Raw genomic sequence first — 45,714 nt, 5'->3', positions numbered from 1 at the left:
CGGTTTTGTGGAAATGTCCAGGTCTACTCTTTCAGCGGATTTTCCTTTCTTTTTGATCGCTGACACCACAGCATTTCAGCCTCGGGTAAACCATTAACTGTCCTTTTCGTCAGCAAGTACAGCCTGGGTGAAAGCCCTGGTTTTTTCTCGTCAAAGCCCTGACGTAATCGCATGACGAAATCATTTTGACGAAATACAATGAGGACATGAGTTTTGTCAGTTCAGAAAACAGCGGCCCTAAGGTTGGGTATGCCCGGGTTTCCACCCGGGATCAAAACCTAAACCTCCAAGAAGACGCCCTCACCCGCGCCGGTTGCCTCAGGATCTTCAAAGACACCAGCAGTGGAGCCAAGAAAGACCGTCCAGGACTGTCAGAGGCTTTGAACTACCTGCGTGCTGGAGACACCCTGGTTGTTTGGAAACTCGATCGCCTTGGGCGGAGTCTGCAGCACCTGATCGAAGTGGTCACTGTGCTGAACGAGAAAAAAGTGAACCTGCTGGTGCTACAAGAAGGCATCAACACCTCCACAGCCAATGGCAAATTGTTCTTCCATATCTTCGGAGCCCTGGCCGAATTTGAAAGGGACCTCATCCGCGAAAGAACCCAGGCAGGGCTGGATGCGGCAAGGGCCAGAGGGCGTCAGGGTGGGAGAAAATCAGCTTTGTCAGAGGACCGGCAACAGGTGGTTCTGGAACTACTGCGCAACCCAGCGCATTCAGTGAAGGAGATTGCGGAGACGTTTGGAGTGTCAGAGCGCTGCATCTACCGCCTCAAGGCCAAACACCGCAAGAAATCCAAAGAATAGCGTCTTGAACGGCTTAAATTTGCTGACTCCGCAAAAACCTTAATCATTGGCATGACCCCAACAAAGCCATCCAGGTGCTGATCAGCGATGACCTCACCGCATGCCGCGCCCTGAGGTCCGAGCATTTGAAACCCCATGTGAACGACGGCCTGAGGGAGTATGCCCTCAAGGTGCTCCAGCCAGAGCAGCAGACCCCTCTGTTCCCGGATCTGGCCAGTGTCACCCCGGAAACCATCAGTCCCCTCTTCCCCGGCATGGCTTTTTGAACCCGCAAGGGGACCTCAGGGGCACAGATGACCTGTGACATCGTGTGATGTCAAATGCAGGAGGGGTTGCACAGTGTGGCCTTTGCAGGCAAAAGGAAAACAGGATTTGAGCGTCTGGACTTGCCTTTCTGCGAATTTTGGTGTATACTAATAGACAGATAAGTTATCGAACGCTGGTTTTCGGCAAGCCTGTTGCTGAAAACCAGACCGTTGGAGGAAGCAACATGACCTGGCAAAAAGCCATCCAAGCCGTTGCGGAGACACTGGAAAAACACCGAGCCACCCTTGCACCCCCGGTCATCACCAGCATTGAAGCCGCCATCCAGGCCAGCCGAACCCAGCTTGACCAGGGGGACAGCTCAGGACTCCTTGCAGCCAGCGAAAGATGCCGCAACCACCTCTGGATCTGGACTTACCCAGACCCTGAACACAACCAGATTCACCGGCGACTGGTTCAAGCCGCATTCCTGCTCAGCAAACCCCTCTACCGCCATTACACGGAACAAACCCGCCATGACTTTGTGATGCTGGCGCTGCAGAAAAGACACCCCTGACATCACACGATGCCAGACCTCCAGACCCGAAAGGCCACACATGCCCCTGACCCTCGAAAAAAGACATGAGCAATACCAGGAAGGCAACCGGGTGTGCATCCTGATTGCCAGCGCACTCGCCCACAGCGCCCTGTTCACCCAATTCCTGCACGGCACCATCACCCGCACCACCCCCAAAGCCCTGCAGATCCAAATAGACGACCCCCACACCCCCAACAGCCGGGTGCACCAAAAAACCCTGTGGCTGCCCAGGAGAGCCCTCATTGAAAAAGAAAAAAGCACCCACCTCGCCAAATGGTTCATTCCAGACCGATACACCAGTCACCTGCTCGAAAACCTCCCCCAATCCGGCGTGAGCGCCCGCGCCTTCTGAGGAAGCATGCTGAAACGACTCCTGCAATCCAGCCAGATGGTGCTGCTCGACCTTGAGAGCGGCACCCCACCCACCGAAAGCCTCACGGTGCTCAAAAGCACCCTGAGAAACCTGCAGCACCCCATCACCTGTTACCTGGCATTTGGACATGGTCTTGCAGGCATCATCACCATCCACCACCTGCACCACATCGAATTCCTGCCCATCTGCCAAAGGCCAGAAATGTACTACTGGATGAACGACCAGGCCCCCCACACCGACACCATCAGTGAACATCACTACCGCACCCTCACCACTTGGGCCGCAGCTGGAATTCCCCACCAACACCTTGAAGACCTGCTCACCGATCAAGAAAGAATCGATCTGTACGCCAAAATGGTCCACCATCACACCACGCACCCGCAAGGAAACACCTTTCTGCACAGTTTCATTCACGCCCTGCAAAATACCCCCGAACTGCACCCCAGGATCTGGCCATGAGGACCTACCATCACATTGGAGCACTGCCCGAAGAACACCACCGGCACTGCCCGCAGCACGTGCGAGAACAGGCCATGGGCGGAGACCGCCCCCACCTTGTGGAGATCCTCTGGGATGAACTGGAAGGCTTCGCCCCAGAAGACCCCGGATACGGCCACCGACAGTACAGCGTTAGACCGTACCGGGTGACTGACAGATGCGACGGCACCCGCGACGAAAACGCCCTGTACATCCTCAAACTCTACCTGCAGCACGCCGGACTCGATTACAGCACCACCCACACCGCCGCCTACCCCGATGAACCCCCCAAATGGGAATCCGAACTGTGGGAGGACCCCAGCTGGATCCAGCGGGAAATCGAACCCTGCCCCCTCACCCGCGAAAACTTCCACCACCTGCTGGACAGCCTGTACGACATGAACCACCACAGCCTCGTTGCACTCCTCAAAGACCTGGAACGCAACCAGCAACTCAAATTCACCCCCCTGCAAGGAGCCAAATGACCACTTTCAACCTGGACCACACCAAACTCAAACGCCTCAAAGCTGTTGTTGACCTCTGGAAGACCCAGGAAACACTCAAATCCACCACCCCCAAACGGGACCGGGTGTACCTGTGGAACCACCAGGGCAAACTGCATTTCGTGACCCACACCCCCAGCCTGATGGTGATTCTGACCATGCAAGACGCCCCGGCAGACGCCCCAGCAGGCACCCACTGGTCTTACAGCATGAAAGAGCTGATGAACGCCACGCACTGGAGCGGAACCAGTTACACCCTGAACCCCACCACAGGAACCCTCACCAGCCAGCGCAATACCCTGCAGGGACAAAGTGAACAAGACGACCTGCCCAAATTCGACCGGGTGATCCCCACCCGGCCAACGGTTCACGCCCTCAAGGCCCTCACCCCCGTTCCAGGCATTGCTGCTTTCATGACAGCAGCAGAAGGCCTCAGTTGCCAGTTCACCCGTCATGTTCTGGTGGCCAGCGGAGAGGACTGCTACATCCAGACCACCTACGCCCGTGAGGACGAAACCCACAGAGACACCCTGCTGATTCCCCTGCCTGACACCCCGAGCCTGAACACCCCTTTCAAAACCCCAATGGAGCACCTATGAACCCCACCCAGGACTTTCACCAGGAGCTGCTGCAGTTTGAACAGTGGAACCGTCAAAACCACCACCACACCCACAGGAAAACCCTGCAGATGCTGGCAATGATGATGCTTTTGGCCCTGCCCACACTGGTTTTCATGGCAGGCAGCACCCTCACCCCCACCCTCAAATGGACTGCCGTGGGTTTCTTGCTCATCACGGTGCTGCTCACGGCCCTGTTCATCAGCACCCAGCAAACCCAGAAGCACCTGAAAGCCGCCTGGATTCACCTTTCGGTGGCAGGCACCATGGAGGCTTTTGAGCGCCATGCCCGCAGCCAGCTGCAGGGCATCTGGACCATGGTGGACCACCACATCCACTTTCAGGACAACACCCTCACCCTCACCGGATGGTGGCTGGACCCACAAGGGCAGGTCATGCGGGTTGCCTGCGAAGTGCATTTCCCCCTCAGGCACTTCGGGAAATGGCAGCAGCACCCGCTGGATGAACACGAGGCGAGACAGCTGCTGGAGGACCTGCCAGGGGTGCATTACAGCGAAAGCAGGCTCAGGCAAATGGTGGAAGGTCCAGCCCAGGGTTGATGAAGCCCACATGCAAGCACCCCTTTATGGGGTGTTTTTGCTTGCTGGAATGGTGAAACCCTTGAAAAGATCTGATCTTTGGTGTATACCTATAAATAGATAAGTTATAAGGAGTGGACATGACCGCACCCACCACCAGCCCCGCCTTTGAAAGAATCGAACACCTCAGCAAAACCACAGGTTTCCCGATACGCTACCGGGAAGACCTCGACCTGGACCGCATCACCCTGCAATGCAACCCCCAGCGTTTCGTGTGGATCCTGCGGGAAAGCGGCACCGACCTGCTGCTCTACCAGCACGACACCCGCGCAGACTACCACCTCAAAGTCTTCACCAGACGCCCCATCCACTTCTTCATCCACGACAACCACACCCTCACCGAAGTCAGCGCAGCCGAAGCCGCAGCTTTTGTGCACACCCTGCCCCTGTTCGCCCACGCCACCCCCGGTGAACCCATGCACATCACCACCTGCACCCGACAAGGCAGCATCCGCAGGCCCTGCCTCAGCCAGGAAGCCCAGGCATTCGCCCGCCGCTACCTGGAAGCCAACCAGCACACCCAACACCACGACCAGGGCCTGGACCAAACAGCCGTCCACCAACTGCTGGCCCAACCCGAAATCCAGCTTTTCCTGCAGCAGTGGAACCCACACTGAACCCAGCAGAGACCACTGGGGTCAGGCCCCTGCGGCTTTTAAAGGTAAAACGGTCCCCTCAAGTGTTCCGCTGACGCGGCCCACGGGACCGTTTTGCTGTGCTCATGGCAGAGGGACACCCCGAACATCAGGGCTTGAGGCGGCTCTGCGTCCCCTGTCATTCAGGGATCCCTCTGCTGTGGTCCTGCCCCCATTCGCCTCCGCGAAAGGTCAGGACTTTCTGAGGAAGCGCGTTGCGCTGTTGGGGTGTGCAGCACAGAAGTGCTGCACCTGAGGTCATGAATCCTGACCTTGAGCATTTCCAGGGCAGCCCTGCCCGTTGGGGTTCCCAGTGAAACGGGGAACAGCAGACGGTGAAGGGGTTGAGACTCAGAAACGGGGTGAGGGTGGGGGAGTGCTGTTCCCCGGGGGGTTGATGGTGCGGGCTGCCCTGGAAACACCCCAGAACGGTGTTCTGGGGTGCCCTCTGGGTGTTCAAGGCGTCGCTGCGCTCAGGATTCATGGTCTTTTTTTTCGGGGTTTCCAGCACCGGCTCTGGGGCGTTCGATCTAGAAACACGGGGCTTGGTTGGGCAGGCAAAAAGAAAAAAGTGTGTTCTGGACGGTTGACAGCCTGACGTTTTGGGTGTATACTAATAGAAAGATAATTAAAAGAGGTGAGGGCAATGGTGCAACGCATTCGGATTCTGGTCAAAGACACCCGTACACAAGAAACCTACGTGTCACACATCAAACTGGATGACGCTGGAAACATCAGTCAGGCCGAAAAAGTGGCGCTGACCAGCGCGGGCTACCTGATCGAAAAAGTGCTGGACCAGGGGAAGGTGCAACCATGACCGCAGGGGAACAGGCATTCATTCAGGATCTTCAGAGCGTCCACCGGTTTTTCAGCCAGATGCTGGCTCAAGGGGGAAAGGTGGCCCTGCTGAACTTTGTGAGCGATGACTACACCGAGGAACTGCACCAGCTGAAGCACAAACTGGGTGAACACTGCCAGGCCCTGGGCATCTGCTACCGGGAGGACAGCTACTGGCAACCCAGAGGGGAATCCATGCGGGGAGTGGAACTGGTGGAAGCCGTGCGTTACAGCCTTCAGGGGTCTTGCCTGGAGTACCTGGAAAACAAGCGGGAGATCATCGAGCATGCTCCGATCAGCCCGGAAACCCGAACGGTGGTGCTGGGATTGCTGCAAGGGGAAGCCGCCTGAGAGCGGCTTTTTTCGTTTTTGGCCTTGACGGGAAGCTTATTTTAGTGTATACTAATAAACAGATAAGTTAATCAATGGAGGTTCACATGAACAACCCCAGTGCAATCACCGCAGCCCCCACCCAGCAGATCCCCCAGCCCGAAACCGAAAGGTGGGAATACGAAGACACCCTGGAGGAACCCGAACTGGTCTACATCTACAAAAGCAACCAGGGCCGCACCTATGAGGAAAATTACACCCAGCAAACCTACACCACCACCGACTTCCTGGGAAAAGTGGTGGAAACCGGACCCCTGCAAATCAAAAGGCCCTGGCGCAACAACTGACCTCACCACCGACCGGAGAGGCCTGGGCCTCTCCGGTCAGAAAGGAAAACCCATGTTCATCCTCTGGATCCTCGAAATTCACGACAGCAACAGCAAAATCCTTTCCAGCGAAAACCCCCCACAGCTGTACGAACAGCACACCCTCCTGACCTTCCAGTACAACAGCCGCACCCCGGCCAACTGGACCCACCCGGAACCCCCCAGATTCGCATACTTCGATGGGAGCATGGCCCAGCTGCACGAATTCGGCTACAGCCTCAGCACCCACACCATGCGGGCCACCTACCGCATGGACCTCAAAAGCTTCTTCAGGCGGCTCATCACCCCCGAAAACCAGCTGCACTTCCACCCAGGAGACGCCACCCAGGACGAACTCCGCATGGCTGCCCGGCAGGCCATCGAGGCCCTGGAAGACGAAGACATGGTCATCTGGGACCACCACCCGCTGATCGATCAGGTGCTGCCCGGCCTGCTGGAACAAGACACCCCTTTCTGAAATGCCAGACCCCCACCTGAAAGGGTGGGGGTCCCACAGGGGAAGAGCACCCCTGTGGGCTCATATCGAAAAACGGTCCTTTTAAGTGTTCCGCTGACGCGGCCCACGGGACCGTTTTGCTGTGCTCATGGCTGACGGAAGGGGGAGGGGCCAGAGCTTGAAGCGGTTCGGCGCTCTTTTTGGCCCCTCCCCCTTCCTCACAGCTGGTTGTGCCCCCATTCGCCTCCGCGAAGGGTCACAACGTTTTGAGGAAGCGCTGCGCGCGGTGTAAAGGTGATGCACCACAGGTGCATCACCGATGCGGAAGGTGGGTTGCCAGGAAAGCAGGAAGGGGCAGGCAAAAGAAAAACTGTTCTGGACGGTGTTTTCTTGACAATCTGACTTTTTGGGTGTATACTTATAAACAGATAAGTTAATGGAGGGTTCACATGAAAAAGCGCGAGTTCACCCAGCAAGAGAAAGACCAGTACAAAGCCGAGAAAGCCGCCCAGATGGAAACCTTCAAAACCCAGTGCGAGCAGATTTTTGAGCGCCTCACCGAGCGCCTGAAACAGGGCTTCAGCGAAGAACTGCTGGCCTACCTCAAGTACCTCGCCACCTTCCACCAGTATTCCTACCGCAACACCATCCTGATCCAGATGCAAAACCCCATGGCCACCCAGGTGGCCAGCTACCAGGACTGGAAGAAACGGGGCCGCCAGGTCAAAAAAGGCGAAAAAGGCATCCGCATCATGGTGCCCTGCACCCGCAAAAACCCCACCACCGGCGAACGGGAAATGACCGGCATCACCTTCGGGACCATCTTCGATGTTGCACAAACCGAAGGGCAAGACCTGCCCACCCTGGCCAGAGAGGTGCAGGGCAACTTCAGCCACGCCGACCTGCAAACCCTGGTGGAGCGCTGCGGGTACCCGGTGCATTTCAGTGACCTCGGACCCGACAGGGGAGGGTACACCGATGGCAAAACCATCGTCATCAACTCCAACCCTGCACGGCAACCCACCCCCAGCCACCAGACCCGCACCCTCATTCACGAAATGGCCCACTGCATCCTGCACTTTGACGGGGTGGAACGCAGCAAAGAGGAAAAAGAACTCGAAGCCGAAGCTACCGCCTACGCCGTGTGTGCCCACCTCGGCATTGACACCCTTCCCCTCACCGCAAACTACCTGCACATCTGGAGCGCCACCGCCGAAGACCTGCAAAAAGCCGTCAGCCGCGTGCACAAAGCCATCCGGGGAGTCCTGCAAAGGTTTGAACCCCAGCCCGAAGAAACCCCCAACGCCGCCGACTGACATCGCACGATGCCAAAACAGGAGAGGCCTGGGCCTCTCCTGCAGGAAAGGACACCGGATGTTCATTCAATGGATTCTGGAAATCGTGGACCACCCCGCAAACATCCTGCCCAACCCCGACCCCGCAGACCAGCTGCAAACCCTGCTGTTCACCTTTGAATACCACAGAAGCGCCCCCGCCAACTGGAGCCACCCCAGCCCACCCCAGCACGCTTACTTTGCAGGCCGTCTGGCCCAGCTTCACGAACACAGCCAACTCACCGGCACAAACCGCATGCGGGCCATCTACCGCATGGACCTCACAGGCCTTTTCAAAGACCTGCTGAGCGGGCCACCCCAGGACCTCAGAAACTTCACCCCCCACCAGCTGATCACCGCCGCCCAGGATTTCATTCACGCCCTGCAAAAAGAACACCTTGAGCTGATTGACCACCATCCCAGCATGGAATACGCCCTCCCTGGCGTGCTGGCCCCCGAACGCCCCTTCTGAACCACACCACCCCCACCCAAAAGGGGTGGGGGTCCCTCGGGGGGCCTGGCCCCCCGAGGGCTTTGATCGAAAAACGGTCCCCTTAAGTGGTCCGCTGGCGCGGCCCACGGGACCGTTTTGCTGTGCTCATGGCTGACGGCAGGGGGTGGCGCAGAGCTTGAGGCGGCTCCGCGCTCTTTAAAGCCACCCCCCTGCCTTACAGCACGTCCTGCCCCTTTTCGCCTCCGCGAAAGGTCAGGACTTTCTGAGGAAGCGCGTTGCGCTGTTGGGGTGTGCAGCACAGAAGTGCTGCACTTGAGGTCATGAATCCTGACCTTGAGCATTTCCAGGGCAGCCCTGCCCGTTGGGGTTCCCAGTGAAACGGGGAACAGCAGACGGTGAAGGGGTTGAGACTCAGAAACGGGGTGAGGGTGGGGGAGTGCTGTTCCCCGGGGGGTTGATGGTGCGGGCTGCCCTGGAAACACCCCAGAACGGTGTTCTGGGGTGCCCTCTGGGTGTTCAAGGCGTCGCTGTGCTCAGGATTCATGGTCTTTTTTTTCGGGGTTTCCAGCACCGGCTCTGGGGCGTTCGATCTAGAAACACGGGGGTTGGTTGGGCAGGCAAAAAGGAAGATTTCGTGTGTGGGACACTTGACAACTTATCTCAATTCTAGTATACTAATAGACAGATAAGTTAGTGGAGGTTGGTATGACTGTGATTCTGGTGCCCGTGGAGCAAATCGAAATCGTTCTGAACACCGTAAAGGCACACGCCCCTGGCATGTTCATGTACAGCGAACTGTTGCAAGCCAGAGATGCCGTGATGGACCTGAACATTCAGGCATACACCGAAGGAAACGCCGAGGCCGATGTGAGCAACATCAAGCGCTCCAGCAACCTCACCGTCACCACCAGCCCGGTGCAGGCCCTGAAGTTTCTGGATTGCATCCTCTGCCAGTGCAAACAGGCCAGCAGTTACCCCGGATCGCAGGGTGAAAACCTGCTGAACCGCATGAAAGGCATCCTCACCGAACTGATGCCCGGATACACAGCGTCCGCATGGATGTACACCGAATTCGCAAATCTCAAGGAGGTCTCAAATGCCCATCATGAATGACGCTGCACAAAATGGAATTCGCACCTTCAGCCACCTGATCCGCCAGGGCGAAAGCCTCAGCCTTTCGGACCTGCTCACCCGCATCCAGCAAACCTACCCCACCACCGAACCCCACACCAAAGAAGTCTGCCAGATCCTGGCAGACATGGAGGGCACCGTGCAACGCACCCCCAGCGGAAACCTCACCATCGAAGCCCAGCCCAAGGCCCAGGTCAGCTACCAGCAGCTGGTGAACGTCCTCGGCCCCCAATTCAAAGACCTCGCCATTGAGCACCCCCAGGATGAGGTGGACCACTGGATCAACAGCAAACTTCACACCCTCGGCACCTGCCGGGATTACCCGCTCGATGGGGTGGACCCCACCACCCGGCTTGTGCAACTGCGCAGCATGAGCGCCCAGCAGCGCAGGGAAACCGCCGTGATTGCATACGCACTCGAACGCAAACGCAACCCGGCAGCCTGAAAAGCTGACCAGGGCAAACCCCGGCAGGCTTTGGCCTGCCGGGGTCCTTTCATGGAAAAACGGTCCCTTGAAGTGGTCCGCTGGCGCGGCCCACGGGACCGTTTTGCTGTGCCTATGGCTGACGGAAAGGGGATGGCCCAGGGCTTGAGGCGGCTCCGCGCCCTTTAAGGGCCATCCCCTTTCCTTACAGCACGTCCTGCCCCCTTTTCGCCTCCGCGAAGGGTCAGGACTTTTCAAGGAGCGCTGCGCGCGAACATGATCTGTGGGGCTTCAGCCAGAGCCAGGAGGACAACAGCGGCTCCAGAGGTGGACTTTACGTCGACTGAGAGCTTTTTCTGTTTTTTCGGAGGAGCCAGCATAGCACACAGACGGCTGCGCCGCCCCGTTGGGGTGCAGATCCGGCAAGGGAGAAAACACCCTTGCCGGATCTGCATCTGCGTGCTCTCCTGTTCCTTGCCCGAAAAAACAAAAAAAATGCGCACAGTGGGGGTGACATGCGGCACCTGAGACGCCGCTCAGGCGAGTGTGAGGTCCGCTGATCTGGAGACTCGGGGTGCTGAAATTTGGGTTTTTCTCGTGTGGAACGCTTGACGGCTCATCGTTTTGGGTGTATACTAATTATAGATAAGTTATGCTTTTGGAGGTTGGACCATGACACAGACTGAACCCACCGCAAAACTGCTCAAAGCCGCCCAGATGTACGTTGATCGGGGCTGGTCCGTGGTTCCCGTCAACTCAGGTGGAGCCTACGAAAAAGGCCCCCATTACAACCTGGTCTGGACCGGCCATTACATCATCGGTCAGAACTCCAAAAAGAAACCCAGCTGGAAAACCTTCCAGACCCGCCAGCCCACCGCTCAGGAACTTCAGCGCTGGTTTGCCCACACCGACAATGCAGCGGTGGCCCTGGTCACCGGAGCCATCTCGGGCGTGGTGGTGCTGGACTTTGACGGGGAAGTGGGCCGTCAGACCCTGGAAAAACTCGGACTTGAGCCTCATGTCAGAACCGGCAGCGGAGGTTTTCACGTTTACGTGCGTCACCCCGGCTGGAGGGTGTCCACCACCTCCCAGGACAACAACGAAAAACTCAGAACCCTTTACCCCGGAATGGACATCCGCGCCGATGGAGGCATGGCCGTGTTGCCCCCCAGCCACAACAGCAAAGGCCCCTACAAACAACTCCGCAGCTTCAACGACCTTTGCGAACTTGAAGAAATGTGCCCCGAGTTGCTGGAGGCTTGCGGGATGCTCAGCAAGCCCGAAGTTGTGCAGGCCCAGCCCCGCGAGAAAGACACCAGCCCCGCAGCCCTGGAAAGCAACGCTGCAAGCCTGCTGCACAATGCCGTGCGGTTGGTGCGCAGTGGCCAGGGCAGAAACAACATGGGTCACTGGCTGGCCCGCAAGTTGAAAGAAAGTGGCCTTGCCAGTGACAAGGCGCTCAGGGTGATGGAACAATACACCAGTGAGGTCATGGCCTTGACCGGACGCGGCGTGTACTCCCTTCAGGAAGCCCGGTGCAGTCTGGACAGCACCTACAGTTACGTCCCCCGCATGTGAAGTTCAGAGGTTTTGCAGGTCTGGTGAATGCCGTGCCAGACCTGCAAAACCCTTGCAATTTGTCTGTTTTGGGTGTATACTAATAAACAGATAAGTTAATAAGGACGGTGTCTCACATGGAAAGATCCGAAGCAGAAGCCAAAATCAAAACCCTCAACGACATCCTCGGATGGGACAGCTACCGGTGCGAGTGGGACGGTTGGAACCTCACCGTGCGCAAGTACACCGAAAACGGCACCCTCAACGGAAACCACAAGTTCCAGTTTCCCTACGAGATCGAGAAATTCATCAAATGGACGGACGGCCTCCCTGCCAAACTGGCCCAGTACGCACGCACCCAGGCCGCCCCTGAACCCCAGGAGCCCCGCACCGAGCCGGTCAGCTGCAAGATCCCGAAGAACGTCTTCGACTGGATCGAGGAGCAGGCCAAAAACGCAGGCGACACCCGCTCCGGCAAACTCGCCAGCCTGCTGGAAGCAGCCTACGCAGCAGCCAAACAGGGGGGATGACCCCTCTGTTTTAACGGCAAGACCCCCACCCCAAAAGGGGTGGGGGTCCCTCGGGGGGCCTGGCCCCCCGAGGGCTTTTATCGAAAAACGGTCCCTTGAAGTGGTCCGCTGGCGCGGCCCACGGGACCGTTTTGCTGTGCCTATGGCTGACGGAAAGGGGATGGCCCAGGGCTTGAGGCGGCTCCGCGCCCTTTAAGGGCCATCCCCTTTCCTTACAGCACGTCCTGCCCCCATTCGCCTCCGCGAAGGGTCAGGACTTTTTCAAGGAAGCGCTTCGCGCTGTTTTTGACAGCAGGCAAAAGGAAAATTGCGCCTCTTCTCCGATTGGTGTATACTAATAAACAGATAAGTTAAACGGAGGTTGTGATGTTGACCCTTGCTGAAACCCTGATTTTCACCCCGGCCCCCAGCCGCACCGAAACCTACCAGATGTTCCGGGACGCCACGGACGCATGGCTCGAAGTTCCCCGCAAGCACCTCGCTGAACTCGATCTGCTGAAAGAACTCAGCAACAAATGCCACCAGTACCAGAGCAAGGTGTACGTGTTCTGGGATGTGGACCTCGCAGACTTCATGCAAAAAGCCCAGGCGGCAGCGTGGACGGTGCTGTACGAAACCACCCAGGAAAAGCACCCCAGCCACATCCGCAGCATGGACATCTTCCAGCCCCTGCCAGAAGCCCCCCTGCACACCGACCCTTTTCATTACCTGAGTGGCACCTACCGCTACCTGTACAAACCCACCGGAGCCGTGGGCTTCACCACCATTCGCACCCGCGACTACGCAGGCCTCATGCACTGGCACAACTTCGAGAACCCCTTCTGGCACTACCAGCTGGTTTCCTATGACCTGCAACCCCTGCCCGAGGACCCCGGACAAATCTGGATTCACGGGTACAGCCGCCACACCTGACATCACACGATGTCATCATTCCCAGGTGGGGCAGAGTGCCCCACTTGCCCCAAAGGAAGCAGCATGCTGAACATTGCCATCAAAAAAGAACAAAACAGACTCAGCATCCAGGCCGTCAAACACCCCTTCACCTTCCAGAACCAGACCTTCACCATTGAGGGCCGCTGGGGCGTGACCGAACACGGCCAGATCCGAGGCAACCTCAGCCCCGTGTACACCTGGCAGGAAGGGAAACCCCAGCATCCACCCGCAGCCCTCTCCAGGGTGGTGCTCATCCACTTTCATTACTGGCTGGAAGCCATCCTCAAAGCACAACTTCATGACCTGCCTCAGGTGAGAGAACAGGAAAATGGCCTGTGGTGGGTGAACTCGCAGTACCAGTGGACCGTGAGGGTGCATTCATGATCACCCCCCAAGAACTCAAAGCGCAGTACGGCCCCCTGGGCCTCAGCGACAGCGGAACCATTTTCGTGGGCGGGTTTGTGCTGGCCAAAATTCAGGAAGATGGCACCCTGCAAAACCACTACCCCCAGCCATTGCATGAGCCCCTGCTCAAAGTGGCCCTGCTGGAATTCCTCTCAGATCCTGAAAACACCATCGAAGACCGGTACGCCCCGTGGATTGATGATTACCTGCACTCCACAACCCCATGACCAGGGCAAACCCCGGCAGGTCCTTGCCTGCCGGGGTCCTTTTATCGAAAAACGGTCCCTTGAAGTGGTCCGCTGGCGCGGCCCACGGGACCGTTTTGCTGTGCCTATGGCTGACGGAAAGGGGATGGCCCAGGGCTTGAGGCGGCTCCGCGCCCTTTAAGGGCCATCCCCCTGCCTTACAGCACCTCCTGCCCCATTCGCCTCCGCGAAGGGTCAGGACTTTTCAAGGAGCGCTGCGCGCCAGAAAACCGGGGCATTGGCTTTTGTGGAGGCAGAGGGATCAGGCAAAAAAGAATTGATTTTCGCCTTGATTGAGTGTATACTAATATATAGATAAGTTATGAGCGGAGGAAGCACCATGACCCAGAATGCAATGCAAGCACCCGAAGGATGGCACCTTGTGCGGGCTGGAGTGCCCGGAGCCAGACATGTGGAAATCCATCACCAGGGCAAGAGACTGGGAACCCTGTACCATCTGCAGGGTGGCCAGCAGGCCAATGCACGGCTGGAACTGCAAGGCCAGCAGGCCAATGCACGGCTGGAACTGCAAGGCCAGCAGGCCCAGTGGGTGCGGTTGAACCAGAGTTTTGACCGGGAGATTGTGGAACTGGTCTCCAGCCCCTTCATTTGTGACTGCTGTGGTCTGCGCACGGTGCATTTTGCAGATCTGGCAGGCAAGGAACGCAATTACAAGGCTTGTGAACACTGCTTCGATGTTGCTGCTGAGGCAGACAAAGAGGCGTCCAGTGAGGAAATTTTCCAGCAGACACGTTGACAACATTTCGCTTTTGGTGTATACTAATACATAGATAAGTTAATCAAGGAGGCAACACCATGACCGCAACCACCCTGAACCCCCACCAGCCCACCGTGATCCCCTTCACCCCAGCCGTGCAAGCCCTCGGACCCCTCACCAAGACCCCCATTCTCACAGACCCCCTCTACTTCCCGGTCAGTGAAGCCCCCATAGACATCCTCGGCAAAGCCAACCCCGACTGGAAAGCCATCATCCGACCCGACACCGGAAAAGTGCTTTCCGTGCAACGCAAAAGCTACCAGCTGATCAAAAACGATGAAGTGTTCCCCCAGTTCGAAGAACTGATGAAAAAAAGCCTGGACACCGAAGGCATGTACACCCAGGACAGCATCTGCTACGGCGGAGGGCAATCCATGCGCGAATACCACTTTCCCCAGCACAAAATTGAAGTGCGGGACGGGGACACCGTGACCCTCAGGCTTCGCGCAGTCAACAGTTACGACGGGGCCAGCAGCTTCGGCTTCATGTTCGGAGGCTTCCGCCTGATCTGCAGCAACGGAATGGTGATCGGAACCAAAATCAAAGAGCTGCAATTCCGCCACACCCGCAACGCTGAAGAACGCGCACTTGCCGACCTGGAAAAAGTCCTCAACGCCTACCAGAGCACCGCAGAACTCTGGAAAACCTGGACCCGGCGCAGCATCACCGACGACCAGGTGCTGAGCATCATCACCAGCATGCCCGGCACCAACGAAAAAATTCAGGCCTTGATCCTGAACCAGTACCTGCAAGAAACCCAGGAGCTGGGCCGCACCCTCTGGGCACTGTTCAATGCCCTCACCCACTGGAGCACCCACGCCGAATTCAGCAACCGCACCATTCACGCAGGCAACCAGAAAGCCATCGTGCTGAAACGTGAAAACGTGGTGGCCCGCACCATGGGCAGCAAACCCTTCCAGACCATCGCCATGTGAACCCACAAGGGCAGACCCCCACCCGCAAGGGGTGGGGGTCCCTCGGGGGGCCTGGCCCCCCTCGGGCTTTCAAGGAAAAACGGTCCCTTGAAGTGGTCCGCTGGCGCGGCCCACGGGACCGTTTTGCTGTGCTGATGGCTGACGGAACAGACCGGGGCGGGGAGCTTGAGGCGGCTCGGCGCTCCCTGATCACCCCGGTCTGTTCCTTACAGCGTGTCGCGCCCCTTTTCGCCTCCGCGAAGGGTCACGACCTTCTGAGGAGCGCTGCGCGCATTTGGGGTGTGCAGCACAGCCGTGCTGCACCTGAGGTCATGAACCCTCACCTTGAGCATTTCACGGTGGGGCCAGGGTGGTGGCCACCGGGGAACAGCACACAGCGAAGGGCAGCGACTCAGAAACGGGCCAGCAAGCTTGGGGTTCCCCGCAGGTCCAGAGGGTGCGGCCCCACCATGAAACACGCCTGTCGGCGTGCCCTTGCGGGTGTTCAAGGTCAGGCTATGGAGGGTTCATGCTGTTTCCCTCCGGGGTTTCAGCTCCAGCTCTGGCTGGATCTTGAAACGATCAGGCAAAAGAAAATGGGGTTTTCCCGTACAGGATTGCTTTTTCGGTATCATCAGTGTATACTTATAAACAGATAAGTTATTTGATGGAGGTCAGACATGAAAGTGTTCAAACAGATGGCCCGTGTCGTTTGCGCCCTGCTCAACCTGTTGTCCCTGCTGGGTTGCTTTGTGGATCTGCTGAACAGGCAGATGCAACAGCCCACCCACTATTTTCTGTGGATCACCCTGTACAGCGTCAGCATCACGCTGTATGTGCTGTTCAGCACCCAGCCGAAGCGACAGCTCCAAGAGGTCCAGGCGTGAGCACCGCAGAAAACCAGAAAGTCATCGGGGTGTCCTTTCAGGGCACCCTCATTCAGGGCAGCAGAGAAGTGATTTATGGCACCTGCAAACTGGAAGCCTACCGCACCCCCACCGGAGAGATGCATTTCGAGCGCAGCACACACACCACCCTCCACTGGGATCTTCAAACCCAGGCCAAAGATGCCAACGGAAACCGCCTTTTTGAGGACACCGAAGGAACCCTTTACGCCGAACCTGACATTGCATGGGTGGAGGAGCATGAAGCGCTCGAAAAGATCAAATCCATTCGGGGTGTGGACGCTTACGTGCTGCAACACTTCGGGGTTCACAAATTCGATGGACTGAATTTTTCGGCCCATGTGCTGGAAGGCCAGGAATACCTCATTGTGTCGTTTGGTCGGCACCTCAACAGGGTGATCCAGGCCAGAAAGACCTTCTTGTGGCACAGCGAGGAAGAAGCCGTGCAGTTTCTTCCAGAAGGAAGCCTGGAGGACACCCTGTCCATTCCGGGCCTTGATGTGCTGTTTCAGGTCGAACGGCTCTCCGGTGTCTGCCTGCAACTCACCAGTGTGAAACATCCTGATCTGCTGGCACTGGTGGTGTGCCAGGAGGGAACAGAACAAAACAAGGCTTGGCAGGTGGTGCGTTGCACGGTGCTGAGCACCACCCTGATCAAGCAGAAACAACAAACCGATCACCATGCGCTGGGGGTGACGGTCAAACCGCAGCTGGATTTTTCAGGACAGGTGCAGCACCTGTTGACCCAGGTTGAAAGCCAGCAGCTGCTTGCCGTGTCCGATCAAATCATCTGGGTGTGGCTGAAAAACATGCAATGCCTGGAGATCCGTCTGCTGGGTAATGATTGGCAGGTGCGTCAGATGGATGTGCTGGGAGAGGATGTGCTTGCTGTCTGACAGGGTGGTTCTGCGATTGACAGAACGTTGAAAGGAGTGTATACTAATACTCAGATAAGTTATTAACAGGAGGCAAGATGAACCGCACCAACCGCAAGAAAACCGAAGTCCAGACCCACAGCCAGCACCTCACCGTCAAGCTCAAAGACCTGCAATCCTGGGACCAGAACCCCCGCAGTGACGCAAAAGACACCACCCTCACCGACCTTGCAGCCAGCATCAAAGAAAAAGGCATTGTGCAAGACATCCTCGTGCGAACCAGCCCAGAAGAAGGCAAACACCTCATTGTCGCAGGCGAACGCCGATACCTTGCCTGCCTGATGAATGTGGAAGCAGGCCACATGAGCATGGACCATGAAATCACCGTCAAGCACCTGGGCACCATCACTGACCAGGAAGCCCTGGAAATAGCCGTCATCGAAAACGAACAGCGGGAGGACATGAACCCCGCAGACCGCATCGTGATGTACCACAAAATGCACCAGCAAGGCAGCAGCGAACAACGCATTGCCGACCTGTTCGGGGTGAATGTCGAAGAAGTCAGGAAGTCCGTCACCATCGGAAGCCGCTGCTCAGATGACCTTCTTGCTGCAATCCGCAACGGCAAGGTGAGTTTGCGATCCGCATTTTTCATCGTGAGTGCCAGCACCCAGCAAATGAGAGACAAAATGCTCGAACTGGTGGTGATGAACGGATACACCGAACACGCCCTCAAACAGGTCATCAAAGGCTCAGAAATCCCAGTTGAAACCGCCATTTTCCCCATTGAAGAATACACAGGCGAAATCAACGAGCCTTTCATTGGCGACCTGCCCAGCACCTTTGTGGACCGGGAGCAATTCTTTCTGCTGCAAAGCGCACACGCAGAAAAGAAACGTCAGGAACTCGCAGAAACCTACCAGTGGGCAAAACTGGTGGAAGGAGATGGTCACTTTTATGCCTCCCAGTACAACCTCCGCTACCACGTTGGAGCCGAACCCGCAGAATCCGGGGTGGTGGTCTACCTCAACACCAGCAGCGGTGAAGTCAAATCCTACGGACCCATGCAACTTGAAAACCCCCACCCGCAAGCAACCCTCCAGGCCGAAACCCCTGCACAGAACCCCGAGCCTGAACCCCTGAAACCCGCAGCCCTCCCAGAAAAAGCCAAACTCTACCCCTACATGGTGCGAAGCAACCTGATTCAAGAGCAACTGCAACGCAACAAGCGCGAAAGTGAAACCCTGCTCATCCTGGGCCTCAGCGGATGGACCCACATGCGCCTGAAAGTGGATGACCGTCCTGAACGGGGGGTGGCTGAAACCCCCACCATGCTTCAAACCTTCGAGAAACTCAGCCCCACCGCAGACCTGCTGGGCCTGCAACCCCCAACCCTCAAAGGAGGCGCACTGAATGCTGTTCCTGACAAACACCCCCGCACCGTCAGGCCAGACGTTTACCTGAACCTGTACCAGCACCTGTGGAGCCTCAGCGAAAGCGAATTCAACCAGCTGTACTGCGAAGTGGTCTCCACCCTGTTCAGCGACTTCCCCACAGCAGACCCCCTGATGCAAACCCTGCATGACAAAAACAACCTCACCGAGCAGACCTACTTCACCCTGTGCAGCGAATACCTCAAACTGCTCAACCGACAGCAGATCTGGGACATGGTGCAAGACATGCCTGTCAAAATCCACCTGCACCTCAGCATGAAACGGGACGAAATGGTCAGCCTGATCCTGCAATACGCCCCACGCCTGAAAGACGCAGGCTGGATGCCCGAAGGCTTCAAAGTGGCAGGCCCAGAGCCTGTTGACACAGTGGTGCTGGACAACGCAGCCGACTGACATCCCACGATGCCAGACCCCCACCCGCAAGGGGTGGGGGTCCCTCGGGGGGCCAGGCCCCCCGAGGGCTTTCAAGGAAAAACGGTCCCCCTAAGTGGTCCGCTGGCGCGGCCCACGGGACCGTTTTGCTGTGCTGATGGCTGACGGAACAGACCGGGGCGGGGAGCTTGAGGCGGCTCGGCGCTCCCTGATCACCCCGGTCTGTTCCTTACAGCGTGTCGCGCCCCTTTTTGCCTCCGCGAAGGGTCACGACCTTCTGAGGAGCGCTGCGCGCAAATTCAATCAGACAACCACAGGTTAAAGCAGGAATCAGGAGGGCAGGCAAAAAAAGGAAAATTCCCGTTCTGGACGATTGACAACCTGAATCAAGTGGTGTATACTTATAAACAGATAAGTTAAGGAGGCATTTTGAGCGACAACCCACCCCAATCCCATCCAGCCCCAACACCCCTGGGCCACATCAAGGAAGCCCTGGCTGGCACCGACTGGCCACTGCTCGCCCAACAAAAAGCCACACTTGTGGACATCCAGGACCTCGAACAGGACCACCACTACAGTGAACGCCTGCTGGGCCTCGTGCACTGGATGGACAGCTTGATGGACGCGGCTCAAGCAGATGGATTCCCAGTGGTGTTCAACCCCCCAGAGCACTGAAGCACCTTGATGGAAGGACTGAAGCAACGTCAGAAAGTGGTCAGTCCTTCCATGCTAAAAAAGGCTATCTGAGACAGCAGCGTCAAACTGCCCGCCTCCAGAGCAGCATGAAGGAGAAGCATGGATCAATTCCGGGTGATTTACGTTCGCCAGAACGGCAAGGTGGTGCAAGGCGAATGGATGGATCAAAGCACCGCCAGGACCGTTTTCCAGGCCCTGCAGAACGATCCAGATTGCGTGGCTGCACAACTGCAAAACCAACAGGGTCAGGAGGTGGCAGGCTACAACATGCCCTACCCCCTCACCGAAACCAACCCCCTGCGAGACGAATTCGAACGCCTGAAACAAGAAATCGTCCAACAGGTTCTGCAAATTGAAGATGTTTACGACCTCAGGCAGGTGCAACACGTGACCCTCACACTGCTGGCCGAACGCAACCAGCAACAACGGGTGCGCTCACAACTCCTGCACCCCTCAGAAGGCGACCCCAACAAAAACTGATTCCCCACAGCATGCATAGCGCTGGAAGCCCAGGCTGGACGATGCCTCTGGGCTTTCTTTCGTCTGCTTTCCAGTAAACACCACGGTCACACTGTGCTGGTTTTTCATTCCATAAGGAGAGAGATGCCTGACAAAACCACCCCAGATCCAAGGATCGAACTCTACATCAAACTGTGTGCCGAACATTACCTTGGAAAGCCACACCGGGAACACATTCGCGCACTGGCCCACAGCCTGCTTCAAAGTGGCATGGTGCCTCAATCCTGTGCATCACAAGACCTGCAAGATGGGTACCAGCAGGCCATAAAGCACAACACCCTGGACATCCAGAGTTTTGCAGTGGACATTGTTACCGTCTACTTGCTTTCAGATGCCACCCACAGCCCCCTTTACCACCACAGCATGCATGAGGCCTGGAAAGTCTGCCACCCGCGAAGAAGTGACTTCTTCTCACCCTGGCACCTGTCAGTCGAAACCACCGGCACACCCGTCAGTTGACCAGGGACAAAAGGCAGTCAAACCTATGTGGCAGCGGCAGTTTCCTATGGACATTCAACGTTCTGGTGTCAGCAACACTTCTACAATGGAGCCAGGCTGCAATTGAATTTCAAGCCATTCAGACCTCAGGAGATCTTATGAAGCAAAATCCCACATCCAATGAAAACTTCGCCATGTCGTGGAAAACGACTTTCCCCAGTTGGTGCCAGCACTTGCATTTTTGGTTCTTTACCCAGTGGTCACACCCCTGAAACTCTCCCTGCCCACCCTGGTGGAAGTTGCAGTGACCCTGGTGTTTTTTGTGGGCATGGTGTGGTCGGGTGAACGGGGACGCACCAGCCTTGCTGCCTGGGTATACTTTTATGTGCTCGCCCAGGCAGCTTTGAAAACCTCCTCTGGGACCCACCTGGCTGAAACCTTGCCCCTGATCTTTCTGGTGCTGGTGACGTTCAAATGGGCGCGTGAGAAGAAAATGCTGTCCTTGCAGGTGCAGGGCTGGTTGGCGCTCGCGTGTCTGGCCAGGGTGGTGTTTGACGTGATGCAATCCCAGCAGTGAAGTCTGGAACAGGCCGAAAGCCTGGGCAGTGGAGCAAATGTCTGGGACTTGAAATTGTCTGGGTTGCGGAAAAGGCAGCAAAAAGCCTCTTGGGGTTCCGCTAGAACTGCACCAGGAAGGTGCGACAACCAAGAGACTTAGGGAAATTTTAGCATCTTGTACAATGGATGACAAGAAACGGAGGCATCATGACCACCCAGTTCAGTGAAGTTGTTGAAAAGCAGGCCATCGAACAACAGGGGGACCGTTATGTGATCCAAACAGAAATCAGTGAGGATCATGCAGAAATCATCCGTCAACAGGCTCAACAGCAGGGGGTCAGCGAAACCGAAGTTCTTCTTCGCTCTTTGGAACTGGCAGACTACATCTGGCAGAGCATCATGAATGGTGGGACCGTTAAAATCACACATCAAGGCAGTGAAGAATTTGAAGTGGTTAAACTTCCCCAGAAGCAATAACAAAAATTGAAGCGTAAAAGAGATGCAGATGCATCTCTTTTTTTGCTATCGTGATAAAGGTTCCGCTAGAACCAGGAAGGGGGTGAGGCATCATGCCAGACCCTGAATCCACGCGGCGCAAGCGGAAGCCAGATCTGGAGACCCGGCGCGAGGACATCCGTTCCCGCCTGATCTTTATGGTCATCGGCTTCTACTTCGTTGTGATGTTTGCTTTCGGTGTGCTTTTCGTCATGAAAATCATTCCTTCAGCAGAACTCGCAACAGCTGCGGCGGTATTCATCACTCCGTTGCACGGTATGGCCCAGTTTTGCCTGGGGTACTACTATGCCAGCAACAAAAGTGGCGAATGAGCTGCTGAGGTTCGTAGAACCCAGACGTGGTGGCAGCAATGCAACCATAGAGTTCTGAACTGACTTCAGTTCAGGCTGGAGCGTAGACAATTTCGATTGTCTGCGCTTTTCCTTATCTCTAATGAGCTTTCTTGCAGAGTGTTGCTGCAGCTGGGAGAAAGCATCATGTGGGGATCAGGCGTTTTGAAGTCGCACTTTTACGGCCAGACTGGTGTGCCCGAGGCCCTGGATGATGTGGAGTTCCTCTTTGTAAACCCCCATGGCGGTGATGCGCAGTTGAATCCCAGCGGTTTTCTTGTGTTCACTGAGCGGGGTCTTCTGGCGCAGTTCGGTGAGTTCACGGGAAAGGTGCTGCATTTGCTCTTTGAGCCACTGCTCGGCTTCGAGGGCTTCTCGTTCACTGCGGTAGATCTGGGCTGCACATGCCGAGAGTGGATCAAGTTGTGTTGATTTTTTCACCAGTTTGCGGAGGTCGCGCAGCTGGCCCTGCAGGTACAGCACGTGGGTGTCTCTGGGGTGGTGCCGTTGCCGGTCTGCGACATAAAAGCGAAAAAGGTTCAGATACAGGTTCAAAGATTCTTCAGGGGTCACGGTTTCATGGTATGGCAAGCATTTCTTGCTTTTCAAGCCAAATCGGTGTATACTAATAGAGAGATAAGTTATAAGAACTGTGTTTGCAGAGGAGACCCACCATGAACAACACCCCTCCACTCAGAACCGTACTGGGCACCACCACCTTGAACTCGTTGCCCAGGGAGGTGCTGGCCTGTGGCCACCTGGTTCGCATCAAACAAGACCATTACGGCCCAACGAACGCAAAGCGCCGCAGGTGCAAAAAATGCCAGACCCGGCAAGCCATCGACTGGACCCCGGAACAAATCGCCAGTTGGAAAACGGACCAGGGAGAAAAGGCATGAGTTTGCTGTCTTACCCTGAAAGGGGACCATGGGGGCAGTCCCAGTGGGCTGGAAACTGCTCAGGGTACGTTTACCGGGAGCTTTTTTTGCACCTCAACCCACAGGTGTTTGTGGACCCGATGGTGGGCAGCGGCACCAGCATCGAAGTCGCACAAGAGATGAACATCGAGGCTTACGGGCTGGATTTGCACAGCGGCTTCAACATCCTGCAGGATTCCATTCTGGAACGGGTGGGCAAACCGGCAGATTTGTGCATCAGCCACCCGCCCTACCACACCATGCACCAGTACAGCAGGAAGGTGTGGGGAAAGGAGCCTCACCCGGCAGACCTCAGTGAGTGCAGCACCGTGGAAGAATTCCTGCACAAAATGCAACTTGCCCTGCTCAACCAGCGCGAAGCCACCCGTGCAGGTGGACATTACGGATGCATCATCGGCGACATGCGCAGAGGTGGCCAGTACCACAGTTTTCAAGCCGATTTGATTGAGGGTAGGCAATGATTCGAGAAAAAATGTCTCAATTCCTCAAAAATCATCATCCTGCACCTGATTTTCAGTTTGATTTGTAATCCAAGACCACAGGCTCAGGCACCCGGCTCACCTCCCAGTCATACCGCCCAAACCGGTTCAGATGCCCCACCCAAAACGGATTCAGGTGCCTCAGCACCTCCTCCGGCACAGGCTGACCCTGCTGCTCGAACTCCCGCAGTTGCCGGGTCAGCAAGTACACCGTGTGAAACACCAGGCAGTTCGCCACCAGCAGGTTGTACTTGATCAACTTGCGCTGCATGTCCCGGTGGTGGGTCTGCACAATGCCCTCCCCACCAAAAAAACTCCATTGCACGAAATTGTTGAACTGTTCGCTCTTGTTGGTCTCCCGAAAAATTCCTGAGCGCAACTTGGGGTCCGAAATGTACCTGAGGAGGAAAATGGTCCTCACAGCCAGTCCCAGTTCCTTAAACGCCTGGTAGACCTTGTTCTTCCGGTTGAAACTGCTCAGGCGCTTCAGCACCGTGGCCGCCGAAATCCGCCCCAGTTTGATGGACACCGCAATCCTCAACAGGTCCGGCAGATGCGTCTCAATCAACTCCCAGTCGATGCTCCCCTTAAACAAACCCCCGATGGTGGCATGCGAGTCTTTTTTGTCTGCCCGGAAGAAATGCAGGTCCTGCCAGTTGCGGATCCTCGGCAGCAGTTCAATGCCCAGCAGGTAAGCCATCCCGAACACCGGCGCACTCTGACCCTGGGTGTCGGCATGCAGTTTGTCCGGCTGGATGTCACTGGTGTTCTGCAACAGGCCATCAATGATGTGCACTGCTTCCCACACCCCGCAGGGAATGAAGTGCGAGAACAGGGCGATGTATTTGTCTGACACATGGTAGTACCCCAGGCCCCCGAAGCCCCCGTAGCGGATGTGGTACTCGGACATCAAATTGTTCTCGAACATCTCCCATTTGGTGCCGTCCGCACTGGCGTGTTCCCCGGAGCCCCACAGTTTGGGCAGCTGGAACTGATGGTACGCGTTGATCACCAGGGTGCTGGCCTCCTGCAGGGATTTCTCGGTGATGTGGTGCTGGTTGATCCACTCAAAATCCCGACGTGACATGCCGGGCAAAGACCTTGCAGCCTGGGTGGCCCCCAGGTTACACCCATAACAGAACACCGTGGTGATGTACCGGGAAACCGGATCCGTGAGTTTCGATTGCAGCCCGGACAGGGGCCGGAACACTTTGCTGACCTGCTAGAGGTGTTCGGTGTCAAACAAAGCGTCCAGCACTGTCCGTTCTTGCTGGGCCAGTCCAGTGGCGAGGCGCTGCCGGTGTTCTATAAATCCCGCAGGTTCTGGGTCTGCTTCCTGCCGGGACAGGGTGAAGGTCTCGCCTTTGATGCGGGTACCACTCATTTCGGGGGATTTCAACTGGACGTCCGCCCAGCGGGCCACGTCTTGCAACCTGGCTTTCAACGTCGACACCATTTTCCTGGGGGTGCCGTCCAGGTTCATTTGTTTGAGGAACACCGGGAGTTCCTGTTCCATCTCCTGCGGGCTGACCAGTTCCCGGGTGTAATTGGCGTACTGGTTGCTGCCTTCGATGCACAAATCACCCGAGCGGAGTTCCCAGGCGACGTGCATCAGCACGCACATCTCAAAGTACATTTTGTTGAGGCCCAGGGGGTGCCCCTGCACCACGATCACCTCTCGCCCGTTGTGCTGGAACACAAAAGGACGCCACACCTCCGGCACCCATCCCAGTGGCAGCAGGGGAAGGATGGTCACTTCTTTGAAACGAGGATCGATGTTGAAGGTGGAGAGGTTCGGGTCCCGTTCACTGCGGTGTTCCAGCACGTAACGGATGGCCTCTTCCAGGTCCTTGTTGTCCGAGGTGGAGGTGATGGGCACCACTTCGAGGAGTTTGAGCAGCACCTGCCGGTTTTGCTGGTAACCCCAGAGCATGAACGGCACGAAGTTGTTCCGGCTGCGGCCCTGGTACTGGTCGATGTCCAGCAAGGTGTCCTCAGGCTTCGGAATGACTTTCTGGATGTCTTCCAGCACCCCTTCGGGGTTCTTGTCGGCCAGCAGCACCGTGATTTGCCTCAGTTGCTCGATGAGCATGTCGGTGTGGCCCTGATGCCGCTCTTGCAGGGCTTTCAGTTGGGTGAGGGCTGCGTTCCTCAGGCGGAACATGCGTTTGACCAGCAGGGTGCCCAGGTCGTCTTTGATGCGGGCCTGCTGGTCTTCCAGGAGGGCCACCATCAGGGTGTACCGTTTGTGCAGGGTGAGGCGCCCCAGGGCTTGCCGGTGCAGGCTGCGGGCTTCCCTCACAAACTGCTCAAATTTGCTGTTTGAAACCCACATTTTGAGGTTCACCTGAGGGGTGATGTCTTCCAGGTCTTGCAGGTGCCCCAGGGCCACTTTCAGCTGGCTGAGGGAGGCTTTGCGGGGTTCTTGTTTGATGAGGTTCCAGTTGGACTTGCCTCCAGTGGGCTGCTCTTCAAGGAGTCTGTTCAGTTTCTCCTGGTCGGTTTCGGTGAGGTGCGTGACCACGCGGTCAAAGATGCTGCGGTTCACCCGTGACCGCACATGGGTGGCTTCTTTCACCAGCCGGGTGAAACCGGGAAGTTCGTACTGGAGTTGATGCAGGTGTTCCACAGCGGCGTTGATGATGCTGACCAGATCTTCATGGCGGGTGCAGCAGCTTTCCAGCACCCTGTGGAGTTCCTGAACCCCGTACGTTCTGAAGGAGGTGAAGTGCAGGTGGTCCCTCACCCACTGGGTGTGCTCCGTGTAGGGCCTGCGGTGGTCCTGGGTGGGCAGCTGGGGCAGGAAGCCTTCGAGCCCAACGCTTGCAGCGATGTGCCGCTGGATGGGCCTGGGAATGTCCCTCAGGCTCTGGAAGCCCCTGAGGTGCCGGGCGATCACCAGGTGAATCAGGCGGGCGAGGCGCGGGGTGCCGTGCGTGCAGACCGCACAAATGTGGTGCAGGTCCGCTGTACTGGGGGTGAACAGCAAGGTGAGTTCGGCAGGGGTGGGTTTGCGTTTCAACCGGGGATAGATGGTGTCTTCCAGGGTCAACATGGTTGTGGCTTCCTCACAGCACAAACGGAACGCATTGGCAAATCCTGAAACCCATGGGAACGGCCACCGATCATCACCTTGATTTTAACTGCAGAGACATCTTCAACCTCCTGAAAGTCATCACCCATGAATCCCCCTGAAATCCGCTTCCGATCACATGGGTGCAACTCCAGCGGATTTTCAGGAGGAGAGGTGTGACTCGAAAAGCTTCACCACTGCAGCCAGATGCTCTTCACCCCACCCCTGGTTTTGTGCTGCACTGAACACCTCCAGAACTTTGCTGCTGGTCGGCACCTGCACTTCACCTGCCTGGGCAGTGTCCAGCAGGCACTGCAGGTCCTTGACCACCAGCTGGACCGGAAACATCGGGGCGAATTTTCTCTCCAACATCAGTTGACCATTGACTTTGAGGGCCGGGCTGATCACCGGCAGGTTTCCCAGCACCTCCAGGGCCTGCTGGGGTGGGATGTGGGGCTGCAAGAACATCAGCAGTTCGGCCAGCAACGCCACCTGTCCAGCAAAAAAAGCGTTCACCGCGAGTTTCATGTGCATGCCCTGCCCGATTTCACCCACATGGTGGAGGGTGCTGCCCATGGCCTGCAGCACCTCCTGCACACGCTCCAAATCTGTTGCAGCACCTCCGACCAGGAACACCAGTTGACCCGATGCTGCCTGGGGGGTGGACCCCACCACCGGTGCATCCAGAAAGTGAGACTGTCTGGTCTGAAAGTGCCCGGCAAGTTCCCTGGTCCATGCCGGGGTGAGGGTGCTGCACTCCACAGCCACCGCGCCTTCTGGCAGGTTTGAGAGGGCACCCTGATCAGGGTCCAGCCACAAAAAGCGGGATGCCACGTCATCCCGCACCATACTGATCACCACTTCAGCGTTCTGTACGGCTTCAGCAGGGGTGGCTGCGAATTTTGCTCCGGCTTGCACCAGCGTCTGGGCCGATTCAGGGGTGCGGTTGTACACCGTGAGGTCAAAGCCTGATCTGAGCAGATTCAGGGCCATCCGCTGTCCCATCTGCCCCAGACCCAGCACCGCCACACGGCGAATCACATGGCCCCCAGCAGGCGCTCCACGGCCTTGTGGTCCCTTCTCCACTGTTCGTACAGCTGCTGTGACATCGGGTCAGGAAAGATGTCCTCGGTCCCGGCTTCCACCCCGGCCAGAATGGCTTTTGCCACCTCATCAGGAGAAGTCTTTGGCATCTGGACGTCTTTGATCATGTCGGTGTCCACTGCACCGGGGAACACCCCGTACACTTCAATGTTTCTGGCTTTCAGTTCGGCCCGGATGGACTGGGTCATGGACCAGGCTGCTGCTTTGGAGGCACTGTAGGCCCCGAAACCGGGCATGCTGGCCAGGGCAATGATGGTGAGCAGGTTCACCACCGCTCCACCGCCGTTTTCTTCGATCACCCCTGCAAAGTGGCGCACCATGTTCAGGGTACCGAGGTGGTTGGTGTCCATCTCCTGCACCATGTGCTCCACAGGGCCATTTAAAACCCCCACACCAGAGAGCACCCCGGCATTGTTGATCAGCAGGTTCACATCCCTGAGGTTACAGGCAACCTGGGCCACCTGATGCCGGTCGGTGATGTCGAGTTGCACCGCTTTCACCCGGTCTCCGTCTGTCTCCAGCAGGTCTTTGAGGGTGCGGATGTCCCGGGCGGTGGCATAAACGCGTTTTGCACCACTGGCCAGCAGTTCTTGCACCAGGGCACGGCCAATGCCCCGGTTGGCCCCTGTCACCAGGGCCACCGAATTCTGAATTTTCATGGTTTCTCCTTTGCAGCACAGCTTTTTTCTGTCTCTGCTGCCTGACCCACAGCATACTCCTGGGTGTTTTTACAATAAAGACCATGACAGACACATCACCTGTGCGTAAAATGCACAAATGGACACCGGACTTCTGGAACTCTATGTGGATGTGATGCGACAGCACAATTTCTCTGCGGTGGCCCGCAGCCGCAACCTGGATCCCACCTCGGTTTCACGGGCCATTGCCAGCCTGGAACGGGAACTGAACCTCAAACTCTTCCACCGCTCAACCCGCCGCCTCACCCCCACCGAGGCGGGCCTGGTGTATTTTTCCCGCATTGAGCCCCTCATTGAGGAACTGCAGCGGGCCAGGCTGCAGGCCAGCGACGTGCAGGACCGACCCCGGGGCACGCTGCGTGTGCAGGTTCCGGTGAGTTTTGGGCAGCTCAACATCGTTCCCCTGATTCCGCACTTCTTGCGGCTGCATCCGGAGCTGGAACTGGAACTCATCATGGGTGACCGGCCACTGGACCTTCTGGAAGAACGCATTGACCTGGCTTTGCGCCTTGGACCGCTGGATGAAGGAAGCGACAGTGCAGAGCAACTTGCCAAAATGGACAGCCGGGTGTGTGCCACCCCGCAGTACCTGCAGCAGCACGGCAAACCTGCCCGTCCAGGAGACTTGCTTCACCACCCCTGCCTGACCCTGCACATGCCTGGATTTGGAGGAAACTGGCATTTTCAGGATCAAAATGGGCAAACCGAAACGGTGCAGGTGAAAGGACCCGTGCGCACCTCCAATGCGCTGGCCCTGAAAAGCCTGGCCCTTTCCCACCTGGGGATCATCCTGCAGGCCCGGTGGATTGTGGGGAGGGAACTGGCCTCTGGGGAACTGGTGGATGTGTTTCCAGAGCATCAGGTTTCTGCGGCTGATTTTGCGGATCCAGCGGTGTGGCTGGTGTACCCGACCCGAAGTTACTTGCCCCTGAAGGTGCAGGTGCTGGTGAACTTCCTGAAGAGGGCTTTCTTGCAGGGTCCTCCCTGGCAAAGCCTGCTGGAGGGCACCTGAAACAAAAACCGTTGAGCCTGAAAAAAGTGGGGTGAGAATTTTGGATGTTGTCTTTATGCTTTGAGGAAAAGCGACCACTGCACTGTTTTAATTTATGATCACTGGAAAGCATAAACCATCTCCATAAATGGCATGCTCCCTGCCATACAAATGTCCAAAGGAGATCGCCAAAGCAGCTGTTCCTGACCACAAGCTTCAGTTACTTAAACGCATGCCGGATCCAGTTCTTGTTGTAGCTGCCCGGTCACGTCAGAACCGTCACTTTAGAAATCCACTGAAACGCTCCAGGTGGACCTGCAGTCAAAAGATCACCTCATGTTCCCTGGAATTCCCCGGCCACGTTCCAGTCAAAAGGCGTTTCAAAAGGGAGAGCTCAAAATTCCAACTTCCAGAAGGCTCCTTTCAGCACCGCAAACCCAAGTTCAAGCGTCCTCTCCCAGGAGACAGCGCATTTAACACACCAGATGACCCAGTCGAAACTTCGTGTGGTACACGTTCACCTGCACCTCCCGCATCCCTCCTGCGTTCATCTGCACGATCCGCACGGCATCCAGGGTTGTGCTTGAAAAAAACACCACCGCCACCTTGCAGGCCTGAAAGAATACATCCACCCTCACCCCATCGAGTTCACAAGGGTTCTTTGGTTGCAAGTCCTGAAAGGCAGCTGTGAGGGTGTCCAGCACCTGTCGTTCGACAGGCAGGTAAAACCACCCGGTTTGTCCCTGCCCGCTCATCTGACGGACCCCATCCAGCAGTTCCCCCAGGTCGTCCTCACGGATCGCAGGAACGAGGCGGCTTTTGCGGCCATCAGCCATCTCAAATTGCAGGCGGGTGTGGACCATGAAGTCCTTGCCCTTCCTGTCCAGCAACTGCTTCCACACCTTCCCAGGCTGCAGGAAACCCAGTTCGGTGAGCACCTGGTAGACCGACAGGTGCCCGTCTTTGACCTGGATGGAGGGCATGAGGACAGTGTACCCTTCTAAGCCTCCAGCCATTGCGACCCAGGGTGCAACCTGAACGTGCAAAGCAGGGCAGGCTCAGATTGACCCCTCAACCTGGACGGTTTCTTCCAGAAAGCTTCTGAGCCGGACCATCAGCAGGGTGCGCAAGTTGATGCGTTTCTGATGCAGGAGTTTCCCCAGCTGTTTTTCGACCTGGGCTTCAAATCGTTCCATGCCCTGTTGTTGGTCCTGGTCAAGGGCGAGTGCAGGTGCTCCAGGGGTTGGGGGAACCCCTCAGCAGGCAGGCTGGTCTCAATGCAGGCCGCTGTTCCAGAAAGGCCCGCCTGGCAGGATCAATGCTGCGGCCCTGACCCCTCATGGCCCTCCGGTCAGGTCACTGCCAGCGTCCATCTGGTGTGCCCGCCACTGCTGGTGTTCCTGTTGCAAGTCGAGCAGCAGTTTCATGTTGATCCCCCAGCACTTTTCGATCCTCAAGGCCAGTTCGACGGTGAGTGGCTGTTGGCCTTGCAGAACCTGCTCCAGCCGCTCTTGCGGGCAATCCAGCCGTCGGGAGAAGTCCTGAAGGGATTCTTGTCTGCTTTGGAGTTCCAGGGTCAAATGCTGCCCTATGGACAGGGGGGCACCGTGCCTGGAGGCGGGTGAATTGGGCATGGGCTGACCTGAGCTTTCCTGACACCAAGAGTTCAATGGCCTTGAAGGGAACCAGGGGAATGAAACATGCCTGAGCGTCGTGAAAGCACACCGGTCATGTCCATTCAGGGAAGGGTGAGACACCTGTTTGCATTTTACACCTCTCTGGACAGCACGGAAGGTTGCACACCCGACGGACGCTGAAGGCCAAAACAGGGGGTTTTGCCTGAAAGCTTTTCTGGATGGACACAATTGATTCTTGGTGTTTCCTCTGCTGCCTCAGGTTCAACCCTGCAGGTTGAGGCGGTATCCGAGGCCCCGGATGGCCTCGATGGTGTGCTCACCCAGCTTTTGCCTGAGTCCGTAAATGCGCACATCCACAATCCTCACCCCGACTTCATCTTGCCCCCACACCTCCCTGTGCAAGTCATCCCTGTGCACAGGCTGTCCAGGTGTTTCCGCGAGTTTGAGCAGGAGTTGCAGTTCTTGGCGGTTGAGCTGCACGCTCCTGTCTGCCAGATCCACCTGGTAAGTGTCCACATGAATGGTCCAGGAACCCACTTTCTGCAGGGTCACCGGGTCCCTGCGCCGCCACAGGGCTTGCAGTCGGGCATCAAGTTCGGTGAGGTCAAAGGGCTTGGGGAGGTAATCGTCCGCTCCGCCGGTCAGTCCCCGCACCCGTTCCTGAACTTCACCCAGCTGGCTGAGGATCAGGACTTTCAGGGGGAGTGCCTGACGGCGGACATGCTTGAGGAGTTCAACCCACTGCCGTCCGGGAGGATGAGGTCAAGCACCAAAATGTCCACAGCATTCAACTTCTGCTGGGCTTCCAGCAAGCTTCCTGCGATCTGCAAGGTGTACCCGTGACTGCGCAGGTAGATGGACATCACCTGTTGCTGTACGGCACTGTCTTCCACGAGCAGCACCCTGGGACCTCTGTTCTCTGGCATGGGTTCATTCTGACAGACTTTGTTGGGGGAACGGTAGGCTGCATGAAACTGGATTCGTGGGTGCATTTTTCAGCAGGCCAGTGGCGGGATGGGTGCAGAGGAGGGCAAAAAACGTTCATGCTGTCCTGCAACCCTGGCGGCCATCTCAAATTGCAGTCGGGCGTGGGTCATGAAATCCTTTCCCGTCCAGCAACTGCTTCCAGACTTGCCGGGATGTGTGAATCCCAATCTGGAGAGCACGTGGTAGACCAACAGGTGCATGTCTTTGATCTGTATGGAAGGCATGAGGACAGTGCACCCCTCGGAGGGGATTCGGGGTGCAACCCTGAACGGAAACGGCTTGTTGCTGGCTGACCCTGGGTTTCATTTCAGGTGCCTCCGATAGAGTCAAAGCCAGACTTGCATCTGTGGAGTCCAGGGGGTGCCATGACAACCGAAGAACCCAGGGTGCTGGTGGTGGAAGACGACACCACCGTGCGCCGCATGTTGGTGCGCTTCCTCAAACTCAACCACTTTCAGGTGCTGGAAGCCAGTGACTTTGAGGCCGCTTTGCAGGTCATCGAGCAACACTGTGACTTTGAGTTGGTGTTGCTCGACGTGAACTTCCCGGGTGGGGGGGGCCAGAAACTGCTGCCCATCCTCAAGGAGAAGTGTGGTACAGCCAAAGTGGTGATTGTCTCCGCTGTGGAAGAAGCCCAGGTGATGTTTGACTTGCTGGCCGGTGGGGCCTCAGATTTCATTCCAAAACCCTTTGACATCACCCGTTTGCTGGAGAAGGTGGAAACCCTGCTTGCACCCAAACCTGAGGATTGAAGGGCAGGAAGGTGGGTTCGCTCTGGACGGACGGGCTTCCAGCAGTCTGGAAAGCAAGTTCACTTGAACGGGGGAAAAATCTCCATCGAGGGAAATGACCTCGAAATCACTCTGTTTTCTTGACCGGAAACCTTCTGGGATGAAAAGAGTTGACCAAGACGAACAATTTGACAGATGACTCTAAGGAAAACCTAAGCTTCCAGGGGTAAAGTGGTTGATTTGAGAACGTCATGACCGACCAGACACTGCAGATCCATCACTTTTATGACGTGTTGCCAAACGCCGCCCAGGAGTTGTTGATGCTCGCCCATCTGTCTTTTGAATTCGGCCCACGCAGCACCCTGTACCGGGCCGATGAACTTCAGCACACCCTGGAGAACCTGCTGGGGGATTCTCAAGGTGCCACCCTGGGGGAAACAGATCTGATCGAGTCTCTGCTGTTCCAGGCCGCAAGCCGTCTGAATTACCTGCTCTGCATCGTGCAGAAGGCCCACACCAGTGACGCAGGGTGGGTGTGCCTGATTCCCCTGTATCAACAAAACAAACTCAAGCAGGTGATGCTCAAACACCACCTGCGCAGCACAACCAGCCCGCCCTGAAACTTCAGTCAGGATGCTGTCTTGATTCAACTTTTAAAGTTTTTTCAGCCAGCTGTTGAGGGCTTCTGCAATCTCCTCGCCGTGGTCTTCAGGCACAAAATGCAATCCGGGTCCCAGATCCACGGTGGTGAGGTGCTTCAGGTGGCTTTTCGCCCAGATGGCCGTGGCTTCGGGGTTGAGGAAACCCGGCGTGACCCTGAACTGCAAGAAGGGCATTTCGCTGGTTTCCATCCACTGGATGTACCCCTGAATGAGTTGCACAGCCTCCGGGTTCACGAACTGCTGTGGCCCGGCCCAGATGGGTTTGCGGTCTTCTGGACGGGGAAATGGTGCCCGGTAGGCATTCATTTCTGCCTCGCTGAGTTTGCGCAGGGTCATTTGGGGAATCATGCCTTCCACCATCACATTCTGGTCTTCCAGCAAAGCGTGGCCCTGCACAGGGTCCAGAAAAGCCTGGAACATCTTCCCACCTTCTCCCATCAGAGAAAGGGTTTGTGGTCCTGGAGGGAACATGGGGGGCAGGGCGGCTTCCATGAAAGCCATGGCCCGCACGTTGTCCTGGTGGGTGGCGGCGTAATGGAAGCCCACCACACTTCCCAGGTCGTGCACCACCAGCGTGACGTTCTTCAAATCCAGGTTTTTCATGAACCCTTCCAGAAAGGCTGCGTGATCCAGAAAGCTGTAACCCAGGTTGAGGGGACGGTCTGAACGGCCAAAACCAATCAAATCCGGGGCGATCACATGGTGCTTTTCTGCGAGTTTCGGAATCACCTTGCGCCACTGGTAAGACCAGGTGGGAATGCCATGCAGCAAAACCACCGTGTCTTTGCGGGGGTCTCCTGCCTCCAGGTAATGCATCTTTGCCCCGTTCACTTCCACCCAGTGGGACACAAAAGGCAGGGTTGGGAAGGCAAGGTCGGTGTACTGGATGGAGGCAGTCTGGGCGAGGGCACTGGAAGCAACAAGCAAAGTCAAAGCAAGCATTTTTTTCATGGGAAGTCCTTTCAGAACAAAGAGGGAATGTTTCAAGACAATGGACGGGGAACAAGGCAGCCCAAAGCACAGGGCTGCTGGCTTTCTGTCAGGTGTTCTCCTTTTTGGGGCGTGTTTCACCCACAGGAAGGTGCTGGCCTTCCTGCAAGTGTTGAAGTTTCAGTTCAATTCAAGGGCAGAATCGGCGGGTGGATTTTCTCCACCGGCCACTGCAATTCCGCCACGCTCTCGGTTTCACGGCCCTGCAGGGGAGGTTTGATGTACACCTCACGCAGGTGGCCTGCAAAACGGTAGCCGTGCACCTCCATCCACTGGGCAAGGCTGAACATGCAATCCAGGTTCTGGTCGTGCCAGCCGTGGCGGTACAGTGTCGCCACCGTCCCGTGGGCTTCGATGGTACTTTCCTGCAAGCTCAGGTCGGTGGGAAAACTCAGCCCTTGCTGTCCTTCCGGGAGCAGAAAACCCAGTTCCACATCCAGGTTCTCGTCTGCTATGTCCATGGTGTGAAACACCACCGTGAAGGCCCCCTGTGAGGGTTTGCCGCCTGCAGGGAGGCTGTTGGCCAGCTTCCACATGGCCTGTAGACCATCGGGACGGGTGGGGAAAACCTGTCGGTAAGACAGCAGGCGTTGTTCTGGGAAACTGCGCAGCACCACGCTTTCCGTCTCAAAGGTGCCTTCTTTTTCCACCTGCCTGAGGCGGGACTCCACTCGCTGCAGCTTCTGGATTTCCTCTTGGATGCTCTGCTCCAGTTGCTGTTTTTTCAGCAGCAGCATGCCCCGAATCTCCTGCACGTCCAGTTGCTGTTGCATCACCCGGTCAATCTGGTCCAGGCTGAGGCCGAGGTCCCTGAGGGCCAGGATGCGGTGCAGGGTGGGAAGCTGGCTGGCGGTGTAATGGCGGTATCCGGTGTGCGGATCCTGATGCTCCGGGGTGAACAATCCGATGTGGTCGTAGTGCCTGAGGAGCCTTGTGGACACCTGGGCGATGCGGGAGAACTCTCCAACTTTGAACACCGTCTTCCTCCTTGCATGTCACTGTAGAAGATTCACGCGCGTCAAAGTCAACCCTGGCCGTGCAGGTTGAGCAAAACACCCCTTGTTGCTGCCTGAGCAGCATGCGACAACACCACCAATTTTCTGAAAACCATGAAACGTTCCTTGCAGATCGCTGAGGCACCACCCGCATCAACCCCGAAGGGTCCAGCGACATCTGGGGTGCAACACCGGCTTTTCATGGGGTTTTCACTTCAGGCAGGACTCCACACAATCCATCCCGTGCGTTCAAAGTGCTTTTTGCGGCCCCGGATGTTCATGAAGGCCAGGAAACTCCCAAACATGGCTGCACTCGCCAGGCGACCAGAAAGAGGTTAGGCAATGATTCGCGAGAAAACCTATTTTATTTGATCAAATCGCCATCCCAGAAACGATTTTCTAGGTTAGCCCTTATAATTAAAGATCAGGGGATCAGGAATGCGCCCCACCTCCCAGTCGTACCGACCAAACCGGTTCAAATGCCCCATCCAGTACGGATTGAGGTGCTTTAAAACCTCCTCCGGCACCTCCTGACCTCTGGCTTCCAGTTCCCGGATCTGTCGGGTCAGCAGGTATACCGTGTGAAACACCAAGCAATTCGCCACCAGCAGGTTGTACTTGATCAGTTTGCGTTGCATGTCCCGGTGGTGGGTCTGCACCATACCCTCCCCACCAAAGAAACTCCACTGCACGAAGTTGTTGAACTGTTCACTCTTGTTGGTCTCCCGGAAAATCCCGACACGCAGTTGCGGATCAGAAATGTACCGGAGCAGGAATATGGTGCGCACCGCCAATCCCAGTTCTCTCATGGCCTGGTACACCTTGTTCTTGCGGTTGAATCTGCTCAGGCGTTTCAGCACCGTCGCGGCAGAAATCCGGCCCAGTTTGATCGACACCACAATGCGCAGCAGGTCCGGCAAATACGTCTCAATCAATTCCCAGTCGATGTTCCCTTTGAAGAGTCCCCCAATGTTTTCAAAGGTGTCTGTTTTCTGAGCCCGGAAGAACTGCAAATCCTGCCAGTTGCGGATCCGGGGCAAGAGTTCAATGCCCAGCAAATAAGCCATCCCAAACACCGGCGCGCTCTGACCCTGGGTGTCGGCATGCAGTTTGTCTGGTTGGATGTCACTGGTGTTCTGCAGCATGCCGTCCAGGATGTACACCGCTTCCCACACTCCGCACGGAATGAAGTGCGAAAACAGGGCAATGTATTTGTCGGAGACGTGGTAATACCCTAGCCCGCCGTAGCCCCCGTATCGGATGTGGTACTCGGACATCAAATTGTTCTCGAACATCTCCCACTTGGTGCCATCTGCACTGGCGTGCTCCCCAGACCCCCACAGTTTCGGCAGCTGAAACTGATGGTAAGCGTTCACCACCAGGGCACTGGCTTCCTGCAGGGCCGTTTCGGTGATGTGGTGCTGGTTGATCCACTCGAAGTCCCGCCTGCTGGTGCCTGGCAAAGAACGGGCGGCCTGGGTGGCCCTGAGGTTGCATCCGTAACAGAACACGGTCGTCACATACCGGATGGAGGAATCCGTCAGCTTAGACTGAAGTCCAGAAATGGGCCGGAACACCTTGCTGAACTGAAGCAGGTGCTCAGCGTCAAACAGGGCATCCAGCACCGTGAGGGGTGATTGATGCAGGCCTGCACAATGCGCTGTCGGTGCCCCTCGAAGCCCTCAGGTTCTTTTTCTGCTTCCATTCTGGAGAGGGTGAACGTTTCCCCTTTGATCCTGGTGCCACTCCGTTCAGGGAACCCCAAGCGCGCATCGGCCCAGCGGGCAGTTTCTTGCAGCTTTTGTTTCAAGGTCCGGGTGATTCCTGCCCCTGTTCCTTCCTGCCCCATTTGCTCCAGGAAAAGGGGCAGTTCTGCTTGCATCTCCACATCGGTCACGAGTTCTTGGGTGTAATTCGCAAAGTCCTCACTTCCTTCAATGCACAGGTCCCCAGATTTGAGTTCCCAGGCCACATGAAGCAGCACGTACATCTCAAAATACAGCTTGCTCAGACCCAGCGGATGGCCCTGCAGCACCCACACCTCACGGCCTTTGTGCTGGAACACAAAAGGCCGCCACACTTCCGGCACCCACCCCAGGGGCACATCTGGCACGATCACCACATCATCAAAACGGGGGTCAATGGTGAAGGTGGACAGGTTCGGGTCTTTTTCACTGCGATGCTCCAGCACGAAACGGATGCTGTGCTCCAGGTCCTTGTTGTCGGAGGTGGATTTGACGGACACCCCTTCCAGAAAGTTGAGCAGGGCTGCCCGGTGACTGAGGTATCCCTTCATCATGAAAGGCACGAAATTGTTCCTGGTTCTTCCCAGGTATCGGTCGATGTCCAGCAAAGTGTCCTCGGGTTTGGGGATGGCCTCCCGGACTTTGGTCAGCACATCGTTCTGGTCCTCTGCTGCCAGCAAAACGGCGACCTGTCTGAGCTGATCAATGAGAGCGTCGGTGTGCCCCTGGTGCTTTTCCTGCAGGTCTTTGAGGAGGTTCAGGGCATGCGTTCTGATGCGAAACATGCGCCGCACAAACAGAGTCCCCAGATCGTCCCGCAACTGGGCCCTTCGGGCTTCCAGCAAGGCCACCGCCAGGGTGTAGCGCTTCATCAGGGTGAGGCGCACCATGGCCTGACGGTTCAGGCTTTTTGCTTCCTGCACGAACTGCTCGAACTTGCTGCGGGACACCAGGGATTTCAGGTTCACGGATGGACTGAGCTTCTCCAACACGGCCAGTTGTGAGAGGATGCCCCTCAGCTGGCTGAGGCTGGCTTTTTTGGGGTCCAACTTCAAAGCGTTCCAGCGCGAGGTGGTTTCATCTGCCTCCACTTCAAACAATCGGTCCAACTGCAGGCAGCCCTCCTCCTCGAGTAGCCCCATGACCTGAGAAAAGATGGTCTTGTTGATGGTGGCCCGCACGGTGGTGGCCACTTTGACCAGGGTGGTGAACCCTGGAAGTTCAAAGTGCTGCAGATGCAGGGTTTCCACAGCAGCATTGAGGATGCTGACCATGTCCTCATGGCGGGTGCAGCACCCCTGAAGCACCCGGGCAAGTTCCACCGTCCCATACGTTCTGAAGGAAATGAGCCCCAGGTGTTCCCGCACGGCCCGGAGGTGCTCAAGGTAGGGAACGTCATGCTCCTGGGCGCGGAGGCGGGGCAAAGCCCCTTGCAGACCAGAGGTGTGGGCGATGTGGCGCTGGATGTTTCGGGGGATGTGTTTCAGTTGCAGGGGCTGGTGGAGGTGCCGGGTCACCAAGAGGTGGATGAGTCGGGCCAGCCGGTTGGGGAGGTAGAGGCAGGTGGCTTCCACCTAGAGGAGGTCTTCAGGGGTGGGGGTGAAGAGCAACCTCAATTCGGCCTGGCTGGGTTTTTGTTTGAGCCTGGGGTAAATTGTGTCGTTCACGACCAGCATGGGCAGCCACCAGGACAGAGAAACATCGATTCAGTGTACGCCTTTCAGGCTGGTGGTTGCCCTCGTTCACAGAATTCATGCCCGCCTTCAGAGTTGTGGTGGAGACCACTGCTGTGTCGGGAACAGGAAGGCTGACCACCAGTGGGACAGGGGGTGGCCAGAGGGGTGGGTTTAACGTGACATTCAGGACTTTTTTGCTGACCTGCCAGGAGAGGAGTTGCAGGCCTGGAGGGATCAGGGTCTGAATCAACTCACGCATGACCTCAGCATAGATCTGGGGTATGAAGCCTCACCAAATGCGCGTAAGAGCCCTGGTTGTGGCGGCCCTTATAGGTGAGGTCCTGACCGATGGTGTTGCCCCCAGGCGTCCCGTGGGTGTGCCACTGAGGTCGAAGTGCACATCAAAGCCGTCACTGCGTCCTCCAATGCGGCCCTGCACGGTGTGGTGGTTCACTACCAACTGGATGTCTTTGCCAATGCTCATTCCACCTATGCGGCCCTGAATGCTGGTTTTGCCCCGGGTGGCATGGATGTCGTAGCCCACACTTGCTCCGCCAATGCGTCCTTGAATCTGGGTTTCATTCATGTCTCAGTGTAGAGCTGAGCCTTCATCCTCAGGTGAGGTGGCCAAGCTGACAGCAACTTGATTGAAACCATTCGAAACTTCCAGACATCCACGGTGTTTTGACATGGACCTGAAAGATACAGCAAGCTACACTCAGCTGATGAGTGATGTCAGAATGGCCCGCAAGCGTCTCAAAGCTGCCCTACGCCTGCTGGATGATCCCGCCCCTGAGCACCACCAGGACGTGCGCAGTGACCTGCTCGTTGCCTACCAGACCCTGACACAACTGGCTGAAGTGCACGCCGACCCTCCGCGCAAGGTGGCGGTCTACCAGGATTACCGCCTCAATCGCACCCGGGCCCGCACCCTGGTGGAAGAAGCTCTGCAATGCTTGCATGACGCCAAGGCTTTTCCCCGCAAGAGCCACCTGCAACTCAGCATTGCTGCCGATTACGTGCAAGACGCCTACCTGATGATTTGAGTCTCAGTGACCCAGCTGCATCCTGTGTTCGCATGGCAACATCGAAGGTGAACGCTGTGATGCTGATGTGACGACCCTTGGCCTGCCTGCAGTCCGAGCAGGTGCAGGCCTACAGCTTTCAGTTCCATTTTTCGGTTTGAGTTTCAAACACCTGCGTGCCAAGTTGCTTTAGGGGATCTTCCAGCTTGAGGCAGGTCTGGTTGCGCCCCTGCTGTTTGGCCTGGTACAAGAGGGCATCTGCTCGCTGCAACGCCACGGTGAAGCCTTCCCCGGCCTGCATGTTCACCAGGCCTGCACTGACCGTCACCGCACGCTCGATGTGGGGGTGGAGTAAGGCCACCCGCTCGGTGAATGACAGCCGGAGTTCTTCGGTCCACAGGTACGCTGATTTGGCCTTCTTGTTTTTCAGCACCACCACAAACTCTTCTCCCCCCAGGCGGTAGGCTTTGTGCTGGCTGCCCAGGCTTTCGCGGATCACGGTGCCCAGGGTGGAGAGCACTTCATCGCCCACATGGTGCCCAAATGCATCGTTGATGCGTTTGAAGTGGTCCACATCCAGGGTCAGCACGAAATTCCCCGCATGAAAGGCCTTCGCATCCTGGTCGAGTTTGCGGCGGTTCCCCAGCAGGGTGAGGGGATCGGTGAGGGACTGCAGGGACACCTCTTCGCTGGCTTTCAGTTGTTTTTGCTTGCTGAGCAGCATGGACAGGGAAACGTGGGTCATCAGCACCCCCAGTCCGTACAGCACCGGGAACACTTCTGTGATCAGCTGCAGTCGGTTGGGCAGCAGGGACAGGCCGACCAGCTGGCCCAGGAACACCCCAGCGGGCACGAAAGGAAGCTTCAGGATGTGCTTGCGTTCCAGTCCGGCCCACAGCCAGCCCAGGGACAGCAATGTGAGCACAGCACCCAGTGAGGCCACAGCAGGCACGGCCCCCATACCCCCCAGAGCCAGGCGGTACAGTGCCACCGGGACGGCAGCGAGCACGGCATGCAGGGGACCGTAACGCAGCCCCAACACCACCAGTGGAACCATGCGCAGGTCGAACTGCAATCCATCCCCCATGCGCACCGGGTATTGCATCAGCATCAGGGCGGTGAGGCAAGCCACCAGGATTTCCAGCAGCTGATTCTGCTGGGACTGCTGGGAGAGCCGGCCCTGCTTGACCAGCACCGTCCACAGGTACGTGAGGGTCATCAGCAAAGTCAGGTTCATCAGGATGCTGTCAAAAATCCCCATGTGCACCTCCACAGGACGGCCTCCACAGAGGCCCTTTGTGGGCATGGTACCAGCGAGAGGATGTGTCTTTTCTTACCCCTGCATGTTAAAAGTTGTTCATCTGCTTCCAACTGGGGGCAATAAAGTTGCGGTGGTGCTCTCCCCCGGTTCACGGGATTCCCGTCTCCTGCAGCACAGGTGAAACGAAGCTGGGTGAAGTGCAAAAGCAGGGCTTTGCTCAGGGAGGTGTGGGGACACCGTTCTTTCCCAGGGAACGCTCCCATTTTGAGGGTGTGGTGCGGTTGGCAGATGCATGGATGCACCCCATGAAAGCGCAGCACCACCGGAAAGGGGATTGACAACTCAAATCCCCACGGGTTGCAGCCCCTCGGGCAAGGGAGGAGAAGCAGGCCTCCAAACAAATGGAGACCCCTCCACCATGCTCCTGCTGCCTGAACATCCACTGGGTGGAATACCGGGGGAGCCACGCTTCATGGCTGTTTCAGTCCCATGTGGCAGGATGGAGGGGTGAACGAGCAAACCCACCGTTACACCCTGGAGAGCCGGACCGGCCACACCGCCTGGACGGCCCACTCCCTGCAAGCCTGGCTGGAAACCCTCACCGGAACCCAGGTGCAGGTCCTGGAGCGCCCCGGGAGGTCCTGGGGACTCAAACCCAAAACGGTGACGTTTGACGTGGTGATCCACGCCACCCTGGAGCAAGCCAGGGGCTGGGAACAGACGGTGCTGCAGCAACTCAACATGAAAAAACGCCCAGATGTTTGAAGCAAGAGTGAGGTTGCTGTCAGGCGGGTTTTGGTACGGTGTACCCTGACCCAGGACACACATCAACAACAGGAACGGAGGACAGGGTGATGAATTCGGAATTCATTCAACGCGTCGCAGGGGTGCCCCTGGAGGCCACCCACCTGGTGATGGCCGAGTCTGACCTGGTGTGGCCTTTTGGTCCCCGAATGTCCCACTGGAACAAACCGCACCTGGTCATTGCTGCACAACATTTCCAACTGTCCCTCACGCCAGATGCCACCCAGACCGCATCCCAGTACGAGCAGGGCTTGCTGTTCTCGGTGCTGGACCACCTGCAACAACACCCCAGTCACCGCTTCGTGGTGCTGAATCGGGTGGGCACCCACAGTGAAGGCTGGGTGTGTCTGGTGCCTTCCAGGGGCTTCGCCCAGGTGCAGCGCATCCTGTCCCTCTACCGGCTGAACATCACCCCGGCAGGCTTGAGGGAAGTGCTGCAGTGATGGGTCGGATGTGCAACCCCATTTGGTTGCGCTCATCCATCCTCCGACATACACGGACGGTTTTCCTGCACCAGACTTGCCCACGGAACAAATTTGGCTGCGCAGTTCCAGCTGTAACCTGAGGCTGCGAAAGCTCCCTCACCTGGACTTAACGTGTTCAGCTTAAGGTGACCTGTGCAAGATTTCGTACAACACACCCTCCACGCCCTGGCTGTTCATCAACCCTCTGTGGGCTCCCTCAGCGTGTTTTTCGCCTCCAAAATGCTGTTTGTGCTGTTGCTCATTGCCCTCTGGCGGTTCTGGGTCCGCCGAAAGCAGCTGACCTGGAGGCTGCTGGCCCAGCTGGTGCTGCTCGGTGCGTTTGCAGGTGTGCTGACCTTGTTGGGATTGCATGTGGTGCAAGACCCCAGGCCGTTCATGGTGGAAGGATACGAGCCCCTCACAGACGCATCCCGGGACAATGGTTTTCCTTCCGACCACACCCTGGCTGCGGCCCTCCTGACCATGGGCGTCTTCTGGTTGGACCGCAAGTGGACCTGGCCTCTGGCCCTCGGTACCCTGCTGGTGTTGCTGGGACGGCTGGCCATCGGGGCCCACCACACCCTGGATGTGCTGGGCAGCCTGGGAATTGTGGCCCTGTCTGCCTTGCTGGCCCGCTGGTTGCCTCTGCCTGAGGGGTGGACCAGAAAAGCACCCTGAAAGTCTCACTTCGCATTTGGAGTTATCAGCTTGCAGGTTTCTGTGTCACAGGTGGTCAACGCCCACGCAACGTATTCCAAAGATTGAATTTCAATTTGACCTGCTGCTTAGCCCCAGCATTCAGCAACACTCCTGCAGGTGTGCTTCTCAGAACATCCCACAGTCAAAAGGGATCAGGAGGTGCACAATGCAGGTCATGTCAAACCCTGTGGCGTTGCACTGGAAACGGCTGTTGGTGTGGGTCCTGGGGGTGCTCTTGCCGCTCCTGGGTGTGGGCCTGATTGCCGAGGATCTGCTGGAAAAGGAACGCTTTCGTTTCGAGCAGCCGTTCATGTTGTGGTTGCACAGCCATGCCAATGCTTCCTTGGACCGCGTGGCCGTCACGGCATCCACGGTGGGCAGTGTGTATGTGATGGGAGGCTTTACCCTGCTGCTGGTCTTCGTGTTGTGGGAGAAGAATCGTCGGATCAGCTTCTATTTCCTGCTCTCTACCCTGGGGGCTGCGGTGATCAACAGCGCCAGCAAACTGGTCTTTGGGCGGCCCAGGCCACATTTGTGGGAGTGGATTGTACAGGAACAGGCGCAGAGTTTTCCCAGCGGGCATGCCATGTATGCTGCTGCGGTGGCGACTGCACTCGTGTGCATGCTCTGGCACACCCGGTACCGCTGGCCCATGGTGGTGTTGGGCGGTCTGTTCACTTTCCTGGTGGGGTTGAGCCGCATGTACCTGGGGGTGCATTACCCCACCGATGTGCTCGCCGGTTGGGCCGCAGGGATGGCGTGGTCATTGGCCTGCTGGAGGGTTGTGAGAAGCCATGCGTCCACCGATCCAGAAAGAACAGGACAACTGGAACACAGCTGATCGGTTGTTGTGCAGAGGTCATCACCCTTCAGACTCCCGGAAGTGAAAACAAAGCAGCACCCCAGCGTTCCCATGGGGTGCTTTCGACCTCAAAATCAGGTTTCAAATCAGATGGGGCCTGCCCTGTTGCAGGGTCTCCATTTCCAATGCATCCCTGGGGTCCAGGGTGGGGGTGATGCCCCGGGCCAGCAGCAGAACTGCACCACCAATCAAGAGTCCCAGAGTCAGTCCGATCGCCAGTGAAATCAAAAACAACACGTTGCATCACCTCCTGGGGGAGTACCCCCTTGCACCTTTCTTGACTTCAAGGTACACCCTCCCACTGAATTGCGTCTGAGACGCACTGAGCTGAAAATGAGAAAGCTGAACAAAAACTGACGGCCGGTCAGAATGGTGTCAGGGACAAGGAATAGACTGAAAGGGTGCTGAAACTCCACCGGGTCCGTCAGCACCTCAAACGGGTGCTGACCCTTCTTCTCGCCGACGATGCCACCCTGACCGTCAGTGACGTGCACCGCCACCTGGAGCACGCCCATCAACTCCTGCAAAGCATGCTGCCCAGAATGCAGCGCTCCCAGTCGGTGCCGTGGGAGCGCTGGTCGGTGATTTTGTTTCACTACCGCAGGGAAGAGGTGATCCTACAGGTTCAGCAAGCCCAAGGGCTTCTGCAGCATCCGGTCGGGCCAGGAGGCCTCCAGAAAGCCCACCAGTGTTTGCTGCAACTTCACTTCAGGATGCTTGAAGTTTCGGGCAGTAGTGCTGGTTGATCAGGACCGAGTCTTCCAGCCGGAGCGCTTCCAGCAGGCCCTGACAGCGGCCCAGAAAGACACTGGCCCCTTCTTGGATGACCAGACTGGAGAAGCTTCCTCCTTGCCGACAGTGCACCACAGTGTGGTCCCGCTGGTGGTGGGGGGTGATGTTGAAGATGTCACGGAGTTGAAGGGTGGTGATGTGGTGTTCCTGCGTGACCACGATGATGTGATCACGGTTGTCCCTGAGGGCCTTTTGTGGAATGGACTGGAACAGGGTCATGTGAGGGATCCTTGTTGCAACACCTTTCTTGTTACATTTTCATGTTTGGGCCGGGTGGTCTGTAACACTTCCCATGAATGAGATGAAAAAAGTTCAGTGAAGCCTCATGAAATTTCTAGATGTGATTTTTTTGTAACGACTGAGACGCCTCCTCTTCTTGCCAGCCTCACGTCAGCTTTCTCAGAAATCCTCTGGGTGGAAAGGGATGCTCCACCATCACCCAACGGGTTAAAGGACCGCCTGGCCCCATAATTCACGGCATCTGCCAGAACGCTGCGGGCGGAAGTCAGGGAACGGATGAGGGAAACAACCCTGCCCTTGTGCCTCCCAGTCAGGCTCTGTCCTCCTGCAGGGTGTAAACTGAAGGCAGGTGTCTTACCTCCAAATTGATTTGAACGTCCCCTCTGTTCTTTCACCCCACATTTAAGGCATGCTTCCATCCCTCTGGCCAATTCGGCCCCTGGGCCCCCCGAAGCCCCCGTCACAGGAAAGCACAGGCACAACCATGCAAAACCTGGATGCCAGACGGCACGGTGCTCCCGTATCTATCGGCCAGTATTTGACCCTGGAGTTGCATGCCCGAGGGGAAACCCTGCAAATACTGTGTTTGGCCCCCTGTGTCAAGCTGGCGAAGCCAGCTGACTCCGGTGGCCCTTTGTATAGGATTCCCCTGAG

Annotated in this window: 63 protein-coding genes; 44 read left to right on the top strand and 19 right to left on the bottom strand. The window is 57.0% G+C overall.

Features of this window, described 5'->3' with window-relative positions; translation table 11 throughout:
* Positions 1-206: 206 nt before the first annotated feature.
* The 33 genes from IEY52_RS23735 (at position 207) to IEY52_RS23575 (ending at position 22,189) form a co-directional block, all read left to right on the top strand.
* Entirely contained in the window at positions 207-806 is a 600-nt protein-coding gene (locus IEY52_RS23735) for a recombinase family protein (protein ID WP_189008091.1), read from the top strand.
* Positions 807-880: 74 nt separating this feature from the next.
* Positions 881-1,072: a hypothetical protein gene (locus tag IEY52_RS23730; protein WP_189008088.1), complete on the top strand. Its 192-nt coding sequence runs from the start codon at positions 881-883 to the stop codon at positions 1,070-1,072.
* A gap of 224 nt (positions 1,073-1,296) precedes the next feature.
* Entirely contained in the window at positions 1,297-1,626 is a 330-nt protein-coding gene (locus IEY52_RS23725; RefSeq protein ID WP_189008085.1) for a hypothetical protein, read from the top strand.
* Between the two features lie 40 nt (positions 1,627-1,666).
* On the top strand, positions 1,667-1,999 hold the full coding sequence (locus IEY52_RS23720) for a hypothetical protein (protein WP_189008082.1): 333 nt from the start codon (positions 1,667-1,669) through the stop codon (positions 1,997-1,999).
* A 6-nt stretch (positions 2,000-2,005) separates the two neighbouring features.
* Positions 2,006-2,479: a hypothetical protein gene (locus IEY52_RS23715; protein WP_189008079.1), complete on the top strand. Its 474-nt coding sequence runs from the start codon at positions 2,006-2,008 to the stop codon at positions 2,477-2,479.
* Positions 2,476-2,982: a hypothetical protein gene (locus IEY52_RS23710; protein WP_189008076.1), complete on the top strand. Its 507-nt coding sequence runs from the start codon at positions 2,476-2,478 to the stop codon at positions 2,980-2,982. Before IEY52_RS23715 ends, IEY52_RS23710 begins: the two co-directional genes overlap by 4 nt.
* A complete protein-coding gene (locus tag IEY52_RS23705) occupies positions 2,979-3,599 on the top strand; it encodes a hypothetical protein (protein WP_189008073.1) in 621 nt (206 codons plus the stop codon). Before IEY52_RS23710 ends, IEY52_RS23705 begins: the two co-directional genes overlap by 4 nt.
* The gene (locus IEY52_RS23700) at positions 3,596-4,177 is read left to right on the top strand and encodes a hypothetical protein (RefSeq protein ID WP_189008070.1); all 582 of its coding nucleotides are present in this window, start codon (positions 3,596-3,598) and stop codon (positions 4,175-4,177) included. Before IEY52_RS23705 ends, IEY52_RS23700 begins: the two co-directional genes overlap by 4 nt.
* Before the next feature lie 119 nt (positions 4,178-4,296).
* Positions 4,297-4,833, top strand: coding sequence for a hypothetical protein (locus IEY52_RS23695; RefSeq protein WP_189008065.1), 537 nt, complete (start codon positions 4,297-4,299; stop codon positions 4,831-4,833).
* A gap of 664 nt (positions 4,834-5,497) precedes the next feature.
* Positions 5,498-5,668: a hypothetical protein gene (locus tag IEY52_RS23690; protein ID WP_189008062.1), complete on the top strand. Its 171-nt coding sequence runs from the start codon at positions 5,498-5,500 to the stop codon at positions 5,666-5,668.
* The gene (locus tag IEY52_RS23685; protein WP_189008059.1) at positions 5,665-6,039 is read left to right on the top strand and encodes a hypothetical protein; all 375 of its coding nucleotides are present in this window, start codon (positions 5,665-5,667) and stop codon (positions 6,037-6,039) included. Before IEY52_RS23690 ends, IEY52_RS23685 begins: the two co-directional genes overlap by 4 nt.
* A gap of 86 nt (positions 6,040-6,125) precedes the next feature.
* Complete coding sequence (locus IEY52_RS23680) at positions 6,126-6,365, top strand: hypothetical protein (RefSeq protein WP_189008056.1); 240 nt, start codon at positions 6,126-6,128, stop codon at positions 6,363-6,365.
* A 52-nt stretch (positions 6,366-6,417) separates the two neighbouring features.
* Positions 6,418-6,861, top strand: a complete 444-nt coding sequence (locus IEY52_RS23675; RefSeq protein WP_189008053.1) for a hypothetical protein — start codon at positions 6,418-6,420, stop codon at positions 6,859-6,861.
* Between the two features lie 428 nt (positions 6,862-7,289).
* On the top strand, positions 7,290-8,156 hold the full coding sequence (locus tag IEY52_RS23670) for an ArdC-like ssDNA-binding domain-containing protein (RefSeq protein ID WP_189008050.1): 867 nt from the start codon (positions 7,290-7,292) through the stop codon (positions 8,154-8,156).
* 58 nt (positions 8,157-8,214) lie between these two features.
* Complete coding sequence (locus IEY52_RS23665) at positions 8,215-8,646, top strand: hypothetical protein (RefSeq protein ID WP_189008047.1); 432 nt, start codon at positions 8,215-8,217, stop codon at positions 8,644-8,646.
* Positions 8,647-9,333: 687 nt separating this feature from the next.
* Positions 9,334-9,741 (top strand): hypothetical protein, encoded by a 408-nt coding sequence (locus tag IEY52_RS23660; protein ID WP_189008044.1) that lies wholly within the window; start codon positions 9,334-9,336, stop codon positions 9,739-9,741.
* Entirely contained in the window at positions 9,725-10,204 is a 480-nt protein-coding gene (locus IEY52_RS23655) for a hypothetical protein (protein WP_189008040.1), read from the top strand. Before IEY52_RS23660 ends, IEY52_RS23655 begins: the two co-directional genes overlap by 17 nt.
* 651 nt (positions 10,205-10,855) lie before the next feature.
* Entirely contained in the window at positions 10,856-11,761 is a 906-nt protein-coding gene (locus tag IEY52_RS23650; RefSeq protein ID WP_189008037.1) for a bifunctional DNA primase/polymerase, read from the top strand.
* 116 nt (positions 11,762-11,877) lie between these two features.
* Positions 11,878-12,270, top strand: a complete 393-nt coding sequence (locus tag IEY52_RS23645) for a type II toxin-antitoxin system HicB family antitoxin (RefSeq protein ID WP_189008033.1) — start codon at positions 11,878-11,880, stop codon at positions 12,268-12,270.
* A 366-nt stretch (positions 12,271-12,636) separates the two neighbouring features.
* Positions 12,637-13,182, top strand: a complete 546-nt coding sequence (locus IEY52_RS23640) for a hypothetical protein (protein ID WP_189008030.1) — start codon at positions 12,637-12,639, stop codon at positions 13,180-13,182.
* 63 nt (positions 13,183-13,245) lie between these two features.
* Entirely contained in the window at positions 13,246-13,587 is a 342-nt protein-coding gene (locus tag IEY52_RS23635; RefSeq protein ID WP_189008027.1) for a hypothetical protein, read from the top strand.
* Positions 13,584-13,835, top strand: a complete 252-nt coding sequence (locus IEY52_RS23630; RefSeq protein WP_189008024.1) for a hypothetical protein — start codon at positions 13,584-13,586, stop codon at positions 13,833-13,835. The genes IEY52_RS23635 and IEY52_RS23630 overlap by 4 nt, the downstream gene beginning before the upstream one ends.
* Positions 13,836-14,193: 358 nt before the next feature.
* Positions 14,194-14,610: a hypothetical protein gene (locus IEY52_RS23625; RefSeq protein WP_189008021.1), complete on the top strand. Its 417-nt coding sequence runs from the start codon at positions 14,194-14,196 to the stop codon at positions 14,608-14,610.
* A 59-nt stretch (positions 14,611-14,669) separates the two neighbouring features.
* Entirely contained in the window at positions 14,670-15,566 is an 897-nt protein-coding gene (locus IEY52_RS23620; RefSeq protein ID WP_189008018.1) for a DUF932 domain-containing protein, read from the top strand.
* A 659-nt stretch (positions 15,567-16,225) separates the two neighbouring features.
* A complete protein-coding gene (locus IEY52_RS23615) occupies positions 16,226-16,432 on the top strand; it encodes a hypothetical protein (protein ID WP_189008015.1) in 207 nt (68 codons plus the stop codon).
* Positions 16,429-17,346 carry a hypothetical protein gene (locus IEY52_RS23610; protein WP_189008012.1) on the top strand — a complete coding sequence of 306 codons (918 nt, stop codon included), beginning with the start codon at positions 16,429-16,431 and terminating at the stop codon, positions 17,344-17,346. Before IEY52_RS23615 ends, IEY52_RS23610 begins: the two co-directional genes overlap by 4 nt.
* A 77-nt stretch (positions 17,347-17,423) precedes the next feature.
* Positions 17,424-19,172, top strand: a complete 1,749-nt coding sequence (locus IEY52_RS23605; RefSeq protein WP_189008009.1) for a ParB/RepB/Spo0J family partition protein — start codon at positions 17,424-17,426, stop codon at positions 19,170-19,172.
* A gap of 408 nt (positions 19,173-19,580) precedes the next feature.
* Positions 19,581-19,826 (top strand): hypothetical protein, encoded by a 246-nt coding sequence (locus IEY52_RS23600; protein WP_189008006.1) that lies wholly within the window; start codon positions 19,581-19,583, stop codon positions 19,824-19,826.
* Between the two features lie 120 nt (positions 19,827-19,946).
* The gene (locus IEY52_RS23595; RefSeq protein ID WP_189008004.1) at positions 19,947-20,327 is read left to right on the top strand and encodes a hypothetical protein; all 381 of its coding nucleotides are present in this window, start codon (positions 19,947-19,949) and stop codon (positions 20,325-20,327) included.
* Positions 20,328-20,450: 123 nt separating this feature from the next.
* Positions 20,451-20,825, top strand: coding sequence for a hypothetical protein (locus IEY52_RS23590; protein ID WP_189008002.1), 375 nt, complete (start codon positions 20,451-20,453; stop codon positions 20,823-20,825).
* 220 nt (positions 20,826-21,045) lie between these two features.
* Positions 21,046-21,381, top strand: coding sequence for a hypothetical protein (locus IEY52_RS23585; RefSeq protein ID WP_189008000.1), 336 nt, complete (start codon positions 21,046-21,048; stop codon positions 21,379-21,381).
* 188 nt (positions 21,382-21,569) lie between these two features.
* The gene (locus IEY52_RS23580) at positions 21,570-21,839 is read left to right on the top strand and encodes a hypothetical protein (RefSeq protein ID WP_189007998.1); all 270 of its coding nucleotides are present in this window, start codon (positions 21,570-21,572) and stop codon (positions 21,837-21,839) included.
* Between the two features lie 92 nt (positions 21,840-21,931).
* Positions 21,932-22,189, top strand: a complete 258-nt coding sequence (locus tag IEY52_RS23575; RefSeq protein ID WP_189007997.1) for a hypothetical protein — start codon at positions 21,932-21,934, stop codon at positions 22,187-22,189.
* Positions 22,190-22,363: 174 nt separating this feature from the next.
* Here the strand turns inward: IEY52_RS23575 and IEY52_RS23570 are convergent, their stop codons facing one another.
* Entirely contained in the window at positions 22,364-22,780 is a 417-nt protein-coding gene (locus IEY52_RS23570) for a hypothetical protein (protein WP_189007995.1), read from the bottom strand.
* 101 nt (positions 22,781-22,881) lie between these two features.
* Between IEY52_RS23570 and IEY52_RS23565 the strand changes: the two genes are divergently transcribed.
* Positions 22,882-23,106, top strand: a complete 225-nt coding sequence (locus tag IEY52_RS23565) for a hypothetical protein (RefSeq protein ID WP_189007993.1) — start codon at positions 22,882-22,884, stop codon at positions 23,104-23,106.
* A complete protein-coding gene (locus IEY52_RS23560; protein WP_189007991.1) occupies positions 23,103-23,606 on the top strand; it encodes a hypothetical protein in 504 nt (167 codons plus the stop codon). The genes IEY52_RS23565 and IEY52_RS23560 overlap by 4 nt, the downstream gene beginning before the upstream one ends.
* Before the next feature lie 52 nt (positions 23,607-23,658).
* On the opposite strand, the gene IEY52_RS23555 is transcribed toward IEY52_RS23560, so the two are convergent.
* From IEY52_RS23555 to IEY52_RS23540, 4 genes are all read right to left on the bottom strand, one after another.
* Positions 23,659-24,834, bottom strand: coding sequence for a Tn3 family transposase (locus IEY52_RS23555; RefSeq protein ID WP_189007988.1), 1,176 nt, complete (start codon positions 24,832-24,834; stop codon positions 23,659-23,661).
* Between the two features lie 12 nt (positions 24,835-24,846).
* On the bottom strand, positions 24,847-26,679 hold the full coding sequence (locus IEY52_RS23550) for a DUF4158 domain-containing protein (RefSeq protein WP_189007984.1): 1,833 nt from the start codon (positions 26,677-26,679) through the stop codon (positions 24,847-24,849).
* Positions 26,680-26,859: 180 nt separating this feature from the next.
* Complete coding sequence (locus tag IEY52_RS23545; RefSeq protein WP_229684940.1) at positions 26,860-27,738, bottom strand: NAD(P)-dependent oxidoreductase; 879 nt, start codon at positions 27,736-27,738, stop codon at positions 26,860-26,862.
* On the bottom strand, positions 27,735-28,460 hold the full coding sequence (locus IEY52_RS23540) for an SDR family oxidoreductase (RefSeq protein ID WP_189007981.1): 726 nt from the start codon (positions 28,458-28,460) through the stop codon (positions 27,735-27,737). Before IEY52_RS23540 ends, IEY52_RS23545 begins: the two co-directional genes overlap by 4 nt.
* Positions 28,461-28,578: 118 nt before the next feature.
* Here IEY52_RS23540 and IEY52_RS23535 point away from each other — a divergent pair, with 118 nt between their 5' ends.
* Positions 28,579-29,511, top strand: coding sequence for a LysR family transcriptional regulator (locus IEY52_RS23535; protein ID WP_189007978.1), 933 nt, complete (start codon positions 28,579-28,581; stop codon positions 29,509-29,511).
* Between the two features lie 452 nt (positions 29,512-29,963).
* Here IEY52_RS23535 and IEY52_RS23530 read toward each other — a convergent pair whose 3' ends face one another.
* The 6 genes from IEY52_RS23530 to IEY52_RS23505 form a co-directional block, all read right to left on the bottom strand.
* The gene (locus tag IEY52_RS23530) at positions 29,964-30,473 is read right to left on the bottom strand and encodes a hypothetical protein (protein ID WP_189007974.1); all 510 of its coding nucleotides are present in this window, start codon (positions 30,471-30,473) and stop codon (positions 29,964-29,966) included.
* A gap of 75 nt (positions 30,474-30,548) precedes the next feature.
* Positions 30,549-30,686: a hypothetical protein gene (locus IEY52_RS23525; RefSeq protein ID WP_189007972.1), complete on the bottom strand. Its 138-nt coding sequence runs from the start codon at positions 30,684-30,686 to the stop codon at positions 30,549-30,551.
* Positions 30,687-30,827: 141 nt separating this feature from the next.
* A complete protein-coding gene (locus IEY52_RS23520) occupies positions 30,828-31,124 on the bottom strand; it encodes a helix-turn-helix transcriptional regulator (RefSeq protein WP_189007969.1) in 297 nt (98 codons plus the stop codon).
* Positions 31,125-31,388: 264 nt separating this feature from the next.
* Positions 31,389-31,814: a response regulator transcription factor gene (locus tag IEY52_RS23515; protein ID WP_229684942.1), complete on the bottom strand. Its 426-nt coding sequence runs from the start codon at positions 31,812-31,814 to the stop codon at positions 31,389-31,391.
* Between the two features lie 8 nt (positions 31,815-31,822).
* On the bottom strand, positions 31,823-32,053 hold the full coding sequence (locus IEY52_RS23510; RefSeq protein WP_189007963.1) for a response regulator transcription factor: 231 nt from the start codon (positions 32,051-32,053) through the stop codon (positions 31,823-31,825).
* Between the two features lie 69 nt (positions 32,054-32,122).
* Entirely contained in the window at positions 32,123-32,338 is a 216-nt protein-coding gene (locus IEY52_RS23505; protein ID WP_189007960.1) for a hypothetical protein, read from the bottom strand.
* A gap of 141 nt (positions 32,339-32,479) precedes the next feature.
* Here IEY52_RS23505 and IEY52_RS23500 point away from each other — a divergent pair, with 141 nt between their 5' ends.
* Entirely contained in the window at positions 32,480-32,866 is a 387-nt protein-coding gene (locus IEY52_RS23500; RefSeq protein WP_189007957.1) for a response regulator, read from the top strand.
* Positions 32,867-33,096: 230 nt separating this feature from the next.
* Positions 33,097-33,465: a hypothetical protein gene (locus IEY52_RS23495; protein ID WP_189007954.1), complete on the top strand. Its 369-nt coding sequence runs from the start codon at positions 33,097-33,099 to the stop codon at positions 33,463-33,465.
* Between the two features lie 33 nt (positions 33,466-33,498).
* On the opposite strand, the gene IEY52_RS23490 is transcribed toward IEY52_RS23495, so the two are convergent.
* From IEY52_RS23490 to IEY52_RS23470, 5 genes are all read right to left on the bottom strand, one after another.
* Entirely contained in the window at positions 33,499-34,458 is a 960-nt protein-coding gene (locus tag IEY52_RS23490) for a haloalkane dehalogenase (RefSeq protein ID WP_189007951.1), read from the bottom strand.
* A gap of 164 nt (positions 34,459-34,622) precedes the next feature.
* Positions 34,623-35,474: a MerR family transcriptional regulator gene (locus IEY52_RS23485; protein ID WP_189007948.1), complete on the bottom strand. Its 852-nt coding sequence runs from the start codon at positions 35,472-35,474 to the stop codon at positions 34,623-34,625.
* 422 nt (positions 35,475-35,896) lie between these two features.
* Complete coding sequence (locus IEY52_RS23480) at positions 35,897-37,069, bottom strand: Tn3 family transposase (protein WP_229684941.1); 1,173 nt, start codon at positions 37,067-37,069, stop codon at positions 35,897-35,899.
* On the bottom strand, positions 37,033-38,811 hold the full coding sequence (locus IEY52_RS23475; protein ID WP_189007942.1) for a DUF4158 domain-containing protein: 1,779 nt from the start codon (positions 38,809-38,811) through the stop codon (positions 37,033-37,035). Before IEY52_RS23475 ends, IEY52_RS23480 begins: the two co-directional genes overlap by 37 nt.
* A gap of 391 nt (positions 38,812-39,202) precedes the next feature.
* Positions 39,203-39,499 carry a hypothetical protein gene (locus IEY52_RS23470; protein WP_189007939.1) on the bottom strand — a complete coding sequence of 99 codons (297 nt, stop codon included), beginning with the start codon at positions 39,497-39,499 and terminating at the stop codon, positions 39,203-39,205.
* A gap of 139 nt (positions 39,500-39,638) precedes the next feature.
* On the opposite strand from IEY52_RS23470, the gene IEY52_RS23465 reads away from it, so the two are divergent.
* Complete coding sequence (locus tag IEY52_RS23465) at positions 39,639-39,959, top strand: hypothetical protein (protein WP_189007936.1); 321 nt, start codon at positions 39,639-39,641, stop codon at positions 39,957-39,959.
* A 118-nt stretch (positions 39,960-40,077) separates the two neighbouring features.
* Here the strand turns inward: IEY52_RS23465 and IEY52_RS23460 are convergent, their stop codons facing one another.
* Positions 40,078-41,199 carry a GGDEF domain-containing protein gene (locus tag IEY52_RS23460; protein WP_189007933.1) on the bottom strand — a complete coding sequence of 374 codons (1,122 nt, stop codon included), beginning with the start codon at positions 41,197-41,199 and terminating at the stop codon, positions 40,078-40,080.
* Positions 41,200-41,706: 507 nt separating this feature from the next.
* On the opposite strand from IEY52_RS23460, the gene IEY52_RS23455 reads away from it, so the two are divergent.
* The 4 genes from IEY52_RS23455 to IEY52_RS23440 all read left to right on the top strand — a co-directional run bounded on the left by IEY52_RS23455 (position 41,707) and on the right by IEY52_RS23440 (position 44,007).
* The gene (locus tag IEY52_RS23455) at positions 41,707-41,964 is read left to right on the top strand and encodes a hypothetical protein (protein ID WP_189007925.1); all 258 of its coding nucleotides are present in this window, start codon (positions 41,707-41,709) and stop codon (positions 41,962-41,964) included.
* An 89-nt stretch (positions 41,965-42,053) separates the two neighbouring features.
* The gene (locus IEY52_RS23450; RefSeq protein WP_189007922.1) at positions 42,054-42,446 is read left to right on the top strand and encodes a hypothetical protein; all 393 of its coding nucleotides are present in this window, start codon (positions 42,054-42,056) and stop codon (positions 42,444-42,446) included.
* A 174-nt stretch (positions 42,447-42,620) separates the two neighbouring features.
* Positions 42,621-43,145, top strand: coding sequence for a phosphatase PAP2 family protein (locus tag IEY52_RS23445; RefSeq protein ID WP_189007920.1), 525 nt, complete (start codon positions 42,621-42,623; stop codon positions 43,143-43,145).
* A 196-nt stretch (positions 43,146-43,341) separates the two neighbouring features.
* Positions 43,342-44,007 (top strand): phosphatase PAP2 family protein, encoded by a 666-nt coding sequence (locus IEY52_RS23440; RefSeq protein WP_189007918.1) that lies wholly within the window; start codon positions 43,342-43,344, stop codon positions 44,005-44,007.
* Positions 44,008-44,109: 102 nt separating this feature from the next.
* Here IEY52_RS23440 and IEY52_RS23435 read toward each other — a convergent pair whose 3' ends face one another.
* Positions 44,110-44,265 (bottom strand): hypothetical protein, encoded by a 156-nt coding sequence (locus tag IEY52_RS23435; RefSeq protein WP_189007916.1) that lies wholly within the window; start codon positions 44,263-44,265, stop codon positions 44,110-44,112.
* Positions 44,266-44,429: 164 nt separating this feature from the next.
* Between IEY52_RS23435 and IEY52_RS23430 the strand changes: the two genes are divergently transcribed.
* A complete protein-coding gene (locus IEY52_RS23430; RefSeq protein ID WP_189007914.1) occupies positions 44,430-44,774 on the top strand; it encodes a hypothetical protein in 345 nt (114 codons plus the stop codon).
* On the opposite strand, the gene IEY52_RS23425 is transcribed toward IEY52_RS23430, so the two are convergent.
* Positions 44,737-45,039 carry a hypothetical protein gene (locus tag IEY52_RS23425; protein ID WP_189007912.1) on the bottom strand — a complete coding sequence of 101 codons (303 nt, stop codon included), beginning with the start codon at positions 45,037-45,039 and terminating at the stop codon, positions 44,737-44,739. The two genes, IEY52_RS23430 and IEY52_RS23425, sit on opposite strands and share 38 nt — an antisense overlap.
* Between the last annotated feature and the right edge of the window lie 675 nt (positions 45,040-45,714).

The sequence above is a fragment of the Deinococcus roseus genome, assembly GCF_014646895.1.
Taxonomy (GTDB): domain Bacteria; phylum Deinococcota; class Deinococci; order Deinococcales; family Deinococcaceae; genus Deinococcus_C; species Deinococcus_C roseus.
This window is presented reverse-complemented; position numbering and strand designations above follow the sequence as displayed.

Bases quoted from the DNA above. Each gene is read 5' to 3' on its own strand.
- IEY52_RS23645 (WP_189008033.1), top strand. From the start codon at position 11,878: ATGGAAAGATCCGAAGCAGAAGCCAAAATCAAAACCCTCAACGACATC.
- IEY52_RS23470 (WP_189007939.1), bottom strand. From the start codon at position 39,499: ATGAATGAAACCCAGATTCAAGGACGCATTGGCGGAGCAAGTGTGGGC.
- IEY52_RS23500 (WP_189007957.1), top strand. From the start codon at position 32,480: ATGACAACCGAAGAACCCAGGGTGCTGGTGGTGGAAGACGACACCACC.
- IEY52_RS23505 (WP_189007960.1), bottom strand. From the start codon at position 32,338: ATGCCTTCCATACAGATCAAAGACATGCACCTGTTGGTCTACCACGTG.
- IEY52_RS23690 (WP_189008062.1), top strand. From the start codon at position 5,498: ATGGTGCAACGCATTCGGATTCTGGTCAAAGACACCCGTACACAAGAA.
- IEY52_RS23510 (WP_189007963.1), bottom strand. From the start codon at position 32,053: ATGCCAGAGAACAGAGGTCCCAGGGTGCTGCTCGTGGAAGACAGTGCC.
- IEY52_RS23580 (WP_189007998.1), top strand. From the start codon at position 21,570: ATGACCACCCAGTTCAGTGAAGTTGTTGAAAAGCAGGCCATCGAACAA.
- IEY52_RS23490 (WP_189007951.1), bottom strand. From the start codon at position 34,458: ATGAAAAAAATGCTTGCTTTGACTTTGCTTGTTGCTTCCAGTGCCCTC.
- IEY52_RS23665 (WP_189008047.1), top strand. From the start codon at position 8,215: ATGTTCATTCAATGGATTCTGGAAATCGTGGACCACCCCGCAAACATC.
- IEY52_RS23620 (WP_189008018.1), top strand. From the start codon at position 14,670: ATGACCGCAACCACCCTGAACCCCCACCAGCCCACCGTGATCCCCTTC.
- IEY52_RS23615 (WP_189008015.1), top strand. From the start codon at position 16,226: ATGAAAGTGTTCAAACAGATGGCCCGTGTCGTTTGCGCCCTGCTCAAC.
- IEY52_RS23695 (WP_189008065.1), top strand. From the start codon at position 4,297: ATGACCGCACCCACCACCAGCCCCGCCTTTGAAAGAATCGAACACCTC.
- IEY52_RS23540 (WP_189007981.1), bottom strand. From the start codon at position 28,460: ATGAAAATTCAGAATTCGGTGGCCCTGGTGACAGGGGCCAACCGGGGC.
- IEY52_RS23655 (WP_189008040.1), top strand. From the start codon at position 9,725: ATGCCCATCATGAATGACGCTGCACAAAATGGAATTCGCACCTTCAGC.
- IEY52_RS23650 (WP_189008037.1), top strand. From the start codon at position 10,856: ATGACACAGACTGAACCCACCGCAAAACTGCTCAAAGCCGCCCAGATG.
- IEY52_RS23425 (WP_189007912.1), bottom strand. From the start codon at position 45,039: ATGACCCTGTTCCAGTCCATTCCACAAAAGGCCCTCAGGGACAACCGT.
- IEY52_RS23460 (WP_189007933.1), bottom strand. From the start codon at position 41,199: ATGGGGATTTTTGACAGCATCCTGATGAACCTGACTTTGCTGATGACC.
- IEY52_RS23685 (WP_189008059.1), top strand. From the start codon at position 5,665: ATGACCGCAGGGGAACAGGCATTCATTCAGGATCTTCAGAGCGTCCAC.
- IEY52_RS23560 (WP_189007991.1), top strand. From the start codon at position 23,103: ATGAGTTTGCTGTCTTACCCTGAAAGGGGACCATGGGGGCAGTCCCAG.
- IEY52_RS23640 (WP_189008030.1), top strand. From the start codon at position 12,637: ATGTTGACCCTTGCTGAAACCCTGATTTTCACCCCGGCCCCCAGCCGC.
- IEY52_RS23735 (WP_189008091.1), top strand. From the start codon at position 207: ATGAGTTTTGTCAGTTCAGAAAACAGCGGCCCTAAGGTTGGGTATGCC.
- IEY52_RS23715 (WP_189008079.1), top strand. From the start codon at position 2,006: ATGCTGAAACGACTCCTGCAATCCAGCCAGATGGTGCTGCTCGACCTT.
- IEY52_RS23635 (WP_189008027.1), top strand. From the start codon at position 13,246: ATGCTGAACATTGCCATCAAAAAAGAACAAAACAGACTCAGCATCCAG.
- IEY52_RS23575 (WP_189007997.1), top strand. From the start codon at position 21,932: ATGCCAGACCCTGAATCCACGCGGCGCAAGCGGAAGCCAGATCTGGAG.
- IEY52_RS23495 (WP_189007954.1), top strand. From the start codon at position 33,097: ATGACCGACCAGACACTGCAGATCCATCACTTTTATGACGTGTTGCCA.
- IEY52_RS23440 (WP_189007918.1), top strand. From the start codon at position 43,342: ATGTCAAACCCTGTGGCGTTGCACTGGAAACGGCTGTTGGTGTGGGTC.
- IEY52_RS23670 (WP_189008050.1), top strand. From the start codon at position 7,290: ATGAAAAAGCGCGAGTTCACCCAGCAAGAGAAAGACCAGTACAAAGCC.
- IEY52_RS23720 (WP_189008082.1), top strand. From the start codon at position 1,667: ATGCCCCTGACCCTCGAAAAAAGACATGAGCAATACCAGGAAGGCAAC.
- IEY52_RS23625 (WP_189008021.1), top strand. From the start codon at position 14,194: ATGACCCAGAATGCAATGCAAGCACCCGAAGGATGGCACCTTGTGCGG.
- IEY52_RS23680 (WP_189008056.1), top strand. From the start codon at position 6,126: ATGAACAACCCCAGTGCAATCACCGCAGCCCCCACCCAGCAGATCCCC.
- IEY52_RS23535 (WP_189007978.1), top strand. From the start codon at position 28,579: ATGGACACCGGACTTCTGGAACTCTATGTGGATGTGATGCGACAGCAC.
- IEY52_RS23700 (WP_189008070.1), top strand. From the start codon at position 3,596: ATGAACCCCACCCAGGACTTTCACCAGGAGCTGCTGCAGTTTGAACAG.
- IEY52_RS23675 (WP_189008053.1), top strand. From the start codon at position 6,418: ATGTTCATCCTCTGGATCCTCGAAATTCACGACAGCAACAGCAAAATC.
- IEY52_RS23530 (WP_189007974.1), bottom strand. From the start codon at position 30,473: ATGCCCTCCATCCAGGTCAAAGACGGGCACCTGTCGGTCTACCAGGTG.
- IEY52_RS23590 (WP_189008002.1), top strand. From the start codon at position 20,451: ATGCCTGACAAAACCACCCCAGATCCAAGGATCGAACTCTACATCAAA.
- IEY52_RS23550 (WP_189007984.1), bottom strand. From the start codon at position 26,679: ATGTTGACCCTGGAAGACACCATCTATCCCCGGTTGAAACGCAAACCC.
- IEY52_RS23725 (WP_189008085.1), top strand. From the start codon at position 1,297: ATGACCTGGCAAAAAGCCATCCAAGCCGTTGCGGAGACACTGGAAAAA.
- IEY52_RS23525 (WP_189007972.1), bottom strand. From the start codon at position 30,686: ATGGAACGATTTGAAGCCCAGGTCGAAAAACAGCTGGGGAAACTCCTG.
- IEY52_RS23465 (WP_189007936.1), top strand. From the start codon at position 39,639: ATGAGTGATGTCAGAATGGCCCGCAAGCGTCTCAAAGCTGCCCTACGC.
- IEY52_RS23595 (WP_189008004.1), top strand. From the start codon at position 19,947: ATGGATCAATTCCGGGTGATTTACGTTCGCCAGAACGGCAAGGTGGTG.
- IEY52_RS23450 (WP_189007922.1), top strand. From the start codon at position 42,054: ATGAATTCGGAATTCATTCAACGCGTCGCAGGGGTGCCCCTGGAGGCC.
- IEY52_RS23660 (WP_189008044.1), top strand. From the start codon at position 9,334: ATGACTGTGATTCTGGTGCCCGTGGAGCAAATCGAAATCGTTCTGAAC.
- IEY52_RS23565 (WP_189007993.1), top strand. From the start codon at position 22,882: ATGAACAACACCCCTCCACTCAGAACCGTACTGGGCACCACCACCTTG.
- IEY52_RS23710 (WP_189008076.1), top strand. From the start codon at position 2,476: ATGAGGACCTACCATCACATTGGAGCACTGCCCGAAGAACACCACCGG.
- IEY52_RS23605 (WP_189008009.1), top strand. From the start codon at position 17,424: ATGAACCGCACCAACCGCAAGAAAACCGAAGTCCAGACCCACAGCCAG.
- IEY52_RS23630 (WP_189008024.1), top strand. From the start codon at position 13,584: ATGATCACCCCCCAAGAACTCAAAGCGCAGTACGGCCCCCTGGGCCTC.
- IEY52_RS23705 (WP_189008073.1), top strand. From the start codon at position 2,979: ATGACCACTTTCAACCTGGACCACACCAAACTCAAACGCCTCAAAGCT.
- IEY52_RS23520 (WP_189007969.1), bottom strand. From the start codon at position 31,124: ATGCCCAATTCACCCGCCTCCAGGCACGGTGCCCCCCTGTCCATAGGG.